Raw genomic sequence first — 56,237 nt, 5'->3', positions numbered from 1 at the left:
CGCTGCGGCGCGAGGTCTGGCCGCTCATCGAGGCAGGCGGTATCCGCCCTGTGATTCACAGCACCTTTGCTGCCGCTGATGCCGACAAGGCGCACGCGCTGATGGAGTCGAGTCAGCACACCGGCAAAATCGTTTTGACGTGGTAACCATGAAGAAGAAACTCATCGTCGGCAACTGGAAGATGAATGGCAGCCTGGCTGCCAATGCCGTGTTGCTCAAGGCCCTCAAGCAGGGGCTGCCCGAAGGTGGAAATGCGGGTGTGGCGGTGGCTGTGCCGGCCGCCTATCTGGCCCAGGCCCAGGCCGAGCTTGCAGGGTCGTCCATTGGCGTGGCTGCGCAGGATGTGTCGCAGCATGACTCGGGCGCCTACACGGGCGAGCTTTCGGCTGCCATGCTCCAGGATTTTGACGTGCGCTACACCTTGGTGGGGCACTCGGAGCGTCGCCAATACCATGGTGAAACCGATGCCGTGGTGGCCTTGAAGGCGCAGGCTGCGCTGGCCAAGGGCGTCACGCCCATCGTCTGTGTGGGCGAAACGCTGGCAGAGCGCGAGGCGGGGCAGACCGAGGAAGTCGTCAAGCGCCAGCTGGCAGCCGTGATCCATCAGGTGGGGCAGTGCATCAGTGAGCTGGTCGTGGCCTACGAGCCTGTCTGGGCCATCGGCACCGGCAGGACCGCAACACCCGAGCAGGCGCAGCAGGTGCATGCCGTGCTGCGCGCCCAGCTGGCGGCTGCCAGCCGGCAGGCTGACCGCATCCCCTTGCTCTACGGCGGCAGCATGAATGCCTCCAATGCAGCCCAGCTTCTGGCCCAGGCCGACATTGACGGTGGTCTTGTGGGTGGGGCGTCGCTCAAGGCGCCGGATTTCCTGACCATCATCGCTGCGGCCCAGTGAGCCGGAGCAGTTTCTCCATTCGCTTTTTTAGCTCTCGCGTTACTAGCAGGTACAACCAATGAATGCATTCGCAAGCGTGATCCTCGCCGTCCAGATGCTGTCGGCACTCGGCATGATCGGCCTGATCCTGATCCAGCACGGAAAGGGCGCCGACATGGGCGCCTCGTTCGGCAGCGGCAGCTCCGGCAGCCTGTTCGGTGCCTCGGGCAGCGCGAACTTTCTGTCGCGCTCCACGGCAGGCCTGGCCACGGTGTTCTTCGTGACCACGCTGGCGCTGGCCTATCTGAGCAATGCGCGCCCCGTCAGCTCGGGCAGCGTGCTGGAAGGCGCGGCCCCCATCACGGCACCGGCTCCCGCAGTCCCTGGCGCTGCTGGCGAAGTGCCTGCTCCTGCGGCAGGTCAGGCGCCTGCTGCCGGTGCTGAAGGTGCGGCCCAGATCCCCACGAAATAATTTCGAACAAAGCCCTCGGTCCTCCTGGTCCGAGGGTTTTTCAGAGTAGAATCTAGAGATTGTTCGGTAGGCGGAATCTTTGCAACGAAGATAAAGAGCCAGCCGAAATCGAGACGTAGCCGTCGTGGTGAAATTGGTAGACACGCTATCTTGAGGGGGTAGTGGCGAAAGCTGTGCGAGTTCGAGTCTCGCCGACGGCACCAAGATATAACTAAGAGCCTGCCCTGCTGATCAGGCTGATCGGTGCGGGCATGCCTTTCAAGGTAGCCGCACACGATGAACATCGACCAGTATCTTCCCGTTCTCTTGTTCATTCTCGTCGGCATGGGTGTCGGCGTAGTCCCCCTGGTACTGGGGTATGTGCTGGGTCCGAACCGGCCCGATGCCGCCAAGAACTCTCCCTACGAATGTGGCTTCGAGGCCTTCGAAGACGCGCGCATGAAATTCGATGTGCGCTACTACCTCGTCGCCATCCTGTTCATCCTATTTGATTTGGAAATCGCCTTTCTGCTGCCCTGGGCCGTTGCGCTTCGGGACGTGGGTGGGGCTGGTTTCGCCGCTGTCCTGATTTTCCTGACCGTTCTCGTCGTGGGCTTTGTCTACGAATGGAAGAAGGGTGCGTTGGACTGGGACTGATGCGGGTTCACTAAGGAAACACGATGATCGAAGGCGTGATGAAGGAAGGCTTCATCACCACGAGTTACGACTCGGTGGTGAATTGGGCCAAGACGGGCTCGCTGTGGCCCATGACATTTGGTCTGGCCTGCTGCGCGGTCGAGATGATGCACGCTGCGGCGGCGCGTTACGACATTGGCCGCTTCGGCTCGGAGGTCTTCCGTGCCAGCCCCCGCCAGTCGGACCTGATGATTGTGGCCGGCACCCTGTGCAACAAGATGGCGCCCGCCATGCGCAAGGTCTATGACCAGATGTCCGAGCCGCGCTGGGTCATCTCCATGGGCTCGTGCGCCAATGGCGGCGGCTACTACCACTACAGCTATTCCGTGGTGCGTGGCTGCGACCGCATCGTGCCGGTCGATGTCTATGTGCCTGGCTGCCCCCCCACGGCGGAAGCCCTGATCTACGGCATCATCCAGCTGCAGCAGAAGATCCGCCGCACCCATACCATCGCTCGCGTCTAAGGGCTAGATGATGACTGCTATTGCGATTCACCCCGAAGTGCTTCGGGATGTGGTGGCTGCTGCCTTGGGCGACAAGGCGCGCAGCGTGACCGTGGCCCTGGGCGAGGTGACGGTCGAAGTGTCCGCTGCCAACTATCTGGAGGCCATGCAGGTTCTGCACAGCGCCCCGGATTGCCGGTTCGAGGTTCTGGTGGACCTGTGTGGCGTGGACTATTCCACCTATGCGGAAGTCGGCCGCGAAGGGCCGCGCTTTGCCGTGGTGTCCCACCTGCTGTCGATCAGCCTGAACCAGCGCCTGCGCGTTCGCGTCTTCTGTACAGACGACGATTTTCCGGTGGTGGCTTCGGTCACTCCCATCTGGGCCGGCGCCAACTGGTTCGAGCGCGAGGCGTTCGACCTGTTCGGCATTGTCTTCGATGGCCATGACGACCTGCGCCGCATCCTGACCGACTACGGCTTCATCGGCCATCCCTTCCGCAAGGACTTCCCGCTGTCGGGCCATGTGGAGATGCGCTATGACCCCGAACAGCAGCGCGTGGTGTACCAGCCGGTCACCATCGAGCCCCGCGAGATCACGCCGCGGATCATCCGCGAAGACAACTACGGGGGCCTGCACTGAAGGCGCTGCAGGCGCCTTTTTGATGGACGACCATGGCTGAAATCAAGAACTATTCCCTGAACTTTGGTCCGCAGCACCCGGCAGCGCACGGCGTGCTGCGCCTGGTGCTGGAGCTCGACGGTGAAGTGGTGCAGCGTGCAGACCCGCACATCGGTCTGCTGCACCGCGCGACGGAAAAACTGGCAGAGAGCAAGACCTACATCCAGTCGCTGCCCTATATGGACCGGCTGGACTACGTGTCCATGATGTGCAACGAGCACGCCTACTGCCTGGCCATCGAGAAGCTGCTGGGCATCGAGGTGCCCATTCGCGCCCAGTACATCCGCGTGATGTATTCGGAGATCACCCGCATCATGAATCACCTGATGTGGCTGGGCTCCAGCGGCAACGATGCAGGCAGCTCCACGACGCTGATCTATACCTTCCGTGAGCGCGAAGACCTCATGGACATGTACGAGGCGGTCTCCGGCGCGCGCATGCACGCGGCCTATTTCCGTCCGGGCGGCGTCTACCGCGACCTGCCCGACACCATGCCGCAGTACAAGGCCAGCAAGGTGCGCAATGCGCGCTCGGTCGAGGTCATGAACCGCAACCGCCAGGGCTCGCTGCTGGACTTCATCGACGACTTCACGCAGCGCTTCCCCAAGTGCGCCGACGAGTACGAGACCCTGCTGACCGACAACCGCATCTGGAAGCAGCGCAACGTGGACATCGGCGTGGTGACGGCCGAGCGTGCCATGAACCTGGGCCTGACCGGCCCCATGCTGCGTGCCTCCGGCGTGGCCTGGGACATGCGCAAGTCGCAGCCCTACGAGGTCTATGACCGCATGGACTTCGACGTGCCCGTGGGCAAGACCGGCGACTGCTACGACCGCTACCTGGTGCGCGTGGCCGAAATGCGCCAGTCCAACCGCATCATCAAGCAGTGCGTGGACTGGCTGCGTGCCAACCCGGGCCCGGTGATCGTGGACAACCACAAGATCGCCCCGCCGCCGCGCGAAGGCATGAAGTCCAACATGGAAGAGCTGATCCACCACTTCAAGCTCTTCACCGAAGGTTTCCGCGTGCCCGAAGGCGAGGCTTACGCGGCCATCGAACACCCCAAGGGGGAGTTCGGCATCTACATCGTGAGCGACGGGGCCAACAAGCCCTACCGCCTGAAGATCCGTCCGCCGGGATTCGCCAATCTGTCCGCCATGGACGAACTGTGCCGAGGCCACATGCTGGCCGACGCCGTGATGGTGCTGAGTACCCTGGACATCGTGTTTGGAGACGTTGACCGATGATTACCGAAGCGACCAAGGAGCGCTTTGCGCGCGAGGTGGCCAAGTACCCGGCCGACCAGAAGCAGTCGGCCGTGATGGCCTGCCTGTCCATCGTGCAGCAGGAGCAGGGCTGGGTCAGTCCCGAGAGCGAGGCCGTGATCGCCGAGTTCCTGGGCATGGCCGAGATCGCGGTGCACGAAGTCACCACGTTCTACAACATGTACAACCAGCGGCCGGTGGGCAAGTTCAAGCTGAACGTCTGCACCAACCTGCCCTGCCAGCTGCGCGACGGCTACAAGGCGCTGCACCATCTGGAATCCCGCCTGGGCATCAAGATGGGCGAGACCACGCCCGATGGCATGTTCACGCTGCAGCAGTCCGAGTGCCTGGGTGCCTGCGCGGATTCGCCGGTGATGCTGGTGAACGACCGCTGCATGTGCAGCTTCATGAGCAACGAAAAGCTCGACGAACTGATCGACGGCCTGCGCGCCGCGGAGGGCAAGGCATGAACGCCGCCGCACAATCGGTCCTGGCCAGGTTTGCCGCTTCGGGCAGCGAGACCTGCTTCCACGACCGCCACATCAATCCCCAGATCTATGCCGATCTGACCGGCGCCAACTGGTCCATCAAGGACTACGAGGCACGCGGCGGCTACCAGGCGCTGCGCAAGATCCTGGGCAAGGACGGCAGCGAAGGCCTGACGCAGGATCAGGTGATCGCCACCGTCAAGGAGTCGGGGCTGCGCGGCCGCGGAGGCGCAGGTTTCCCCACGGGCCTGAAGTGGAGCTTCATGCCCCGCCAGTTCCCGGGCCAGAAGCATCTGGTGTGCAACTCGGACGAAGGCGAGCCGGGCACCTGCAAGGACCGGGACATCCTGGTGCACAACCCCCACATCGTGATCGAGGGCATGATCATCGCGGCCTACGCGATGGGCATCTCCCTGGGCTACAACTACATCCACGGCGAAATCTTCGAGGCCTATGAGCGCTTCGAGGCCGCGCTGGAGGAAGCCCGCGCTGCCGGCTACCTGGGCGACAACATCATGGGCAGCAGCTTCAGCTTCCAGCTGCACGCGCACCATGGCTTCGGCGCCTACATCTGCGGCGAAGAGACTGCGCTGCTGGAGTCGCTGGAAGGCAAGAAGGGCCAGCCGCGCTTCAAGCCGCCGTTCCCGGCCAGCTTCGGCCTGTACGGCAAGCCCACCACCATCAATAACACCGAAACCTTTGCGGCCGTTCCCTGGATCATCCGCAACGGCGGTGCTGCGTACCTGGAGTGCGGCAAGCCCAACAATGGCGGCACCAAGATCTTCTCGGTCAGCGGCGACGTCAACCTGCCCGGCAACTACGAAGTGCCGCTGGGCACGCCCTTCAGCAAGCTGCTGGAGCTGGCGGGCGGCGTGCGCACGGGCCGCAAGCTCAAGGCCGTGATCCCCGGCGGATCGTCCTCGCCCGTGCTGCCGGCCGACATCATCATGGAATGCACGATGGACTACGACTCCATCGCCAAGGCCGGCTCCATGCTGGGCTCGGGCGCCGTGATCGTGATGGACGACTCGCGCGACATGGTCGAGAGCCTGCTGCGCCTGTCCTACTTCTACCAGCACGAGTCCTGCGGCCAGTGCACTCCCTGCCGCGAAGGCACGGGCTGGCTGTGGCGCGTGGTCAACCGAATCGAGCACGGCGAAGGCCGTCCTGAAGACATCGAGCTGTTGGACTCGGTGTCCGTGAACATCATGGGGCGCACGATCTGTGCGCTGGGCGATGCGGCAGCGATGCCGGTGCGCGCCATGATCAAGCACTTCCGCCACGAGTTTGAAGCGAAGATCCAGAACGCTTCCAAGCAGACGGTCCACGCCGCCTGATCGCGAGAAAAGCATATGGTTGAAATTGAACTGGACGGAAAGAAGGTGGAGGTCGCCGAGGGCTGCATGGTCATGCATGCAGCCGAGAAGGCAGGCACCTACATCCCGCATTTCTGCTACCACAAGAAACTTTCCATCGCCGCCAACTGCCGCATGTGCCTGGTGGACGTGGAAAAGGCCCCCAAGCCCATGCCCGCCTGCGCCACGCCCGTGACGCAGGGCATGATCGTGCGCACCAAGAGCGAGAAGGCGATCAAGGCACAGCAATCGGTGATGGAGTTCCTGCTCATCAATCACCCGCTGGACTGCCCGATCTGCGACCAGGGCGGCGAATGCCAGCTGCAGGATCTGGCCGTGGGCTACGGCAGCTCCGCCTCGCGCTACGAGGAAGAAAAGCGCGTGGTCTTCCACAAGGACGTGGGCCCGCTGATCTCCATGCAGGAGATGAGCCGCTGCATCCACTGCACCCGCTGCGTGCGCTTCGGACAGGAAGTGTCCGGCGTGATGGAGCTGGGCATGATCAACCGCGGCGAGCACTCCGAGATCACCACGGTGGTGGGCGATACGGTGGACTCCGAGCTGTCGGGCAACATGATCGACATCTGCCCCGTGGGCGCGCTGACCAGCAAGCCCTTCCGCTACAGCGCCCGCACCTGGGAGCTGTCGCGCCGCAAGTCGGTCTCGCCCCATGACTCCACGGGTGCCAACCTCATCGTCCAGGTCAAGAACCACAAGGTCCTGCGCGTCGTGCCCTTCGAGAACGAAGAGGTCAACGAGTGCTGGATCGCCGACCGCGACCGCTTCTCCTACGAAGCCCTGAACAGTGACGAACGCCTGACCCGCCCCATGCTCAAGCAGGGCGGTGAGTGGAAGGAGGTCGACTGGCAGACGGCCCTCGAATACGTGGCCAACGGCCTGCGCCAGATCAAGAACGACCATGGCGCCTCCGCCATCGGCGCGCTGGTCAGCCCGCACAGCACGCTGGAAGAGCTGTTCCTGGCAGGCAAGCTGGTGCGCGGCCTGGGCAGCGAGAACATCGACCATCGCCTGCGCAATGCCGAGTTCACCGCCGCCCAGGGCGTGCAGTGGCTGGGCACGCCCATCGCCTCGCTGTCCAAGCTGCAAGGCGTCCTGGTGCTCGGCTCCAACCTGCGCAAGGACCATCCGCTGTTCGCGCAGCGCATCCGCCAGGCGGCAAAGCAGGGCTGCACCGTGCTCGCCATCAATGAGCGTGTCTACGACTGGGCCATGCCGGTGACGGCGTCCATCGTGGCAGCCCCGGACTGGGCCCAGGCGCTGGCCGATGTGGCCGCCGCCGTGGCGCAGGAAAAAGGTGTTGCCGCTCCCGTGGCCGCCGCCGACGTGCATGCCGAGGCCCAGGCCATTGCCACCGCGCTGCTGCGCGGCGAGCGCAAGGCCATCTTGCTGGGCAATGCCGCTGCGCACCACGCACAGGCATCGACCCTGCTGTCGCTGGCCAACTGGATTGCCGAGCAGACCGGCGCCTCGGTCGGCTACCTGACCGAAGCCGCCAACACGGTGGGCGCGCAGTGGGTGGGCGCACAGCCTGCCGCTTCGGGCCTGAACGCAGGCCAGATGCTGGCCGGCGGCCTCAAGGCCGTGCTGCTGCTGAACAACGAACCCGTGTTCGACTCCGCTGCCGGCGCCCGCGCCGCAGAGGCACTGGGCAAGGCCGAGATGGTCGTGACCCTGAGCCCGTTCAAGGCCAACATGGAATTCAGCGACGTGCTGCTGCCCATCGCCCCGTTCACGGAAACCTCGGGCAGCTTCGTCAACGCCGAAGGCCGCCTGCAAAGCTTCCATGCCGTGGTCAAGCCGCTGGCCGAAGCCCGTCCGGGCTGGAAGGTGCTGCGCGTTCTGGCCAACCTGCTGGGCGTGCAGGGCGTGGACTACGAGACGTCGCAGGATGTGCTCGCAGCCGCCACCGCCGGCGCCACCAGCGTGCCGGCCAACCTGCTGGGCAATGGTGCGCCTGCCGTGAATTCCATCGCCAACGGCGCAGGCCATGCCGCGCCCGTGGTGGCCAGCATTTATCAGCTCGACAGCATCGTGCGCCGCGCGACGTCGCTGCAACTGACGGCAGATGCACGTCAGGCTCGTGAGGGAGGCGCCGCATGATTGACGCACTCAAGACGGCCGGTGCCGGCCTGATCGCCGCCCCCTGGTGGACCGACGTGGCCTGGCCCGTGCTCTGGATCCTGCTGGGCATCGTCGCCATCGTCGCCCCGCTGATGGGCGCCGTGGCCTACCTGACGCTGTGGGAGCGCAAGCTGCTGGGCTTCATGCAGGTTCGCATGGGTCCCAACCGCGTGGGTCCCTTCGGCCTGCTGCAGCCCCTGGCCGATGGCCTGAAGCTGCTGACCAAGGAACTGATCCAGCCCACGGCTGCCGCCAAGGGCCTGTTCTACGTGGGGCCCGTGATGGCCATCATGCCCGCCCTGGCGGCATGGGTGGCGATCCCCTTCGGTCCCGAAGTGGCGCTGGCCAACGTCAACGCCGGCCTGCTGCTGATCATGGCCATCACGTCCATCGAAGTCTATGGCGTGATCATTGCCGGCTGGGCCTCCAACTCCAAGTACGCCTTCCTGGGCGCGCTGCGCGCCTCGGCGCAGATGGTCAGCTACGAGATCGCGCTGGGCTTCTGCTTCCTGGTGGTGATCATGGTCACGGGCAGCATGAATCTGACGCAGATCGTGCTGAGCCAGGGCCAGGGCCAGTTCGCCAGCATGGGTGCCAGCGTCCTGTCGTGGAACTGGCTGCCGCTGCTGCCGATCTTCGTGGTGTACCTGATCTCGGCCGTGGCCGAGACCAACCGCCACCCCTTCGACGTGGTCGAAGGCGAAGCCGAAATCGTGGCCGGCCACATGGTCGAGTACTCGGGCATGGGCTTTGCCATCTTCTTCCTGGCCGAGTACGCCAGCATGTGGCTGGTGTCCATCCTGGCCGTGATCATGTTCCTGGGCGGCTGGCTGCCTCCGTTCGACTTCCTGTCGTTCATCCCCGGATGGATCTGGCTGGCGGCGAAGACTTTCCTGGTCGTGTCCATGTTCATCTGGATCCGTGCCACCTTCCCGCGCTTTCGCTATGACCAGATCATGCGTCTGGGCTGGAAGATCTTCATTCCCGTCACCCTGGTGTGGCTGGTCATCGTGGGTGGCTGGATGCACTCGCCTTGGAACATCTGGAACTGAGCGGAGCAAGAATGTCTGCGGTTGCTGCTACCCCATTTTCGATCAAAGATTTCTTCAAGAGCTTCATGCTCTGGGAACTGGCCAAGGGCATGGCCCTGACTGGCCGCTACACCTTCCGCCGCAAGGTCACGGTGCAGTTCCCCGAAGAAAAGACACCTCTGTCGCCGCGTTTTCGCGGACTGCACGCCCTGCGCCGTTATGACAACGGCGAAGAGCGCTGCATCGCCTGCAAGCTGTGCGAAGCGGTCTGCCCGGCCATGGCCATCACCATCGAATCCGATGTGCGTGACGACGGCTCGCGCCGCACCACGCGCTACGACATCGACCTGACCAAGTGCATCTTCTGCGGCTTCTGCGAGGAAAGCTGCCCGGTGGATTCCATCGTCGAGACGCATATCTTCGAATACCACGGAGAAAAGCGCGGCGACCTGTACTTCACCAAGGACATGCTGCTGGCCGTTGGCGATCGCTACGAACCCGAGATTGCCGCCGCCAAGGCTGCGGACGCCAAGTACCGCTGAAGCGGCTCCTTGATCACTTGAAAAGATTCGATCCATGGACGCCAAAACTGGTTTCTTCTATCTGTTCTCGGTCGTGCTGCTGTTTGCAGCCTTCCGGGTCGTCACGGCGCGCAACCCCGTGCACGCCGTGCTCAACCTGATCCTGGCCTTCTCGCAGGCTGCCGGCATCTGGCTTTTGCTCAAGGCCGAGTTCCTGGGCGTGACCCTGGTGCTCGTCTACCTGGGCGCCGTGATGGTGCTGTTCCTGTTCGTGGTGATGATGCTGGACATCCGCATCGACGCCGTGCGGCAGGGCTTCTGGAAGCATTTCCCCTTCGCTGCCCTGATCGGCGCACTGATCGCCTTTGAAATGGGCATGGTGCTGATGGGCGGCTTCAGCGGCGTCGAGGAGCCCAAGGCCATTGCGGCCACGGTCAACGCTGCCGGCCAGACCGTGCAGTACTCCAACACCCAGGCCCTGGGCAAGCTGCTGTACACCGAATACCTGTACCCCGTCGAGATCGCTGCCGTGATCCTGCTGGTGGCGATGATCGCCGCCATCGCCCTGACCCTGCGCAAGCGCAAGGACAGCAAGGCAGTGAACCCGGCCCAGCAGATCCGCGTGCGCGCAAAGGATCGCCTCGAGCTGGTCAAGGTGCCGGTCACCCAGGCGCCGCAGGCACCGGCCGCCGAGGCAACCCCCGCCGTGGAGACAAAAGCATGACGCTGACTTTGGGCCATTACTTGACGCTGGGCGCCATGCTGTTCGCGCTCTCCGTCGTTGGCATTTTTCTGAACCGCAAGAACCTGATCGTGCTGCTGATGGCCATCGAGCTGATGCTCCTGGCCGTCAACATGAACTTCGTGGCCTTCTCCAGCTATCTGGGTGACATGCACGGACAGGTGTTCGTGTTCTTCATCCTGACAGTGGCAGCGGCCGAGTCGGCCATCGGTCTGGCGATCCTGGTGCTTCTGTTCCGCAACAAGACCAGCATCAATGCGGAAGATCTCAACTCCCTCAAGGGTTGAGTCCGCCGTAACTTGCAAGGTTCTTAAGAATGAGTCAAACACTCTCTGCATCCATGCTCCTGGCGGTGCCGCTGGCACCGCTGGCGGGTTCCGCGCTCGCGGGTATCTGGGGCACGGCCTTCGGCGGCAACAAGATCGGTCGCGGCGGCAGCCATTCCCTCACGATTTTGGGCGTGCTGATCGCCTTCATCCTGTCGGCCATCACCTTCAACAGCGTGATCTTCGACGGGGCGCGCTTCGACCAGTCCATCTACACCTGGATGGAAATCGGTGGGCTGAAGATGGAAGTCGGTTTCCTGATCGACAGCATCACGGCCATGATGATGTGCGTGGTGACCTTCGTGTCGCTGATGGTGCACATCTACACCATCGGCTACATGCAGGAAGATGACGGCTACAACCGTTTCTTCTCCTACATCTCGCTGTTCACCTTCTCCATGTTGATGCTCGTCATGAGCAACAACCTGCTGCAGCTGTTCTTCGGCTGGGAAGCCGTGGGCCTGGTGTCGTATCTGCTGATCGGCTTCTACTACAACAAGCCCTCGGCCATCTTCGCCAACATGAAGGCCTTCCTGGTCAACCGCGTGGGCGACTTCGGCTTCATCCTGGGCATCGGCCTGATCGCTGCCTACACGGGCACCATGAACTATGGCGAGATCTTCGCCAAGCTGCCCGAGATCCAGAACACCCTGCTGCCGGGCACCGGCTGGCTGCTGGTGACGGTGACGGCCATCTGCCTGTTCATCGGCGCCATGGGCAAGTCGGCCCAGTTCCCGCTGCATGCCTGGCTGCCCGATTCGATGGAAGGCCCGACCCCCATCTCGGCACTGATCCACGCCGCCACCATGGTGACGGCCGGCATCTTCATGGTCTCGCGCATGTCGCCGCTGTACGAGCTGTCGGACACGGCACTGAGCTTCATCCTGGTGATCGGCTCCATCACGGCGCTGTTCATGGGCGTGCTGGGCATCATCCAGAACGACATCAAGCGCGTGATCGCGTACTCCACGCTGTCGCAGCTGGGCTACATGACCGTGGCCCTGGGCGCCTCGGCCTACTCGGTGGCCGTGTTCCACCTGATGACCCACGCCTTCTTCAAGGCCCTGCTGTTCCTTGGCGCCGGCTCGGTGATCATGGGCATGCACCACAACCAGGACATCCGCTGGATGGGCGGCGTGCGCAAGTACATGCCCATCACCTGGATCACGTTCCTGCTGGGCAACCTGGCGCTGATCGGCACGCCGTTCTTCTCGGGCTTCTACTCGAAGGACGCCATCATCGAGGCCGTGCACGCCACCAACCTGCCGGGTGCTGGCTTCGCCAACTTTGCGGTGCTGGCCGGCGTGTTCATCACGGCCTTCTACTCCTTCCGCCTGTACTTCATCGTCTTCCACGGCAAGGAGCGCTACGACCAGAATCCCGATGCGCACCACCATGGCCACGATGACCACCACGCCCATGACGACCACCACGGCCATGGCCACGATGCCAAGCCGCATGAGTCGCCGCTGGTCGTGACCGGCCCGCTGATGCTGCTGGCCATCCCCTCGGTGGTGATCGGTGCCCTGGCACTGATGCCCATGCTGTTCGGTGATTTCTTCAAGGGCGTGATCCACGTCGATGGCAGCAAGCACGGCGCCATGGCCGAGCTGGCCGAGAAGATCCACGGCTGGGTGCCCATGGCGCTGCACGGCTTCACGGCCGCGCCGTTCTGGCTGGCACTGGCAGGCGTCGTCGTCTCCTACCTGTTCTACATGGTCAAGCCCGAAGTGCCTGCCGCCATCAAGTCGTCCATGCAGAAGATCGGTGTCTACCAGGCACTGGAAGGCAAGTACGGCGTGGACTGGGTCTACGAGAACATCTTCGCCCGCGGCGCACGCGCCTTCGGCAGCTTCTTCTGGAAGGTCGGCGACCAGGCCATCATCGATGGCGGCATCGTCAACGGCTCGTGGAAGCTCATCGGCCGCATCGGCCAGTGGGTGCGCAAGCTGCAGTCGGGCTATCTCTATCACTACGCGTTGGTCATGCTGCTGGGCGTGTTCGCTCTCATGACGTATTTCGTGTGGCTCAACAAGTAGTAGGGGAAGAACAAAAATGCATTGGTTGAGTCTTTCAATCTGGGTGCCGATCGCCTTCGGCGCCCTCCTGCTGGCCCTGGGCCGCGAGGATCAGGTCAAGGCAGTGCGCTGGCTGGCCCTGGTCGGCGCGCTGGCAGGCCTGGCCGTCACGCTGCCGCTGATACAGCAGTTCGACAACAGCACGGCTGCCATGCAGTTCGTGGAGAAGGCGCTGTGGATCGAGCGTTTCAACATCCACTACCACCTGGGCGTGGATGGCATCTCGTTCTGGTTCGTGCCGCTGACCGCCTTCATCACCGTGATCGTCGTGATCGCGTCGTGGGAGAACATCACCGAGCGCGTGAACCAGTACATGGGCGCCTTCCTGATCCTGTCCGGCCTGATGGTCGGCGTGTTCAGCGCGCTGGACGGCCTGCTGTTCTACGTGTTCTTCGAGGCCACGCTGATCCCGATGTACCTGATCATCGGCATCTGGGGCGGTCCCAACCGCATCTATGCGGCCTTCAAGTTCTTCCTGTACACGCTGATGGGTTCGCTGCTGACCCTGGTCGCCGTGATCTACCTGTACACCCAGTCGGGTGGCAGCTTCGAGATCCTCGACTGGCACAAGCTGCCGCTGTCCATGACGGCCCAGACGCTGATCTTCTTCGCCTTCTTCGCGGCCTTTGCCGTGAAGGTGCCGATGTGGCCGGTCCACACCTGGCTGCCCGACGTGCACGTGGAAGCGCCCACCGGCGGCTCCGCCGTGCTGGCCGCCATCATGCTGAAGCTGGGCGCCTACGGTTTCCTGCGCTTTTCCATGCCCATCGCACCCGATGCCTCGCACAAGTGGGCCTGGCTGGTCATCGCCCTGTCGCTGATCGCCGTGATCTACGTGGGCGTGGTCGCCCTGGTGCAAAAGGACATGAAGAAGCTGGTGGCCTACTCGTCCGTGGCCCACATGGGCTTCGTGACCCTGGGCTTCTTCATCTTCAATCCGCTGGGCATTGCCGGCGGCATCGTGCAGATGATTGCCCACGGCTTCGTGTCGGGCGCCATGTTCCTGTGCATCGGCGTGCTCTACGACCGCGTGCACTCGCGTGAAATCGCTTCCTACGGCGGCGTGGTCAACACCATGCCCAAGTTCGCGGCCTTCGCGCTGCTGTTCGCCATGGCCAACTGCGGCCTGCCCGCGACGGCCGGCTTCGTCGGCGAGTGGATGGTGATCCTGGGCGCCGTGCAATACAACTTCTGGATCGGCCTGGGCGCTGCCACGGCACTGATCTTCGGCGCGGCCTATACGCTGTGGATGTACAAGCGCGTCTACCTGGGTCCTGTCACCAATGACAATGTGCGCGGCCTGACCGACATCGGCAACCGCGAGTTCCTGGTGCTGGGTCTGCTGGCCATCGCCGTGCTGTACATGGGCCTGTATCCCAAGCCCTTCACTGACGTGATGGATGTGTCCGTGGCCGAGCTGCTCAAGCATGTGGCCATGAGCAAGCTGCAGTGACCAGACTGAAACGAGAGAATCGAGATGATTGACAACATCAGCTGGCTGGCCATCTATCCGGAGATCCTTCTCCTGGTCATGGCCTGCGTGATCGCCCTGGTGGACCTGGGCGTCAAAAGCCCGCGCCGCACGGGCACCTATGTTCTGACACTGCTGACCCTGGGCGTGGTGGCCGTGCTGCAAGGCATGTATGCCTCCAGTGGCAACACGTTCTATGGCTGGGGCAACATGGTCGTCTCCGACGCCATGGGCAACTGGCTCAAGTGTTTCGCCACCGTGGCCATGATGGTCACCCTGGTCTACGGCCGACCCTATGCCGCTGACCGCGACATGCTGCGCGGCGGCGAGCTCTTCACGTTGGCCATGCTCGCGCTGCTGGGCATGTTCATCATGATCTCGGGCAACAACTTCCTGGTCATCTACCTGGGCCTGGAGCTGCTGACGCTGTCCAGCTACGCCCTGGTGGCGCTGCGCCGCGACCACACGGCTTCGGTCGAGGCCGCGATGAAGTACTTCGTGCTTGGCGCCATGGCCAGCGGCTTCCTGCTGTACGGCATGTCCATGCTCTACGGCGCGACCGGCTCGCTGGACATCGGCCAGGTGTTCAAGGCCATCAACTCGGGCGAAATCAAGCACCAGGTGCTGGTGTTCGGCCTGGTCTTCGTGGTCTCCGGCCTGGCCTTCAAGCTGGGCGTGGTTCCCTTCCACATGTGGGTCCCCGACGTGTACCAGGGCGCTCCCACGGCCATCACCACCATGATCGGTGGCGCGCCCAAGCTGGCGGCCTTCGCCATCGTCATCCGCCTGCTGGTGGACGGCCTGCTGCCGCTGGCCATCGACTGGCAGCAGATGCTGGCCGTGCTTGCCATTGCCTCTCTGCTGGTCGGCAACCTGGCCGGCCTGCAGCAGACCAACCTCAAGCGCATGCTGGCCTACTCGACCATCTCGCAGATGGGCTTCGTGCTGCTGGGCCTGATGTCGGGTGTGGTCGACGGCAAGGTCGATCCGGCCACCGTCGAGAACGCCTACAGCTCGGCCATGTTCTACGTGGTGACCTATGTGCTGACCACGCTGGCCGCCTTCGGCGTGATCCAGCTGCTGGCCCGCGAAGGCTTCGAGAGCGAAGAGGTCGCCGACTTTGCCGGCCTGAACCAGCGCAGCCCGCTGTATGCCGGCGTGATGGCGATCTGCCTGTTCTCCATGGCCGGCATTCCGCCCCTGGTCGGCTTCTACGCCAAGCTGTCGGTGCTGCAGGCGCTGGTGGCTTCGGGCCACAGCCTGTACATCGCCCTGGCCGTGTTCGCCGTGGTCATGTCGCTGATCGGCGCCTTCTACTACCTGCGCGTCGTCAAGGTCATGTACTTCGATGAGCCCATCACCGCCACCAGCGTTTCCGCTTCGCTGGACGTGCGCGTGGTGCTGACCCTCAATGGCGCCCTGGTGCTGGGTCTGGGCATCCTGCCCGGCGGCCTGATGGCCCTGTGCGCCGACGCCGTCGTGCGCGCCCTGGCTTCCTGATCCACTTTCCCTGTGCAGGGCCTTGCGCGCAAGGCCCTGCGGTGAGGACATCGGCTTGTCGCAAACCGCTTCGATCTGGCTCGTGATATTGGCTGCCCTTGTGGCAGCCAATTTGCCTTTCTTCAACCCCCGCTGGCTGCAGCTGGGGCCGCTGCGCACCCAGCGCAAGCCGCTGGCCCTGTGCCTGCTGGAGATGGTGCTGCTGTACTTCATCGTCGGCGGCGTGGCGCTGCTGCTGGAGCGCCGCGTGGGGCAGATTGCACCCCAGGGCTGGGAGTTCTATGCCATCACGGGGGCGTTGTTCCTGACACTGGCATTCCCGGGTTTCGTCTATCGTTTCCTGATTCACCGCCGCGGCTGAGGCCGCGGTGCCGGTTGCTTCATGGATGAGGGTGCGCGATGAAAGTGCTCGACCTCCATTGCCCGCAGGGCCATCTCTTCGAGGGCTGGTTCGCCTCGGAAGAGGATTTCCAGAGCCAGCTGCAGCGCCAGCTGGTGCTGTGCCCCGTCTGCGGCCACAGCGACATCACCAAGCGCCTGAGCGCCCCCCGCATCAATCTTGGCGCCAAGCCTGCAAGCTTGCCCCCGGCTGCGGCGGCAGAGCCTGCTGCAGCCGCCTCGGCCGCCAGCGCGGCAGCCGCTGCTTCAACGGCCATGCCGCCCCAGGCGCGTGAGCAATTGCAGGCCATGCAGGCCGCCTGGCTGCAGTGGTCGCGCAAGGTCGCGCAGCAGACCGAGGACGTGGGCGAACGCTTTGCCGATGAAGCCCGCCGCATGCACTACGGCGAGACCGAAGAGCGCGCCATCCGCGGCAAGGCGAGTCCCGAGCAGGCCATGCAATTGCTGGACGAAGGCATTGCCGTGGTTCCATTGGCCTTGCCTCAAGGCAGCAAGGAAACGCTGCAGTAACTTGCTCCGGGCACATGCTGTCTTGGCGGCGACAATTGCGCTCATGGCGATCGATCGCCAATTCCCATGCCAGGCAATCACCTGGTGCTATTAATTGAATAGCGCTTTGAGTCGCTTTGTCGCCATTCAATTGATGGGGCGACAAACCCAAGCATATCCGCGGCTTTTCGCATAGTGACTGAGCAGGCCACAGGGAGATTGCCCACCTGGGTGTTTCCCGTAAGGCAGCAGACATTGGTCGCTGTCTGCCAAGCCGCAAAAAGGGTAGTTTGCTATCTCTTTGGAAGCGCTCTGGCCTTCCGCGTGGGCGTCGCCGGGCCGAGGTGATGGAGAACCCTAGGGCCCGCCTGCAGCCGCGGCGCCTTGCAGCCCCGTGACTGCTTGATTATTTCAAGTGTGAGTGGTTGCTTCTTGTTTTTGCGGCGACTCGTCTTGATGCGCCATGCTGCAGTGCGGGGCAGGGCCTGTGCTTAGGAGCACCTACGTAGGCGTTTTCCCGCTGCGGTGCACAACGTCGGCAAGCCTACGATGCGTCCGACCCTGCACAACGCCCACCAGAGCCTCTGGCGACGCGTTGGCGGCTGGCAGCATCAACGGAGCAGGCGAAGCGCACATGAGCGACGTTATTCTCGAAACCCGGAACCTGACCAAAGAGTTCAAGGGATTTACGGCGGTGAGCAAGGTGGACCTTTCGGTGCGCCGCGGCTCCATCCATGCCTTGATCGGCCCCAATGGCGCAGGCAAGACCACCTGCTTCAATCTGCTGACCAAGTTTCTGGAGCCCACCTCCGGCACCATCCGTTTCAACGGCGAGGACATCACGCAGGAGGCGCCGGCGCAGATCGCGCGCCGTGGCGTGATCCGGTCCTTCCAGATCTCGGCCGTCTTCCCGCATTGCACGCTGCTGGAGAACGTGCGCATCGGCCTGCAGCGCAAGCTGGGCACCGAGTTCCATTTCTGGCGCAGCGAAAAAAGCCTGTCCATGCTCAATGACCGCGCCATGCAGCTGCTGTCCGAAGTCGGCCTGCAGGACCTGGCCGACGAGGTCACCGTCAACCTGCCCTATGGCCGCAAGCGCGCGCTGGAGATCGCCACCACTCTGGCCATGGAGCCCGAGCTGATGCTGCTGGACGAGCCCACCCAGGGCATGGGCCACGAAGACGTGGACCGCGTGACCCAGCTGATCAAGAAGGTCTCGGCAGGCCGCACGATTCTCATGGTGGAGCACAACATGAAGGTGATCTCCACCATCGCCGACCGCATCACGGTGCTGCAGCGCGGCGCCGTGCTGGCCGAGGGGCCATACGAGGAAGTTTCGCGCAACCCGCAAGTGATGGAAGCGTATATGGGCACCACCGACGGCCAGTTGCAGGGAGCGCATTGAGATGACTGCACCGGCATTGGAAATCAAGGGCCTGCAGGCCTGGTATGGCGAATCCCATGTGCTGCACGGCATGGACCTGGTGGTCCAGCCCGGCGAGGTAGTCACGCTGCTGGGGCGCAACGGCGCGGGCCGCACGTCCACGCTGCGCGCCATCATGGGGCTGACGGGCGCACGCAAGGGCTCGATCAGGATCAATGGCGTGGAGGCCATCCACCTGCCCACGCACCGCATTGCCCACCTGGGCGTGGGCTACTGCCCGGAAGAGCGCGGCATCTTCTCCAGCCTCTCGTGCGAGGAGAACCTGATGCTGCCGCCGCCGCTCAAGACCGGCCAGCAGGGCATGAGCGTGGACGAGATCTACGCCATGTTCCCCAACCTGGCCGAGCGCCGCCACAGCCAGGGCACGCGCCTGTCGGGCGGCGAGCAGCAGATGCTGGCGGTGGCGCGCATTTTGCGTACCGGCGCGCGGCTGCTGCTGCTCGACGAGATCTCCGAAGGCCTGGCCCCCGTCATCGTGCAGGCGCTGGCCCGCATGATCACCATGCTGCGCACCAAGGGCTACACCGTGGTGATGGTGGAGCAGAACTTCCACTTCGCGGCGCCGCTGGCCGACCGCTTCTACGTGGTCGAGCACGGCCATGTGGTCGAGCGTTTCGGCGCGGCCGAGCTGCAGGCCAAGATGCCCGTGCTCAACGAACTGCTCGGAGTCTGACCCGGATATCCATCGTGGCTGGCGCCTGGGGCTCGCCGGCTGCATTCCTGCCATGGCCCTGTGACAAAAAACCCAAGACATCAACGCGAAGGAGACACCAATGAAAGCAAAACTGACCGCACTGTCGTGCATGCTGGCCGCCGCCGGCCTGGCCAGCCCGCTTGCCATGGCACAGGAGAAGGTGAAGATCGGCTTCGTGACCGACATGTCCAGCCTCTATGCGGACGTGGAAGGCAAGAACGCCGTCACCGCGATGCAGATGGCCATCGATGACTTCGGCGGCAAGGTGCTGGGCCAGCCCATCGAGCTGCTGAGCGCCGACCACCAGAACAAGGCCGACATCGCCGCCTCCAAGGTGCGCGAGTGGGTGGACACGCAAGGTATCTCGCTGGTGTTCAGCGGCACCAACTCCGGCACGGCCCTGGCGGTCTCGCAGGTGGCCAATGAGAAAAAGCGCGTGCACTTCAACAGCGGCGCAGGCTCGTCGGCGCTGACCAACGAGCAGTGCAATCCCTACACCGTGCACTACGCCTATGACACCGTGGCCCTGGCCAAGGGCACGGGCACGGCCGTGGTGGAGCGCGGCGGCAAGGACTGGTTCTTCCTGACGGCAGACTACGCCTTCGGCCACGCGCTGGAGAACGACACCACGGCGGTGATCAAGGCCAAGGGCGGCAAGGTGGTGGGCGGCGTCAAGCATCCGCTCAACGCCTCGGACTTCTCGTCCTTCCTGCTGCAGGCGCAGGCCTCCAAGGCCCAGATCCTGGGCCTGGCCAATGCCGGTGGCGACACCATCAACGCCATCAAGGCTGCCAAGGAATTCGGCATCAACAAGAGCATGAAGACCGTGGGCCTGCTGGTGTTCCTGACCGACATCCACAGCCTGGGCCTGAAGAACACCGAAGGCATGCAGTTCACCACCAGCTGGTACTGGGACCAGAACGACGCGGCGCGCAAGTTCGCCGAGCGCTTCTTTGCCAAGACCAAGCGCATGCCCACCTCCATCCAGGCCGCCGACTACTCGGCCGTGACCAGCTACCTCAAGGCCGTGCAGGCCGTGAAGTCCACGGATGCCGACAAGGTCATGGCCCATCTCAAGAGCACGCCCATCGACGACTTCTACGGCAAGGGCTCGATCCGTCCCGACGGCACCTTTGCCCACGACATGTACCTGGTCGAGGTCAAGAAGCCCGCCGAGTCAAAGAAGCCCTGGGACTACCTGAAGGTCGTGGCCACGCTGCCCGCCGACCAGGTCTGGACCACCAAGGCCGAGACCAAGTGCGCGCTGTGGAAGTAACGCCGCCCCGCCACTGACCCCCAACCGCCACCCGGCCAACCACGACAGCTGCATCCCATGGAAATCTTTGGTGTTTCCCTGCCAGGCCTGATGAGCCAGCTCCTTCTGGGGCTGGTCAACGGCTCGTTCTACGCCATCCTCAGCCTGGGGCTGGCGGTGATCTTCGGCCTGCTCAACGTGATCAACTTCGCCCACGGCGCGTTGTTCATGCTGGGCGCCATGGTCACCTGGATGGCCATGAGCTACTTCAACATCAACTACTGGGTGATGCTGGTGCTGTCGCCGCTGCTGGTGGGCCTGCTGGGGGTGCTGATCGAGCGCTTCCTGTTGCGCTGGATCTACAAGCTCGACCATCTCTACGGCCTGTTGCTGACGCTGGGCCTGTCGCTGCTGATCGAGGGCCTGTTCCGCTCGGTCTACGGCGTCTCGGGGCTGGGCTATGACACGCCCGAGCTGCTGGAGGGCGCGACCAACCTGGGCTTCATGATCCTGCCCAACTACCGCGCCTGGGTGGTGCTCGCCTCCATCGTGGTCTGCGTGGCCACCTGGTTCATGATCGAGAAGACGCGCATTGGCGCCTACCTGCGGGCCGGCACCGAGAACCCGCGCCTGGTCGAGGCCTTCGGCGTCAATGTCCCCGTGATGATCACGCTGACCTATGCCTTCGGCGCGGCGCTGGCGGCGTTTGCCGGCGTGCTGGCGGCGCCCGTCTACCAGGTCACGCCGCTGATGGGGCAGAACCTCATCATCGTGGTCTTCGCCGTGGTGGTGATCGGAGGCATGGGCTCCATCATGGGCTCCATCCTCACCGGCCTGGGCCTGGGGGTGATCGAGGGCCTGACCAAGGTCTTCTGGCCCGAGGCATCGTCCACCGTGGTGTTCTTCATCATGGTCATCGTTTTGCTCATCCGCCCCGCCGGCCTGTTCGGCAAAGAGAAATAACAAGAACGAGGACAAGGGGCCGACCACATGAAATCCAAGACTCTCGTTCAACGCATTGCCCCCTGGGGCTATGGCCTGCTGCTGCTGGGCCTGCTGGCGGCGCCCCTGCTGGGCGCGTATCCGGTGTTCGTGATGAAGCTCATGTGCTTCGCACTGTTCGCCTCGGCCTTCAACCTGTTGCTGGGCTACACGGGCCTGCTGTCCTTCGGCCACGCGGCCTTCCTGGGCGGCGCGGCCTATGTGACCGGCTACGCCATCAAGGGCTGGGGCTTCACGCCCGAGCTGGCCATGCTGGCCGGCACGGCCGGCGGCGCGCTGCTGGGGCTGATCTTCGGCTGGCTGGCCATCCGCCGCCAGGGCATCTACTTTTCCATGATCACGCTGGCGCTGGCCCAGATGCTGTTCTTCGTGTGCCTGCAGGCGCCCTTCACGGGCGGCGAGGACGGGCTGCAGGGCGTGCCGCGCGGCAAGCTGTTCGGCCTCATCGACCTGGCCAGCGACATGGCCATGTACTACGTCACGCTGGTCATCGTGGTCCTGGCCTTCCTGCTGATCGTGCGCACCATCCACTCGCCCTTCGGCCAGGTGCTCAAGGCCATCAAGGAGAACGAGCCGCGCGCGACGTCGCTGGGCTATGACGTGGCGCGCTTCAAGCTGCTGGCCTTCGTGATCTCGGCCGCGCTCACGGGCCTGGCCGGTTCGCTCAAGACCGTGGTGCTGGGCTTTGCCACGCTGTCGGATGTGCACTGGACCACCTCCGGCCACGTGATCCTGATGACGCTGATGGGCGGCCTGGGCACGCTGTCCGGCCCCATCCTGGGATCGGCCGTGGTGGTCATGCTGGAGAACAAGATCGGCGAGTTCGGCCTCTTCCTGCAGCGCCTCACGGGCGTGGAGTGGTTCTCCACGCTGGGCGAGTCGGTGACCATCGTCACGGGCCTGATCTTCGTGGTCTGCGTGCTGCTGTTCCGCAAGGGCATCATGGGCGAGCTGATCGTCCGGCTGCAGAAAAAGCGCACCCCTTGAGAGCCGGGTTCGGACGGTTTCAAGGGGGTGGGCTACGTGCCCATGCTGTTGACGGCCATAGCTACAACTGCAGCGGCCGGGCGTAGCCCGTCATCTCCAGGTATCCCTGACCGGCTCGCGCCTCCTGGCCCGGGCCGGTGGGCTTTTGCAGGCTGCACAGGCCCTCCCAGTAGATGGCGCCGGTGGAGGCGCTGCTGTCCAGCTCCTGGTCATCGACCAGGGCGTTCACGATGAAGCGGCCTGCGGGCGTGTCCACCTGCCATTGCACGGGGTAGCGCGCTCCGCTGGCAGGGCTGCTCCAGTGGCGCAGCGGCGTGAACTGCACTGCATCGTGGGCGAAGACCTGCAGCGTGCCATCCACACCGCGCAGCGAGCCGCCGGCCCACAACGCGCTGCCATCCGCCCGTCGCACGCGAAAGGCCGTGAGCGCGCCGCCGTCGAACAGGTTCATGCCTATCCAGTCCCAGCCCACGGCCTCGGGGTGCAGCAGGGCCTGGCTCCATTCATGGTCCAGCCAGGCGCGGTTGTCGCCGGGCTCGCGTGCGGCTTCTATCGCCATGCGCTGGCCTGCCAGCTCCAGCGTGCCGCTCACCTGCAGCTGCGGGCGGCTGTAGTAGTAGCTGGCCTGCTCGGGTTCGGGACCCTTGCGCGACAGGCCGGCGCGGCCCTGCAGCAAGGGGGGCAGGCGGGTGTCAAAGTGCAGGTCCAGGGCGAATGTGCTGCTGCGCAGGCGCGTGGTATAGCGCTCGGCAGCGCCTTCATCGGTGCGCTGCAGCGACCAGTCCTGCAGCCGCACGTCGGCATCGGTCTCGCTGGCCTGGGCAATGCCCAAGCCTGCGCGCGCAATGCGCTGGTCGTGGTGCAGGCGGGCGCCCTGCACATCGCACAGCGCCGCATGGGCAAACAGCAGCTGGCGCGCCGCAAAGGCGGAGCGCAGCTCCTGCGTGGCCTGTACGCGCGACCGGAAGAAGGTGATCTGGAAACCCCAGGCCCGGCCCGCCGCGCGTGCCTGGCCGGTGATGTACCACCACTCGGTGCGCAGCCCGGGGTGGCTGCCGTGGTCGCGCGGGAAGACCAGCGTGCGTGGCGGCAGTGCCTGGGCGGGCAGTCCTGCCGCCCCCAGGCCCAGGCCGGCAGCCAGGCCCAGCAGATGGCGGCGGGGCAGGGGCATCATGGATCAGCCTTGCAGCTGCGCGATGCGCGCCTGGGCCGGCCCGCAGTCGCCGATGCGCTGCATCACCCAGTCCGCATCATGGTAGGTGGGCAGGTAGCGCTCGCCCGCATCGCACAGCAGCGAAAGAATGGAGCCCTGCTCGCCGCGCTGGCGCATCTCGCTGGCCAGCCTGAGCATGGCCACGTAGTTGGTGCCGGTGGACGGCCCCACGCGCCGGCCCAGCAGTGCGGACAGGCTGCGCATGGCGGCCAGGGAATCGCAGTCCGCCACTTCCTCCATGCGGTCCACCAGCGTGCGCACGAAGCTGGGCTCCACGCGCGGGCGGCCTATGCCCTCGATGCGCGAGCCCGGCGCGGTGAGGGTGGCATCGCCCGTGCGGTGGTAGGCGGCGAACACCGAGCCCTCGGGGTCGGCCACGCAGATGCCCGTGGCATGGCGCTGGAAACGCACGTAGCGGCCGATGGTGGCACTGGTGCCGCCCGTGCCCGCGCCCACCACGATCCAGCGCGGCACGGCATGGCGCTCGCGCCGCATCTGGGTGAACATGCTCTCCGCAATATTGTTGTTGCCACGCCAGTCGGTGGCGCGCTCGGCATAGGTGAACTGGTCCATGTAGTGGCCGCCGGCCTGCGCGGCCACGGCGCGTGCCTCGTCATAGACCTGGGCGGCGCTGTCCACCAGATGGCAGCGGCCGCCGTAGAACTCGATCAGTGCAATCTTCTCCACCGAGGTGCTGCGCGGCATCACGGCCACGAAGGGCAGGCCCAGCAGGCGCGCGAAGTAGGCCTCGCTCACGGCCGTGGAGCCGCTCGATGCCTCGACGATGGTCGATCCCTCGTGCACCCAGCCATTGCACAGCGCATAGAGAAACAGCGAGCGCGCCAGCCGGTGCTTGAGGCTGCCCGTGGGATGGGTGGATTCGTCCTTGAGGTAGAGATCGATCCCCAGGCCGGCAAAGCCGGGCAGGGGCAGCGGTATCAGGTGCGTGTCGGCACTGCGCTGGTAGTCGGCCTCGATGCGGTTGATGGCTTCATGCAGCCAGGGGGAGGTGGTGTGCGGCATGGCGGCCATTGTCGCAGGCTGCCCGGCCCAGGCGGCTACAGGCCATAGAAGGGGCGATTGGCCTCGATGCGTGCCTGCTCGCTGGCAGGGTAGCGGCGTTCGGCCAGCAACTGCTGCAGCGCGGCGCGGCCCAGGTCGCGCAGCGGGGTGTAGAAGGCGCTGACGGCCAGCTCGTCCAGTGCGCGCCAGGCATAGACCTGGGCGTCGATGAACAGGATGTCCTCGGCCGGGCGCGGCAGCGCGGCGGCCTGGCGCGCATAGAGGCATGCCAGGGCAAACTCGGACCGCTCGCGATGGTAGCGCGCCAGCTCGCACAGGGGCTCGGCCCGCTGCGGTCGCGCGGCATAGGCGGTGAGATAGGCCTCGCGCACGGCGGCCGGCTCGGCGCCCGAGCGCTCCAGCAGCACGCCGATCTGGAACAGCGCAAACCACTGCTCCTCGGCCCAGCCGCCCATGGCGGCGCGCTGCCGGTACCAATGCAGGCTGGACTCGATCTGGCCCGCGTCGCGGTGGCTTTGCGCCAGATAGAACACGTTGCGCGTGTTGCCGGGCTGCTCGCGCACGGCCTTTTCGAGCACGGCGATGTCGCGCAGGTAGGTCTGCGGGTCCCGCGCCCGCGCGCCGTCGTGCGAGACATCGATGTACGGCCCCGCCAGCATCTGCCAGGCCTGGTGCGCCGGGGCGGTCAGGTACTCGTGCAGCACGCCTTCCCAGCGCCAGTCCACGCGCGTGGCGATCAGCGCATTGCGCTGGTATTCGGTGCCCGCCATGTGGCAGGACAGCATGCAGCCGTCCGCCTCCAGCGCCGGCCATGCAAAGCCTTCGGGCACGCGCAGCTGCTCGTCGGCATCAATGAACAGCAGGTAGTCGCCGTGCGGCCGCGCCAGCTCCAGCGCCTCGTTGCGGTTGTGGGCGAAGTCCACCCAGGGCCGCTCGTGCAGGCTGCCGGGTATGCCCTCCATGCACTGGCGCACCAGGTCCTGCGTGCCATCGCTGGAGCCCGTGTCCACGATCACCCAATGGTCTACCCACGGCTTGACCGAGGCCAGGCAACGCGCGATCACCGGGGCCTCGTTCTTGACGATCATGTTCAGGCAGATATGGACGCGGCGCGCAGGTCGCATAGCGAGCTCACTGGCAGGAGGCCACCACGATCAAACCGGTAACCGCCGTATTGAAGGCCTGGGTGCCAACCAACTGCACAGTCATGGTGTCGCCTGGTGCGTAAGTGGCGGGGCCGGACACATCACATGTGGGGTTGGCATTGGAAAGCGTACAGATTGGCACGCCCGACACATTGGAGAAGTTCTCGTTCACGCCTCGACGCAGCTGCAGCGTCAGGCTCAACGCCCTGTTCTCTGTCAGCATGGCGCGCAATGAAGCATTGGTGCATGAGGTGTGTACCATGCGCTGCGCATCGGTCTCGAATGTGTTACCGCCGCCGTTGGCAAACAAATAAATTGTGCCGTTGCCAGCGCTGTTGCCGCGGGCAGGAGTTGTATACGTCTGGAAAAACCCACCCGAGCCTGCAGGCCCCTGGACTCCTGCAGGGCCTGTGGGGCCTTGAAGTCCAGCTCCTGTGGCACCCGTCACGCCCTGGATGCCCTGGATTCCCTGAATGCCTTGCGCGCCCTGGGGCCCTGTGGGACCTGTGTCACCCTGGGCCCCTGTCACGCCCGTAGCCCCTGTCATGCCGGTCGGGCCCGTCGGGCCGGTTGCACCCGTGGCCCCTGTAGGTCCGGTGGGTCCAGTCGCGCCAGTGGCCCCCGTCGAACCCGTGGTGCCTGGGGTGCCCGCACCGGTGGCCCCAGTCGGACCAGTGACTCCCGTTGCGCCTGTCGGTCCAGCCACCCCCGTGGCGCCGGTCACGCCTGCTGGGCCTGTTGCCCCTGTGGCGCCGGTCGCACCTGTGGCTCCCGTAGCGCCAGTTGCCCCGCCGCCCACACCCGGCGCGCAATGCACCAATTGCCCCGTGGCGCCGTCAACGCACAGCAGCTGGTTGCCAGTGGCTGCATCGGCAGGCAGGGCTGGTACCAGCACCTCCCCTGTGTTCTGTACCCGCAAGCGTTCGGCCCCCGCAGAATTCTTGATCACGAAATTGCCACCGGCCGGCATAGTGATGCTCACGTCGGCGGCATGGGCTGCCGGGCTGAAGATTCCCGCGCTGATGCACAGCGACCAGAGAAGGCGGGGAGGGATGGGGAAGTTGCGACGGTCCATGGTTCAGATGCTGCTTGGATGAATACGCGCGGAAAGCCGGCACCCGCGTGGCGGGCGCCAGGATGGAAGAAGAATGGGCCGGCCCAGGGGCCGGATGCCGGGGCGCCCGGCCTGCTCAGAGGCGTGTTGCGCGGCGCTGGCGGTGCAGGGCCATGCCGCCGAGCAGCAGGCTCATCAGCATCAGCCCGTAGGTGCTGAGCGTGGGGATGCTGGCTGGAGCCACCACCACCGGTGCGCCAATCTGCACGTTGCCAGGGATCCCGCTTCCGCTGGGGTTGGACACTGTGGCCAAGGGGCCCAGCGTGACCACGGCAGTGCCGGGACCGGACGAGGTCAGCACCACCGGCTTGCCGGGAGAGCCCAGCGTGAGCGTGCCCAGCACGGTGAGGTTGGTACCTGCGGGAAGAACGATGGTCGGGGGTGTCGGGCCGGTGCTGATCAGTGTCAGATCCTTCACGACGATATTGCCGCTGAGTGTCAGGGTCGTTCCGGGTGCACAGGTGTCTGAAAGCACAACGCTGCTGGTGCCGAGATTCAGTGCCGCCGCGCTCGTCAGGTCGCCGCCGATGTTGAGCTGGCCGCCCGTGCCGGTCACCGTGGAGCCCGCGTCAAAGGCAAAGGACCCCGAATCGAAGGTGCCCGTGCCCAGGGCCAGTTCCCCGCCCATCGAAACGGGGACGCAAAGCGAATTGAACGAACCGCCAGCCAGATCGATGCTGGAGCCTGGAGGAAAGACAATCTGCCCCCAGGCCGAGCCGCACATTGCCGCGCACAGGGCCAGCGACGCCGCCCAACGTTTTCCGAAACCTGCCATGAGTCCGATCTCCCGCGTACAGACGGCAATGCGCCTGTCTGATTTTTGTAGAGGCAGGCACCCACGTGGATAGGGCGCAGCACTGCCAAAGTCGGGCAAATGATCAGATAGAAAATGATTCTCTTGTAAGAAAAATTAACAATTGATTATGCGTTTTCATTTTTAGCAAGCTATTGGTTTGCGCGGAGGGATGGGGTTTACCAATCCTCCTTGACCGCCAGCACTGCCTCGCGCCCTGCCGCAGCGCGCCCGGCCAGCCAGGCCGTCAGCGTGCCTGCCGCGATCACGCTGGCAGCCAGCGCCAAAAGGCGGGGCCAGGGCAGGGACAGCTCCATGGTCCAGTGAAAGCTTTGCGGATTCACCACATGCACCAGGATCACGGCAACGCCCAGGCCCAGCAGGCTGCCGGCGATGGCGCCGGCCGTGGTCCAGGCCATGCCTTCGCCGGCCACCACCGCCAGGATGTCGCGCCGCGTCAGGCCCAGGTGGGCGAGCAGGCCGAATTCCTTGCGCCGCGCCAGCACCTGGGCGCTGAAGCTGGCCGCGATGCCGAACAGGCCGATGCCGATGGCCACGGCCTGCAGCCAGTAGGTCACGGCAAAGCTGCGGTCGAAGATGCGCATGGAGCGCTCGCGCAGCGCGCCGCTGCTGGCGAACTCCAGTGCCTGCGCGGCGCCCGGCCCGGCCATCAGCGACTGGATGCGCGCCTGCAGCTGCTGCGCCGTGGCCGTGTCGTCGCCGTCCGGCCAGATGGCGATTTCGGTGGGGCCTGCCGTGGTGGCGCTGCCGTCGGCAAGCCGTTGGTAGTCATCCCAGTCCATGGCGATGGCGCCGAACTGGCGCACATAGTCGCGCCAGATGCCGGCCACAAACACGCGGGAATCTTCCGACGGCAGGGCCTGGGCCAGCAGCGGCCACTCCTGGCCCGGCCGCACGCCATAGAGTTGGGCCACGGCTTCACTGACATAGACGGGCGTGCTGCCAGCGGGCACTTGCACGGGGCCTTGTATCCACGGCAATTGCTGGCCCTGGGGGCCATGCAGCGGACGCAGCAGCAGGCTGACGGCGGGGCGATCCGGGCTGAGCCACAGGCTGGTGCTGCGCATGGGCTGGGCGCGCTGCACGCCAGGCAGGGCGGCAATGCGCGCGGCCAGATCGGCGGGCAGGGGCGCGACATCGGCACGGCCTGCGCTGCCGGCCGTGCGCAGGTACAGCGGGGCGGGCAGCACGGCGTCCAGCCAGGCGATCATGCTGTCCCTGAAGCTGGCCACCATCACGGTCAGCGCCACGGCCAGGCTCAGGCTGGCCACTACGCCGCCCACGGCCACGGTGGTGCTGCGGCGCATGCGCCGTGCGCGCTCCACGGGCAGCAGGGCCAGCGGCTGGCGCAGCAGCGATTGCGGCACCAGGCGCAACAGCTGGCCCAGCAACCAGGGCAGGGCGGCCATGCCGCCCAGCAGCAGCAGGGCCACGGCGGCATAGGCGGCCAGGGGAATGCCGGCCACGGGCGGCACAAAGGCCAGGGCCACGCTGGCTGCCATCAGCAGCAGGGCCGGCAGGCCGCGCGCCGCGCGTTCGGAGCCCGCGCCCTGGCCCTTGAGCGTGGCCGCAGGCGGCAACTCCATCGCCTGGCGCGCCGGCCACCAGCCGCCAGCCACGGTGGCGGCCACGCCCAGCAGGCCAAAGGTCAGCGCGGCGCTGGCGCTCCACTGCAGCGCGGGCTGCACGCCGGCAAAGTAGCCGCCGCCCAGGTCACCGCCCAGCAGGTGCAGGGCCAGCCAGGCCAGTCCCGCGCCCAGCGCAATGCCGGCCGCGCTGCCCACCATGCCCAGCAGCAGCGATTCCAGCAGCACCAGGCCCAGGCGCTGGCGCGGTGTCAGTCCCAGCACGGCCAGCAGGGCGAACTGCGGCGCGCGCTGGGCCACGCTGAGCGCCAGCACCGAGAACACCAGGAACGCCCCCGTGAACAGCGCCACCAGGGCCAGCACCGTGAGGTTGACGCGGTAGGCGCGCGACATCTCGGCAATGCGCTGCTGGTCGTCGCCGGGGCGGCTGGCCAGGGTCTGGGCGGGCCAGTCGGGCAGGCGGCGCAGCGCGGCCAGCAGGGACTCGCGCGTGGCGCCTTCGGCCAGCAGCACATCGATGCGGTCCACCTGGCCCCAGCGCTTCAGGCTGTCCTGCAGCGCACCGATGTCCATCACGGCCAGCGGCGGGCCGGATGCGGCCACCGTGCCCGCGATGCGCAGGGTCTGCGCGCGCCCGCCCAGTTGCCATGGCAGGGGCGTGTGCCGCGCCTGCTCCGGCGTCAGGCCCAGGGCTTCGAGTGCCGTTGCATTGAGGAAGACCGCATCGGGCGCGAACAGGTCCAGCCGCCCGCCGCCATCGAACAGCCGTGGCATGAGCGCAGGCGCCACGGGCGCCAGCCGCAGCGCATCGCCGCCCAGTACGCGCAACTGCACCGGCGTGGCGGTGCCGGCCAGGGCCGTGGCTTCGATCCAGGGTGCGGCCAGGCTGACCTGGAGCTGCTGCGCAACACGGCCATACAGCGATTCGGGCAGGCCGCCCTGCATGGCACGCAACTCCAGGTCCGGCTGGCCGCTGACCGTGCGCACGGCACGCGAGAACTCATCGAGCGCGGACTGGTTGATCACGTGCACGGCAAAGCCCAGGGCCACGCCCAGCATGATGGCCACCAGGGCGGTGGCCGTGCGCCAGGGATGCTGGCGCAGCTCCTGCCAGGAAAAGGTGCGAAGCAGGGCGAGCATGGGCGGATGGTCTCTGGCGCTAGGCGGGCTGCATGCCCTTTGCGGTCAGGCGCAGCACGCGGTCGGCACGGCGCGCGGCCTCGATGGAGTGCGTGACCAGCACCAGGGCGGCCTGGTGTTCCCGGGTCTGCTGCAGCAGCAGTTCCATGACCTGTGCGGCCGTGCCGGGGTCCAGGTTGCCGGTGGGCTCGTCGGCCAGCAGCAGGGCCGGGCCGTGGACCAGGGCGCGTGCAATGGCCACGCGCTGCAGCTGGCCGCCGCTGAGCTGCCAGGGCAGGCGCTGCTCCAGCCCCTGCAGCCCGACGGCCTGCAGCAGTTGCTGCACGCGCTGGCGGCCCGCCGCATCCAGCCGCTGCAGCAGCATCAGCGGCAGGGCCACGTTGTGCCAGACATCCAGGTGCGGCAGCACATGGAAGGCCTGGAACACGAAGCCCACATGGCTGCGCCGCCACAGCGCACGGCCGGTTTCATCCAGGGCCGACAGGTCCTGGCCTTCGTGCAGCACGCGGCCCTGCTGCCACTCATCAAGCCCGGCCAGGCAGTTGAGAAAGGTGGACTTGCCCACGCCCGAGTCACCCACGATGGCCACGAACTCGCCGCGCGCCACGCTGCAGTCCACGTTCTCGAAGACGGCGGTTTCCGTGCCGCCGTCGTTGCGGTAGCGCCGCGCCAGGCCCTGGACCTGAAGCAGCGGCGGCTGAGTCAGCGGCGTGTTGTCCTGGGGCACGGCAGTCATGAAGGCGGTTTCCTGTTCAGCCGTTGCGGGCCTGGGTTGCTGCGGCCACCACGGCCATCGCTGCCTGCAGCAGTTGCTGCTGGGCATCGGGCATATCGCAGGCAATGGCATGGCGGGCGGGCATGCTGCGCAGCCAGGTGATCTGGCGCTTGGCCAGCTGGCGCGTGGCGGCAATGCCGCGTTCGCGCAGCGAGTCCATGGGGTACAGGCCGTCCAGCGATTCCCAGGCCTGGCGGTAGCCCACGCAGCGGATGGAGGGCAGGTCCAGGTGCAGGTCGCCGCGCGCGCGCAACTGTTGCACTTCGTCGATGAAGCCGGCGTCCAGCATGGCGTCGAAGCGCTGGGCGATGCGTGCATGCAGCCAGGCGCGGTCCTGCGGCTCCAGCGAGAAGAAGCCGCCGGGGCTGATCAGGCCCTGTGCCGCATCCTTGCCCGCCCGCGTATGAAAGCTGGACAGCGGCTTGCCCGACACCTGCCAGACCTCCAGCGCGCGCTGTATGCGCTGGCTGTCGGCCGGCGCCAGGCGTGCGGCCGTGGCGGGATCGACCTGGGCCAGCAGCGCATGCATGGCGGGCCAGCCGATCTGCGCGGCCTGGGCGTCCAGCCGCTCGCGCACGGCGGGGTCGGCGGCCGGCATGTCGTCAATGCCATCCTGCAGGGCCTTGAAATACAGCATGGTGCCGCCCACCAGCAGCGGCAGGGCGCCGCGCGCGCGGATCTCGGCCACCAGGCGCTGCGTGTCCTGCACGAATTCGGCCGCGCTGTAGGCCTGTAGCGGGTCGCGGATATCGATCAGGTGATGGGGGCAGGCAGCCAGTTCTTCGGGCGTGGGCTTGGCCGTGCCGATGTCCATGCCGCGATAGACCAGGGCCGAGTCCACGCTGATGATTTCTGCGGCCTGGCCGCGTTCGGCCAGCAGCCTGGCCAGGGCCAGGGCGGCAGCGGTCTTGCCGGAAGCGGTGGGGCCGGCGATGGCCAGGCAGGGGAGCGTGGAAGCGGTGGACATTCAAAAAACGCAAACGCAGGAAATGAAAATCAGCGGTGGCCATCGACCCCGCCGTGGCGGCGCACCAGCCCCCAGGCGACCAGGGCCGTGCACACGCCCCAGAACCAGATGCCGAAGGCCATGGGCCGGGTGGACTGGCCGTCCAGGTGCAGGCCCAGCCAGTGTCCCATGGCAAAGGCGATGAGCATCATGGTGAAGCCGTTGAGCGCCGAGGCCGTGCCCGCCGACTGCGGAAAGGGCGCGATGGCATTGCTCTGGCCGCAGGGCATGTGCACGCCATGGGCGATCTGGAAGATATAGAAGGGCAGGGCATAGGCCCAGAGGCTGCGCGCATCGGCCAGCGCCGCAATGCCGATGGCCGTGGCCGACAGCAGGCTGGCCAGCCCGGCAATCTGCACGGCGCGCCGCACATCCATGCGCTGCAGCAGCCAGCGGCACAGGAAGGTGCCCGCGATGTAGCACAGCGCATTGCTGCCCATCAGCAGGCCGTAGCCCGTGCGGCTCACGCCCAGCACATGGATATAGGTGAAGGAAGATGCGGCCAGGTTGGTGAACAGGGCCGCATAGGTGCAGCAGGTCAGCAACTGGTAGGACTGGAATCCCGGGTGGCGCACGATGGTGATCCAGTTGCGCGCCAGGGCCAGCGGCTGCAGCGCCGTGGGATTGGTGCGGGCCAGTGTCTCCGTGAAGCGCAGGGCCACCAGCAGCAGGGCCAGCGCACCCATCACGGCCTGGGCCAGCATGGTCGAGCGCCAGCCCAGCGAATCCACCAGCAGGCTGCCGCTGACGGGGCTCAGGAAGGCGATCACGCCCAGCCCGGTCAGCGCCTTGGACATGACCTGGGCACCCAGGTGCGGCGCGAACAGGTCGCGCACCATGGCGCGTGCGCACATCACGCCGGCGCCCAGCGATGCCCCCTGCAGCGCGCGCCAGGCAATCAGCGATTCCATGGTCTCGGCGCTGGCGCTGCCCAGCGCGGCCAGCACATAGATGGACATGCCTGCCAGCAGGATGGGCCGGCGCCCGAAGCGGTCGGACAGCGGCCCCCAGGCCAGCTGCGAGCAGCCGAAGGCCAGCAGGAAGGCCGTCAGCGTGAGCTGCACCTGGGACACCTGGGTGGAGAAGGCCGTCTGTATCGAGGGCAGGGCGGGCAGGTACAGATCTGTGGCCAGCGGCTGAAGCCCCAGCAGCAGGCCGAGCAGGATGACGACCAGGACGGGGGACATGGCCGGCTGCGCTTGCGCGGCGGCGGGAGACAGGGGCGCTGACATAGGCGCCCGAGGGTAGCAGAGAACCCGGGGTGCCGCTGTCCATGCCTTGGCGGCGCATATCCATCTGCGGATTGCGCAGTTGGGAACCGGCCCGCCCCTGCCTACATTGCATTGCAGAGCAACCCGACCCCAACCGAGCAATCAACGCAACTGCGAACAAAGGACCGTGATGGCAACGCCGACCGCTTTCTCCACCATCCCCGCCACCCTGCGCCAGGGTGCCTGCACCGTGCTGTACGTCGCGGCCCTGATCGGCGGCACGGCCCATGCCAATGCGCCCGTTCCCGAAGGTCCGCTGGTCAGCACCGAATGGCTGGCGGCCAACCTCAACCGCGCCGACGTGCGCATCGTCGAAGTCAGCGTCAACCCCGGCCTGTACGAGCGCTCCCATGTGCCGGGCGCGGTCAATTTCTCGTGGCACAACGATCTCAACGACAAGGTGCGCCGCGACATCGTGGGCAAGGAGCAGTTCGAGAAACTGCTGTCGCAGGCCGGCGTGAAGGACGGCACCACGGTTGTGCTGTACGGCGATACCAACAACTGGTTCGCGGCCTGGGGGGCCTGGGTCTTCGACATCTATGGCGTGCAGAACGTCAAGCTGCTGGACGGCGGCCGCAAGAAGTGGGAGGCCGAGAACCGCCCCCTCAACAACCGTGCCCCGGAATATGCGGCCACCACCTACCGCGTGGGCAAGGTCAACACCGCGCTGCGCGCGCGCCTGACCGATGCGCTGGCCTCGGCCGAAGGTCGCAGCGACGCCAGGCTCGTCGACATCCGCTCGTCCGACGAATACCAGGGCAAGGTCTTCGCCCCGGCCGGCGTGCCGGAGCTGGCCATCCGCGCCGGCCACATCCCCGGTGCCGTCAACGTGCCCTGGGGCCAGGCAGTGCGCGAGGACGGCAGCTTCAAGTCCGCCGAAGAACTCAAGAAGCTCTATGCGGGCGTGGGCATCGACGGCAGCAAGCCCGTCATCACTTACTGCCGCATCGGCGAGCGCTCCAGCCACACCTGGTTTGCGCTGTCCAAGATCTTGGGCTACCAGGTGCGCAACTACGACGGCTCGTGGACCGAATACGGCAACTCCGTGGGCGTGCCCATCAACAACCCGGCCGGTACGGTCTGGGCCGCGAAATGATTCCGCCGTCGATCAACCTGTCTTGAAGGCGGGGGCCGGGCGAGGGGTGTCGGTGCTCTTGGTTCGACGGATCAGGGGTGGTGACGAGTGGCTTTGGCAAAGGCTCGGCTCCTTTGGGGCCCGCAGGCTGCGGGCCCCTTTTTTATGGGTGGATGGCAACAAAAGGGGGCAGCAATGACAAGCGTGACCGGTGAGCACACGCAGAACGTGAATGGCAGGCACAGGGCAAGGGACTGGACCAGATGGCTGCCCCTGGCCGCCGTGCTGGCCGCAGCCTGGCCTGTGGCGGCGCAGCTGCAGCTGCAAGGCGGCGGGCGCACCCTGGTCTTTGCGCTGGCGCTGGGCCTGCTGCTGGGGCTGGTGCTGCAGCGCTCGCGCTTTTGCTTTTACTGCCATGCGCGCGACTGGTTCGAGTTCGGCGACCCGCGCGGCGTGCTCTCCATCCTGCTGGCGCTGGCCGTGGGCTCGGCGGGCATGACCGTGGTGCTGGGCAGCTGGGTGGCCGTGCCCCAGCCGGGCCAGTTGCCGCCCGATATGCACATAGGCCCCGTGAGCTGGGTGCTGGTCCTTGCGGGCCTGGCCTTTGGCGCGGGCATGTCGGTCTCGGGCTCGTGCATCAGTGCCCACTGGTACCGGCTGGGCGAGGGCTCGCCCGTGGCGCCCTTTGCCCTGGTCGGCACGGGCCTGGGCTTCGTGCTGGGGTTTCGCAGTTGGAACCCGCTGTACAGCCTGGCCATTGCCGATGCACCCGTCATCTGGCTGCCGGCCCATCTGGGCTATGGCGGCGCGCTGGCGCTGCAACTGGCCGTGCTGGGCCTGCTGGCGGCCTGGGTCTGGCGCATTCATGGGCGCTCGGGCCGCGCACGGCCCCGGCCTGCGGCAGAACCGGCGCAGCCACCGGGCCTGCGCCAGCTGTGGATGTCACTGTGGCAAGGCCGCTGGAACGCCGCGCTGGGCGGCCTGGCCGTGGGCCTGATCGCGGCCGCCGCCATCGTGCGCATGCGGCCGCTGGGCGTGACCACCACGCTGGGCAGCACCGTGCGTGGCTGGGCCCAGGCAGGCGGCTGGGTGCCCGAGCGCCTGCACGGCCTGGACACCCTGGGCGGATGCGCCACGGCCGTGCTCAACAGCCTGCTCACGCCCCATGCCGTGCTGCTGCTGGGCTTGGTGGCCGGCGCCTGGGGCGCCGCCGTGGCCAGCCGCCAGTGGACGCCACGCCGCCCCACCTGGCGCGATGCGGCTCGCGGCCTGGCCGGTGGCGCCTTGCTGGGCTGGGGCGCCATGACGGGGCTGGGCTGCACCATTGGCACGCTGCTGTCGGGCAGCATGGCGGGCGCGCTGTCGGGCTGGGTCTTTGGCGCGGCCGTGTTCACGGCGCTGTGGCTGGGATTTGTGCTGCGGCGCTGGCTGCACGAGCGTGCGGGAGCGCAGGGGCTTTGACCTGCAGCAGGAGGTGATTGCCGAGTGACAGGCGAGAGCGGCGCCTGAAACAGGCTTTCTGGCCATTGCTTGTCCTAGGCTTTTTTCTGCCAGTTTTCAGAGGAGACCGCTGCCAATTGCGGGCAGCTCAGTCCTGGAAAACTCTGGAAAATAGGATTTACGAGCCCAATTCATTGCTCCTATTATTTTCCTTTCAGAAGGAAGGGAGCGCCTTTCACAGGCGAAGGAGCCAATGACATTCAGGATAGACATCCATGCGCCATTGAGCCGCGCAGGGCGTTTCCACGAGTTGAATGGGGCAGTGGAGCGGCCACCGGCCATCCGCTCGGATACATGAGCTGCGGGCAACTGGTTCCCGCCTTCATTGCCCTCAATCGCCTGAAGCGGTCCAGGGACCTGTGCAAGGCTGTCGTGCTTGTTGGCTTCAACAAGGTATGCGGCACCCGGGACTTCGACAACGAACTGGACCGCAGGGCGCTGTGCGAGCTGTTTTGCTGCTGCATGACCGGCGGCCTGGGCCAGCGCTGCGTGGCCGGCGTGGTCATGCAGGCCGATGGGTTTGAAGGCTACCGGGGCTACTACAAGCAGGAAGTGCCGTACCTGAACAGAGCACCTGTCATGTCGCGCAACGAGCCCGTGCGCCCCACGCGCAGCCGGCCTGCGGGCTCGCGCATTCCGGATGTGGTCGTGGTGAAGAACCCGCGCCTTCCGCCTGTGCTGGACAACGTGCAGCGGGTCTATGAGATGAAGTTTCCGGGGGATGGCTTTTCCAATGCGGAAGGGACAGACGGCAGGACACAGCATCAGGCCTATTCACATATTTTTGAAGACAAGTTTCTCAAGGATGCCTTGGACGCCGGAAGCTGCGCTTGCGACAGCGATGGAGAAAGTGCGAACGAAGGCGTGTTGAACCAGGCAGCGCGATGGCAGGCCAACAGGGAAAAGGCCATCTCTTTGGCAGAGCGGGTGAACAAGGATACGGCGGCGGCCGTCGGGGCTGCGGCCAGTGCATCCGCACTGGGGAGGGCACTGCGAGGTGTTGGTGCGGTAGGGAGCGCACTGGCGAGATTCCTCGGGTTGTCATTCTGAAGTTGATGGATTGGATTGAGTGAAATATGGAGGATGGATATGGCAAAAGACTTCAACAAACCTTTGAGCACCAGAGAACTTCAAAAAGCCACCGTGGCGACGATGGATATTCTCAAGGCGCTGGTATTGCAGAATCAATTTGGACGTATTTGTGCAAGAGCAGGCTGGACGATCGAGATGGTGTTCCATGACGGGGATTCATTGGCCGTGCGTGAGCGTGCATGGGAAGTGGTGGAACTTTTTTGTGAGGCTGTAGGGAAGGAGAAACTGGTTTATTGGTACGACGGAATGCCTGCCATGCTGACCAGCGCGATAGCACAAAGAAAGTTGGCTGCAAAGAAGCAGAAAAGCTTTGATAACCCAAAAGGTTATGCCCTGATATTTCATATGGCTTCGGGTAAGCCAAATCCTCCTGAGGTGTGGGAGAATAATGCGCAAGACTTTCGCCTTTATTGCCGTATTGAGAATGATGAAGGTATTTGGTATCGTGAGAGATATGGGTCGATAAAAAAGGGCCCGGCCATGTCTTTCATTCGCATGGCATTTCCCGCGTGGTGGATTATGGATCAACCGCCAGAGCGCAATGTGGGCCGCCTCACCACCCAGATTGTGGAGTTGATGCAGCCCTATTGGGCGATTGCAGGTTGGGGCGTCATGCCCGCAGTGGAAGAACGCAATATCGGACCCGACGGCAAAGGGCAGCAAATACTGTATCCCTACCTGCAGCGTTTCCCGGGTTTGAATGCCCTGGGCAGTCTTGCGCTGATGAGCCATGACTTCAACAACGCCATGTACAGCATCAACTGGCTGAGTTTTGTGAGTGATGCCTTGCTGGAAAAGCTGGGTGGTCGGGATGCGGTGCGCAAGCAGGTTCAGGCCAGCCAGTATCTTTCGGCTGGGGATGTAGGCAACTGTCTGGGGATACGGGCAGGAGATTTCCCAGGACTGGGGGATATGGACCAGGGGCTGACGCTGCCCGCCTTTGGCGAGGCGGCACGCCTGCTCAAGCCTTTGCGCGCCAGATCCCGGCTCAACAACTTCATCGGCCCGCCGCCTTCGGGGTCCAATGATGAACATGCGTGGCTGCTGGCATGCGATGCCTACATGAGCCGGTTTGATCTGTTCTGACCCATGCAGGCACTGCAGCTGAATCCTGCCGGGCCAGCCGGCAGGACGGGTTTTCGGGTCGGGCGGACCTAGTCCGCGTCAACCCCTAGCAGCAAATCCGTGATCTCGTCCGGATACCGCTGCCGGTTGCCGTCGATGAGCACGCAGCCGGGTACTTCGGGGTCGGGCCGGGCCATGGGCATACCGTGGTCCAGCAGGGCCTGGGCGCAGCCCAGCCAGTCGCCGCCGCCGGGTTCCGTGGATTCGGGCCGGTTCAGCGATGCCCAGCACAGGGTGCCTGCGCAGTTGTCGCCATAGGCGTGGCGTTCGGTCCACTGTGCGCCGTGCTCCAGCAGGAAGCGCGCCATGTCGGCATCGCCACGGAAAACGGCCTGGTTCAGTGCGGATGCATCCCAGTCGCCGCCGCGCGCAGCGATGGGCCAGCCCAGTTCCACCATGCAGCGCACGGCCTCCATGCGGCCCAGGGCTGCCAGTTCGGGCAGCATGCGCAGCTGCTCGTGAGACAGTCCTTGCAGCAGACCCGGGTGGGACGCGAGAAGCCCTCCGGCCTGGGCCCGGTCGCCCATGGCGCAGGCGGCAACGAACTGTTCTTCGGGCGTGGCGGGTTCAGCGCCCGTGGCCTGTTCCAGCAGGACGGCCACGTCGGCCAGGCCAAAGCGCCGTGCCAGGCAGGCGGCGCCCAGGCCTTGCGGTGTGCGGGTGGCCGGGTCGGCTCCTGCATCCAGCAAGGCCTGCACGTGGGCGGGCGAGCGCAGCCGGCGTATGGCCCACAGCAGCGGGCGGCCCCATTCGCCCTGGCCGTTGTCCTCGTTCGGATCGGCTCCGTGGTCCAGCAGCAGGCGCAGGGCCTGCTCATCGTCCAGGTCCAGCACGCGGAACAGGGCATTGCTGCCCTCCACACGCGCGCCCGCCTGCAGCAGCAGCCGCGTGCATTCGCGGCTGGCCGGCGTGCCTTCCAGAGAGTGGTAGAGCGATTCGCCGTCGTTGGGGTCGGCCCCGGCCTGCAGCAGCATCTGCGTCAGTTGCGCATCATGGTTCTGGCCTGCTGCGCCATAGAGTGCTGACAGCCGCTCGGTCTCGGAGGGCGCCTGCAGCGAGGCCGGCGGCCAGCGATTGCCCACGGTCTGCAGCGGGTCGGCGCCCGCGTCCAGCAGCCAGCGCGCGCAGGCGCGCAGCGGCTCGGCGAACTCGGGCAGGCGCAGCAGGCACGAGTGCGTGACGGCCACCAGCGGCGGCAGTCCCAGCGGCCCGCCTGCGCGCTGCAGCCAGCCGGGATCTCTGTGCGTGGCTTCGCGCAGCGCGGCCAGGTTGCCGATGGCGCAGGCCATCCAGGGATCATTGCCCGGCAGCTCCGGCCGCTCGTCCAGCAGGCGCCGGGCCAGCGCGGGCTGCGCGCGGTGCGTGCCGCCCGCCACATCGCCGGCATAGACCAGGGCCAGCCAGTGCAGCCGGGATGTCTCGGGGTCCGCCGCCAGGCGCTGGCATGCCTCGACGTAGCCTGACAGCTCGCTCCATGAGGCGAAACCGTGCTCGCGCGCCACGGCGGACTGGGCGTCGTGCAGCCGCAGGTCCATGGCGGCCAGCGCTTCATCCGTGCGGCCCCGGGCAGCGGGCAGGTGGGCGCGCAATTGCTCCATGGCCTGGGCCGAGCCTGCGCGATAGGCGGCCAGCAGTTGCTTGGCCTGCTTCTTGAGATGGCCCATGTCGGGCCGGGCGGGGATGCGTTTCACAGGGATACCTCCGTGCACGAAGGCCAATGACCTGCAGCTTGGCGCACAAAGGCATGTGGCAAGAGAAAAACGCCGAGAGGCGCATACAGGTGGGTTCAACCCTTCCCGCAGGTCCGGGTGCGGCCTGCACCGCAAGCGCGGATGTTAGCGCAAGGCGACAGTCATCTGGGTGACAGCCGGCAGCCCCTGCTTGCGGGTTCCTACCCGCATGGCGGGCCAGTTGTCTGGCATAGGCTGCGTCGGCACTCCCCCTTGAAACGGATTTTTTGCGCGCGTTCCCCTTCAAACCTTCATCCCAAGGAGACAGTCTTATGCGAGCCCTGCGTTGGAATCGTTGGAAGTATCTCGGTCTGCTGGCGGCCACGGGCCTTGCGGCCTGCGGCGGGGGGGACGGTGATGCGCCCGAGGAGACGCGGGCACAGGACAGCCGCAGCTTTGCGCCGGCCAATCCTTCGGCCACCAGCTTCGACGCGCTGGCCGCCGCTTCGGGTGATGTGGTCGACAACGCCAGCACCAGCCGCTGGGCCGGTGTGCTGGAAGGCGCGGCCTACCGCATCGAGGTGCCGGCCAACTGGAATGGCCGCCTGGTGATGTATGCCCACGGCTATGCGGGCGAGGGCAGTGCGCTCAACGTCACCAACCCGTCCATACGCCGGTACCTGATCCAGAACGGCTATGCCTGGGCGGCGTCCAGCTACAGCAAGAACTACTACGACGTGCGCGCCGGCGTGGAGGACACGAATGCGCTGGCGCTGGCCTTCAACCGCCTGGCCGCATCCCACGGCCGGCCGCTGGCGCAGCCGCAGCGCCTGTACATCACCGGCCATTCCATGGGCGGCCATGTCACGGCGGCGGCCATCGAGGCCGAAGCCCAATCAACGGCCCGCAACAAGGTGCGCTACCAGGGCGCCGTGCCCATGTGCGGTGTGATGGGCGATACCCAGCTGTTCGACTACTTCGCGGCGGCCCAGGTCACTGCCCAGGCCCTGGCGGGCGAGGCCCAGCATGCCGTCACCGACTGGGCGGCCATCCAGGGCAAGGTGACATCGGCCCTGTTCACGACCTTCCCGTCTGCACCTACCGCGACGGGCCGCGCCTATCTGTCGGTGATCCAGAATCTCACGGGCGGTCCGCGCCCGCTGTTCGACCTGGGTGTGGCCGTGGGCGGCTCGTTCGCTCCGGTCTGGGGCGTGTTCGGCAGCGACGGCTCGGTCAACGGCATCCTGAACCGCAACGTGACCGATACCAACCGCTTCACCTACCGCATCGATGGGGATGCAGCGGCCTCGGCCGCGCTCAATGCCGCCGCGCAAAAGCGCACGGCCGCGCCCGATGCCAACCGGCTGCGCCGCGACGGCCTGCGCTGGATTCCCGTGAGCCCAGGCGACATCGGCATTCCCGTGGTGACGCTGCACACGCTGGGCGACCTGTATGTGCCGTTCAGCATGCAGCAGATCTACCAGCGACGCGTGGCCGACAAGGGCAAGGACCGTTGGCTGGTGCAGCGCGCCATCCGCGGCGCATCGCACTGCGACTTCACCGTGGCCGAGCAGGTGGAGGCCTTCGATGCCATGGTGCAGTGGGAGCAGGGCGGCGCCAGGCCGGGCGGTGACGATGTGCAGACGGCCGCCACGGTGGCCGCGCCGACCTATGGCTGCCGCTACACGCGCAACACCCTGGGCCCGGATGACAGCACCACCACGCGGCAGTTGCGTGCCGTGATCTCGCAGAACGCGGCAAGCTGCCCGTAGCGCGGAAGGCGGCGCAGGCTGCGCCGCTCAGCGCGGGCTTGCAGGCGCGGTGGGCGCCTGTGCGAGCAGGCGCAGCCCGAACAGCTCGTCCAGCGCCTGCCGGTATTGCTCCATGGCGCGCGACTGGGTGTTGTGGTGGTTGCCGCCTTCGATGAGCACGAAGCGCTTGGGCTCGCTGGCCGCGTCGAACAGCTGGCGGCCCAGCGTGGCGGGGATCAGCGGATCGGCGCTGCCGTGCACGACCAGCAGCGGCGAGCCTATGCCGGCCACCTTGTCGATGGAGGCAAAGCGCTGCGTGATCAGCGGCCCCACGGGCAGCCAGCCCCAGCGGAAGCTGCGGACCACGTCGGGAATGCTGGTGAAGGTGGCCTCGACCATGACGCCGGCCTCATCCTGGACGCTGCGCGCCAGGTCGATGGCGATGGCGCCGCCCAGCGAATGGCCGAAGATGAAGCGCGGCCGGTCCGGAGCGTGCCGGCCCAGCCAGTCCCAGCCGGCGCGGGCATCCTCGGCGGCCGATTCCTCGGACGGCAGGCCGGCGCTGCTCTTGCCAAAGCCCCGGTAGTCGATAGCCAGCACCGAAAAGCCCAGCTCGTGCAGCCGCCGGATGCGCGGCGAGGAGCCGGCAACGTTCCAGCGCGCGCCATGCAGGTACAGCAGCACGGGGGCGTTGCCGGCCGTGGCCGGCTGGGGCAGCCACAGCGCATGCAGGCGGGCGCCGTCCTGCGTTGGCATGTCGATCCAGACATCTTCCATGCCGGCCGTGTTGGCGCCGGGCCAGCTGCGGTCGCTGGGCTGGAAGATCCATTCGCGCTGCTTGGTGTCCAGCACGGAGCAGCCGCTGGCCGCCAGCAGCGCGGCCACGCCCAGCGCTGCCGTGAGCCGGTGCAGGCGCCGTCGGGGCCACAGGTGGGAAAGCAGTGAGGGCATGACGCAACAATGGATGCACGGGCCGGCCAAAAGTTCAGCGCCGCTGCCGTGCCGGCCGGCGCTGTCATGGATTGGCGCTATTCTTGCCGCTGGTCCGCAGTCTGTCCTGGCTGCACGGGCCTCTCCCCACTGTTGATGAGTGAACCTGTATGCCGATACGCCTGGGCCTGGCCGCCAACCGAATCCACCACCAAACCGAGGATGCCGCACTGTTCGGCTGGCTGCGCGCCTGCGAGTCCGGCATCCGCGAACTGCAGCTGGGCCTGCATGCCGTGGGCCGCACCTTCGATGCCATCCAGGCGGCCGGCATGCTGGCGTCCTACCGGGGCCTGCGCCGCTATCCCTATGGCCGCGAAGGCGGGCTGATGAAACTGGTGGCCGAGGTGGTGGGCGTGGAAGGTGACGAGCGCACCATCGACGGGGCCATCTATTTCACCGACCCGGTGGATCCGTCCTCCATCTTTCCCGAGGCCGTGGCGCTCAAGCGCCAGTGCGTGATCCATGGCAAGCCCTTCCTGTCCACCGTGGCCTCGGCGCGGGACTGGGTCGAGATGGAGCGCATCCAGGCAGGTCTGCCCAAGGATGCCGGTGCGCAGCGCTTTCACGACTACGCACAGCAGACGCTGGCGCTGATCGCCCACGATGCGCTCAAGCCCACCATGCTGGATTTCGCGGCGCGCAACTTCGAGCTGCTGTCGCGCTTTGGCCGGCGCGTGGGCACGGGCACCACGGGCCAGCGCCTCAACGAAATGGCCTGGAGCCGTGGCTGGCCCGAGGACCGGCCCTGGGTGGACCGCTACAACAGCGGCCCGCTGGGCGGCGATGCGCAGATCGCCGACCTGGTGCTGGACCGCCGCTGCCAGCGCGTGATCTTCTTCGAGGACCCGCATGTGGCGCGCCAGCACGAGGCCGACATCCAGCTGCTGGAGCGCGCCGTGACCACGGTGACGCACGACACGGTCTGCACCACTTCTCCGGCCGTGGCGCAGCGCTGGTGCGATGCGGCCTTGATGCGCCGCTGAATGCCCCACTAAAACCTTCGTCGCGCAGACGACAGCCTTGCGGCCTGCGGGTGGGCGAACACCCGTGACCGGCCGAGGGCTTTCTGCAAGACTGGCCGTTTCCAAAAACCAAGGAGACAACGATGGTCAGTCCGCTCTTTCGGCGTTCCCGGCATGCCATGGCCCTGCTGGTGCTATTGCCCGGCTGGGTGGCGGCCCAGGCACAGGCCCCCGCAGCGCCCGCGCTGCCGCCGCCCGACAGCGTGCGCCTGGAGCAACTGGGGCTGATGCAGGGCTTTCCGCCGGCCGCCGACAAGCGCGTGGACGTGTCCAACGGCTACCGCTATCCACAGCTGCGCTGGGTGGTGCAGCACCTGCGCGAAATCCAGCCCACGCAGAACATCCGGCGCGGCGCGGCGGCGCCCTCGGCACTACCCGAAGCGCCCATGGCCCTGGGCGGCCTGCGCTTTGACGACGACAAGGGCCAGCCCATCACCGTGGACCAGTGGCTGGACCGCACCTATACCGATGCCATCGTGGTGCTGCACAAGGGGCGGGTGGTCTTCGAGCGCTACCAGAACCAGATGCAGGCCAGCTCGCCCCACCTGCTGTTCTCGGTCACCAAATCGTTCACCGGCCTGATGGCCGCGCAACTGGCCCACGACGGGCGCATCGACCCCCAGGCCCTGGTCACGAAATACGTGCCCGAGCTGGAAGGCTCTGCCTGGGGCGACATGACGGTGCGCCAGGTCATGGACATGACGGGCGCCGTGCGCTTTCGCGAGGACTACACCGACCCCAGGACCGAGATCTTCGGCTACTCCTGGGCCTCGGGCATGCTGCCGCGTCCGCCCGGCTACGCGGGGCCGACCAATGTGTACGACTTCCTCAAGACGCTGCCCAAGGAAGGCACGCATGGCGAGGGCTTTGTCTACCGCACCGTGCATTCCGAGGTGCTGGGCTGGATCGTCTCGCGCGTCACGGGCCGGCGCTGGAGCGATCTCATGAGCGAGAACATCTGGCAGAAGCTGGGCATGCAGGAAGACGCCTATGTGATGGTGGACAGCACCGGCACGCCGCTGCAGGGCGCGGGCCTGAACGCCACGGCGCGTGACCTGGCGCGCGTGGGCGAGATGCTGCGCCTGGGCGGCAGCTTCAACGGCCACAAGATCTTCGACAAGGCGGTACTGGACGACATTGCGCGCGGCGGCGACCGCGAGCAGTTCAAGTTCCGCGGCATCCAGGCCGCGCGGCCCGGCTACAGCTACCGCAACCAATGGTGGGTACTACACAACGCCGATGGCGCCTATGAGGCCGCCGGCATTCACGGCCAGTTCATCCACGTGAACCCGGCCGCGCAGATGGTGGTGGTCAAGCTGTCATCGCACCCGGTGGCGGGCGCGGCCTTCACGCATGCGCTGACGCTCAAGGCCTGGGCGGCGCTGGCCGATGCGGTGCGCGATAAATAAGGTCTTGCAATGAAAAGTGACCCTCACGCTACCCTTGCTGCGCAAGGTTCGCTGCCGCCTGAGGGGTCTTGTTTCATCTCACCGCCGCCAGACCGCCGACGATGCATTGCCTGCAATCGGCCAGTCGCAGGAGTTCAGAGAGCCAGGGTTGTCCGCTCAGACCGGCAGGTGCGACAACCCGGCACCAGCCGGGGATTCAGCTGAGATTGATGTCCTCAGGCCAGAGAAAGTAGGGGCCAAATCGGGACTTGGGAACAAACTCAAGGCCGGCCTGCGTTCCCGCTGCCGTCAGGACGTGGCGGTCGCCGTCAAGCGCAAGGTAGCCCATAGTTGTCGCGCGTTCGAGCAACTGGGCCGTCTTCCAGCCACGCTTGTGTGCGATCTTCGAGGAAGTGAGCTTTCCACCCGTTGCGGGCTCCCCATCCGCCGCATCCGTCGAACCCTCGACCGAAGTCTGGTTCGGGTTTGATACGCGCTCCATCGAAATACGAACCTCATCGCTGATGCGGATGATGCGCTGGGCCTCGTCGTAAGCGTCTCTGTAGAGCTGCGCATCCTCGGCACGTTCAATCAGGATGCCCATCTCGTTATTGTTCACCTGGCTGAACTCGTACAGGTTCAGGCTCGTGATGATGCACATGGTCTCGCTAAGGTAGCACTTGGCATGCAGGTTCTTGCAAAAGCTGGTTCGGACAAAGGTCAGGCCGCGAAGCCATTCGATTTCCTGTGGCTGCAATTCGCTCTTGCCATAGACGATCCTTACATCGATCTTTAAGCGGTTCTTGTCCGCCAGCAGTTCCTTCATGCGGTCGTTCAGTTTCAGGAACGGGCTGATCAGGATCAGGCGGTCGGTGGCTCCCTTGATCAGTTCTTCAAGAAAGTAGTTTGTCGCACTGGTGTTCAGGAATTTTGTCATCGGCGGTCAGAATCCTTCAGGTCATTGGGCTACATTCTGCAACACTGAATGCCGGCGGTTGAGCATGCGATCCAATGGCCGGCGCCGTGTCCTCTGCTTGGCATGGCATAGCTGCATGCCCTGCAGCGGCTTGCGGGCTGCACTACGTAGGGCTGTATTGAGAGTTTCTGTGACCGGCCGTGCAATTGGGGCGACTACGGCGCCGACTGGATAACACGTCATTCAAAGCCCCTCGTGTTCTCGCATTGAGGGCAACGGGTCTTTCGCTTTCTCTCCGGCAATGCCTCGCCATATGTGGCGTGCGGATACTCAAGGCTGAACCGATTTCGGTTGCCATGCACAATGCTGTAACAATTGTTTGCCGGGGAAGGAGTGAGCAAGCTATGGCCAGGCGAAAGAAATCAGGAGCGGGAGGGGGCATCGGTGCAGTCGTCGTGGGGCTGCTGGTGGTGTTGGCCGCCATTCCGCGCGAGGTCTGGATCGGGGTTGGGGTGTTCGCCGCCATCGGCGTCGGTATCTATCTCTATCTCAAATCCAAAGGCGGTGCGCATGAGGTACCTCAGGAAGCTGCGCGTCCTGCTCGCACTGACCCGCTTCCCGAGAGGCGCGCACAGGTTGCGCCTAGCCCGGCGGTCAGTTCGCGCGCGGCAAGCCGACTCCTTGAGGATGAACAACCTGTACCGGTTGCGGTCAGTCCAGTGCCTGCCACGCCGTCGTTTCGCCTCCCGGCAGCGCCCAACCGCTTCGGTCCTGGTGCCTGGATTGCTGCAGGAGAGGCGGTTGAGGTCGGGGGCGTCTCAATTACCGGTGGCCTCGTTTACATCGGCACGTCGCTGCCTATTCCCACGGGTGGCAATGATCCGAGCCTCATCGATCCGTCGAAATCCGTCGCGTCCACGGGCGACTACACAGAGCGGCAGATGGGCTACTGGCCGAGTTACTCGGAAATTTCGCCTTCCGCCCGGCGCGCCTATCTGAATTGGCTGGCAGGCGGAAGGCAGGATCCCGAGGCCGATGTGGGATATGTCTTCATCTTCTTCTACGGGTTGGAGCGCCGCGCCATTCTGGATGCCTCGAAGGACGAGGGGGCCAAGGCCGATTGGCCCGTGATTGCGTCGGAGCTGCGCCGGCTATTGGACATCTATGGCGACAAGTCGGGTTCATTCCGAAGCTACGCGGGTTCGCTGCTCGATTGGGTCTCTTTGGCAGAGCACCCCGAGAAGGCCTATCTCAAGCCCATCCCGAGTTTTCCCAAGACCTACGAACTGCCGCTCTACATCCGTGTCGCCCTCGGCCAGGCGGCGGTCGATGGCATGCCTGTGCCTGCGCAACTGGCACTGGCCTGGGCCAAGCTGGATCCGACCAACTACCTGCGAACACCGGCAACGCGTTGCGCGGAGGAGTTCGACAAGCTCTTCGTATCCAGATACCGCGAGACGTTTGGAGAGGGCTTGGTTCTTCCCAGGAACAAGACCAAGATCAAGCTGGTTCACCGACCGGCCTCCGCCGGATTTCGCGGGTACAAGGATTTGAGCCTGTCTTTTGGGGACACGCCCGACGTCACCGTGCTTACTGCACCCATCAACAAGCTGCGCCAGGTTGTCGAGGAGGCCACGAAAGCGCTGGAGCCGTTCAGCCGCTATGTGGGGCGGAATCCGGATGGCAGGCATGCGCTGGAGGGGCTGCTGCAATTGCCTGCCACGCTGTGGCCCGAAAGTACCCAGAAGGCATTGCATGGCCTGAAGGCGCGTATGGGTGAGGGAATGATTGCCATGTCGTTCCAGGAACTGCTTGGCAGTCTGGATGCCAAGACGACCCTGACGCGGGACCGGACGCTGGCGCTGGCGCGAGCGCTCGAATCCTTGAACATCGGCATCGAGCCCGATGTCCTGGCTGGAGCCAAGCTGCCCAAGCCCCACGAGAAGGTCGTGCTGTTCTCCGTGCCACCAGGAGAGGTCGCCAGCCGCTCCACACCGGCTTACCAAGTCGCCATACTGACTTTGGACTTGGCATCGGCCGTTGCTGCCGCCGATGGCGAGTTCAGTGCCCAGGAAATGGGGCATCTCCGGGCACAGGTGCAGTCCTGGGCTCACCTCACTCCGAACCATATCCGTAGGCTTCTGGCACACCTGCGCCTGCTGATGGCGACGCCAGCATCGCTGACCGCTCTGCGCAAGAAGTTGGAACCGCTGGATATTGGCGCCAAGGAGACTATTGCTGCCTTCATGGCCACGGTCGCACAGTCCGATGGAGAAGTCTCGCCGACGGAAGTGAAGATGCTGGAGAAGGTCTACAAGGCCCTTGGCGTCGAATCCAAGAAGGTGTTTTCCGACGTGCATGCCGCAGCTGCAGGTGCGAAACCAACGGCGACGGTTGCCGTGGAGTCGGAGGAAGCCGGATTCAAGCTTGATCCCGCGCGCATTGCTGCTCTGCAGAAGGATACCGAAGCCGTATCGGCTCTGCTGTCGGGAATCTTCAAGGAAGAAAATCCACCCGAGACGGTATTCGTCGAACCCGAACCTGAAGGCGATGCTGGGGCGACATCACCGGGACTGCTCGGCCTGGATGAAGCGCACAGCGCGCTCGCACGCCTGCTGCTGTCGCGGCCGGTGTGGACAAAGGATGAACTCGACGATGCCGCTGCAGATCTGGACCTGATGCTCGACGGTGCCATCGAAGCCCTCAACGAGGCGGCCTTCGATCTGCACGACATACCGTTTACAGAGGGCGAGGAGGTCGTGACCGTGAACCCTGAACTGTTGGAGAAGTTGGAAGCATGAATGCACCGATCCGCCCTAGAGACCGCGACGCGGTCCTCCAATCGTTGCGCGCAGGTGTCGTGCCCCGCAGCGGACAGCACCTGATCCAGGTCGGCCGTGTCCGGGAAATCGAGACGCTGGTGGCCGACATCGCCCGCATCGCCGATGGGGGCTCGGCATTCCGTGTCGTCATTGGCGAGTACGGCGCGGGCAAGACCTTCTTCCTGAACCTGGTGCGTGCCGTGGCGCTGGAGAAGAAGCTCGTGGTGGCCACGGCTGATCTGAACCCGGACCGGCGTCTTCACGCCAGCGGTGGCCAGGCCCGCTCGCTCTATGCCGAACTCATGCGCAACCTGTCGACCCGAACGAAGCCGGATGGGGGTGCGCTTGCGGGCATCGTCGAGAAATTCATCGCCACGGCCAAGACGCAGGCCAAGGCGTCCGGCCAATCGACCGAGGCGGTCTTGCGCCAGCAGCTCGAACAACTAACCGAACTGGTGAACGGCTACGACTTCGCGGACGTCATTGCGGCTTACTGTCGTGGCCATGAGGAGGGTAACGAGAAGCTCAAGTCCGATGCCATCCGATGGCTGCGGGGGGAGTTCGCCACCAAGACCGATGCGAGGCAGGCGCTCGGCGTACGAAGCATCGTCGACGATTCCGAGGTCTATGACCAACTGAAGCTTATGGCGCGCTTCGTGCGGCTGGCCGGTTTCGCGGGCCTGCTGGTTGGTTTGGATGAACTGGTCAATCTCTACAAACTGGCCAACACGCAGGCCCGCAATGCGAACTACGAACAGATCCTGCGCATCCTCAACGACTCGCTACAGGGCACGGCCGTGGGCCTTGGATTTGTTCTGGGCGGAACGCCGGAGTTTCTGCTGGATACCCGGCGCGGACTCTATAGCTATCCCGCCTTGCAGAGTCGGCTTGCGCAGAACACCTTTGCCTCAGATGGCCTGGTCGACTTCAGCGGACCGGTGGTGCGCCTGTCGAGTCTCACGCCTGAGGATTTCTACGTCCTGTTGCAGAAGATTCGCTCCGTCTACGCCCTCGGCGACGCTGACAAGTTTCTCGTCCCGGACCAAGGCATCTTCAGCTTCATGGAGCACTGCTCCAAACGCATCGGCGACACGTATTTCCGAACGCCGCGTACGACCATCACGGCCTTCATCAACATGCTGGCTGTGCTGGATCAGAACCCGGGGGCTGCATGGCAGAGCCTGCTGGGCGGCATAGAGGTCGCCCCGGACACTGGCGGTTTGACTGATGAGCAGGTCGAGGTGGACGATGGCGATGAATTCGCCTCGTTCAAGATGTGACGGTCTCGGCCTGAGCACATGTCTGGCGACAGCGCTTCCTTCTTCCTGCTCGATGAGCGCATCCAGCGCTTCCTATGGGCCGAAGGCTGGGAGTCGCTGAGAGATGCCCAGGAGGCGGCCATTCCGCTCATCGTCAAGGCGGACCGGGACGTCATCGTGGCAGCCGCCACGGCCGCCGGCAAGACGGAGGCGGCATTTCTGCCGGCGCTGACGAAGCTGCTTCAGACGGGGTCACAGGGGCTCATCGTCTATGTCAGTCCGCTCAAGGCGCTCATCAATGACCAGTTCGGTCGCCTCGACCGGCTGTGCGAGCAACTGGAAATTCCGGTGTGGCCCTGGCATGGCGACATCTCTTCCTCGGCCAAGGCACGCTTCCTGACGAAGCGGCAAGGGGTCTTGCTCATCACGCCGGAATCTCTTGAGGCAACGTTATGCCATCGAGGCACGTCGATCGGTGCGGTGTTCGATCGGCTGACGTTCTTCATCGTCGACGAGCTTCACGCCTTCATCGGATCAGAGCGCGGAAAACAGCTTCAATCCCTGATGCATCGCATTGAGCGGGTCATCGGTCGCCAAGTGCCGCGTGTCGGCCTTTCCGCGACCTTGGGTGACATGCGCCTGGCCGCCGATTTTCTGCGTCCTGGACAAGGGACGTCGGTTGCCCTGGTGGAGTCGAAGTCCTCGCACAGTGAGCTGAGAGTTCTGGTCAAAGGTTACGAGGAGCCCTTGGTCTTGCGCAATGAAGATGGTGGCGAAGAGCCGGAACCCGTCACACCGGCGAAGATTGCCCTGCATCTGTTCCGGGGCTTGCGCGGCACGAACAATCTGGTCTTCCCGAACTCGCGGCGTGAAGTCGAACGCTACACGTACCTTCTCAACCGACTTTGCGAGCAGGAGAAGGTGCCCAATGAGTTCTGGCCGCACCACGGCAGTCTGTCGAAGGAGATCCGCTCGGACACCGAGGCTGCCCTGAAACAGAAGGAATTTCCCGCGACCGCCCTCTGTACCAACACGCTGGAGTTGGGCATCGACATTGGCTCCGTCAAGAGCGTGGCCCAGATCGGCCCGCCACCGTCGGTGGCCAGCTTGCGACAGCGCCTGGGGCGGTCTGGTCGCCGAAAGGGCGAGCCGGCCATCTTGCGAGGCTACAGCGTGGAGAACGCCCTTGGAGGGAAACCCTCGCTCGCCGACGAACTCCGTCTGGAGACGGTGAAGGTGACGGCGATGATCTCACTGCTGCTGGAAGGTTGGTTCGAACCGCCCATGGCGCATGGAGTTCACCTATCGACACTGGTTCAGCAGATGCTGTCCTATGTGGCGCAGAGCGGAGGGGCATCCATCGGGCAACTCCATACGATGTTCTGTACTTCCGGCGCCCCTTTCACTGGGTTGAACAAAGGCGAGTTTGCCGAACTCGTTCGCCATCTCGGCCAAAAGGAATTGCTGATGCAGGAGTCCAGCGGTCTTTTGCTGCATGGTCGCATCGGTGAGAAGTTCGTCAACCACTACACCTTCTATGCTGCGTTTGCAGCAGACGAGGAGTTTCGTATCGTCTGCAGCGGTAAAACGCTCGGCACTTTGCCGGTATCGCTGATGCTCAGCGTGGGCCAGCGCATCCTGTTCGCCGGCAGGACCTGGCTGGTAGAAGACATCGACGAGGAGCAGAAGACCATATTTGTCGTCCGCTCCGGTGGCGGAGCGCCGCCGTTGTTCTCAGGTGGGGCAGGGCGTACCCACACACGTGTTCACCAACGAATGCACCAATTGTTCGAGTCCTCCGATATACCGCCGTTCCTGGATGGAGTGGCCAAGCGGTTTTTGGTGGAAGGCAGGGCGAACTACTCTGAACGAAATCTGGCGAATGACTTCATGGTGGACCAGGGCCGCGAAGTGGTGCTGCTGACCTGGCTCGGGGATGCCGCCAACGAAGCGCTGGCCTGCCTGCTTCGCCGCAGAGGCTACTCGGCCAATGCGGCCGGCCCAGGCATCGAAGTCATCAAAGGAGATTTGGGTATCGAGGGGATCATCGATGCCCTCATCGATGCGGCAGTGGATGAGCCTCCGCCGCTCGACATGCTTCTGGCCGATGTCCGCAACCTGCAGCGCGAGAAATGGGACTGGGCTTTGCCTGATGGACTTTTGCGCAAGGCGTATGCAAGTCTGTACCTGAACCTTGAAGAGGCGTTGTCCTGGGCGCAATCGCTTGCCAGAGATCACTCAGCCCATGGCAGAAAGGCGTAGAAAGCGGAAGGCACCAACAAAAAAGCCCATGCAGCAGGCTGCATGGGCTTTCGTCAGGGGTGGGGAGCGCTGACGCTCAGATCACGCCCTGGGCCAGCATGGCGTCGGCTACCTTGACGAAGCCGGCGATGTTGGCGCCGTCGATGTAGCTGACCGTGCCGTCCTCGCGCTTGCCGTACTTCAGGCAGGCGGCGTGGATGCCTTGCATGATCTGCAGCAGGCGGGCATCGACTTCCTCGGCGGGCCAGGACAGGCGGGCCGCGTTCTGGCTCATCTCCAGGCCCGAGGTGGCCACGCCACCGGCGTTGCTGGCCTTGCCCGGTGCGTACAGCACGCCGGCCTTCTCGAAGGCCTTGGCGGCTTCGATGGTCGAGGGCATGTTGGCGCCTTCGGCCACGCAGACCACGCCGTTGGCGATCAGCACCTTGGCGTCTTCCTCGGTCAGTTCGTTCTGCGTGGCGCAGGGCAGGGCCACGTCCACCTTCAGGTGCCACGGCGTCTTGCCGCGCAGGAACTCAGCGCCCACCAGCTTGGCGTACTCGTCCACGCGGCCGTAGCGGTGGTTCTTCACGTCCATCAGGATGGCCAGCTTCTCGGTGGTGAAGCCGTCCTGGTCATACACGGTGCCCGAGGAGTCGGAGACCGACACCACCTTGGCGCCCAGCTGCATGGCCTTTTCCACGGCGTACTGGGCCACATTGCCCGAGCCGGAGATGGAGACGGTCTTGCCTGCGAAGGACTGGCCGCGCGTGGCCAGCATTTCCTGGGCGAAGTAGACGGTGCCGTAGCCGGTGGCTTCGGGGCGGATCAGCGAGCCGCCGAAGGACAGGCCCTTGCCCGTGAACACGCTGGCGGCGCTGTTGGACAGCTTCTTGTACATGCCGGCCATGAAGCCCACTTCGCGGCCGCCCACGCCGATGTCGCCTGCCGGCACGTCGGTGTCCGGGCCCACGTGGCGGAACAGCTCGGTGACGAAGGCCTGGCAAAAGCGCATGACTTCAGCGGGGCTCTTGCCCTTGGGATCGAAGTCCGAGCCGCCCTTGCCGCCGCCCATGGGCAGCGTGGTCAGCGCGTTCTTGAAGGTCTGCTCGAACGCCAGGAACTTGAGCACGGACAGCGTGACCGAGGGGTGGAAACGCAGGCCGCCCTTGTAGGGACCGATGGCCATGCTGTGCTGGATGCGGAAGCCGCGGTTGACCTGCACCTGGCCCTTGTCGTCGGTCCAGCTCACGCGGAACATGACCACGCGCTCGGGCTCGACCAGGCGCTCCAGCAGTCCGTGCTCGGCGTACTTGGGGTTCTTCTCGATGAAGGGCCACAGGCTTTCCATCACTTCGGTGACGGCTTGCAGGAATTCGGGCTGGCCGGGATTGCGTTGCGCGACTTCATCAAGGAACTGGCCGACGGACTCGTACTTCATGGAAAAAACCTCTGACTAAAAACGGCTGCGGGAAGGGGTGAGTGCAAACCAAGATTATGCCTAAAAGTTATGCCGTCATGCATCGTTTTGGTGAATGGCGCCCGAGCTTGGTGCCTTCGTGCCGTGTTTCGGTGCATCTTCAGAGGGGATTGACGGTATTTGGTGCATGGCAGAAAGCTGCGTGCAGCAGTGGGCGGGCAGGCAGGCCCCTGGACCGGCCGTATCCGGTGGCGTGCATGGTCATGGCGAATGGGAATGGCTGGCGCCATGCCCGCTGACATGAAGAATGGCTGGGAAGGCCTTGCAGCCGGACGGGGCTTGGGCCCGCCCGGCCATCCCATCGCCGGCCTTTCAGCTGCGCTGCAGCTGGGGATGGCGCGCGAACAGGTCGGCCGCCCAGTCCACGAAGGCCCGCACCTTGGCGCTGAGGTGGCGGTTGGGCGGGTAGACCACGTGAATGGGCAGCGGCGGCTGGGTCCAATCGGGCAGGACCTCGACCAGTTCGCCGCTGTCGATCAGCGGCTGGGCAAAGGCCGTGACCAGCTGCGCGATGCCAAAGCCCGCCAGCACGGCGGCCGTGTAGGCATTGCTGTCGTTGGCCGCGATGCGGTAGTTGCCCGCCACCTCGATGGATTCATCGCCCCGCTGGAATTCCAGCGGGTACATGCGCCGCGTATGGCCCGAGAAGAAGGCGACGATCTGGTGCTTCGTATCCAGTTCGGACGGATGCTGGGGCACGCCATGGCGTGCCAGGTAGGCGGGCGAGGCCACGGTGACCCAGTTCATCGAGCCGATGCGGCGCGCCACCAGGGACTGGTCGCTGAGCTCGCCCCCGCGGATCACGCAGTCCACGTTGTCGCTGATCAGGTCCACCAGGCGGTCGCCCACGCCCAGGTCGATCTGTATGTCGGGATAGCGTTCGCAGAATTCGGTCAGCGCCGGAATGATGATCAGCCGGGCCATGGAGCTGCCCACGTCCAGCCGCAGCCGCCCGCTGGGCGCGGTCTGGGTGTTGACCATGCTGGCTTCGAGATCGTCGAAGTCGTTGAGCAGGCGTGCCGCGCGTTCGTAGTAGGCCGCGCCATCGGGCGTGACGGTGACGCGCCGCGTCGTGCGGTTGAGCAGCTTGACGCGCACGCGCGCCTCCAGCGCCTGGATCTGTTTGGTGACCGTGCCCTTGGGCAGGTCCAGCGAATCGGCGGCGCGGGTGAAGTTGCCGGCTTCCACCACGCGAACGAAGACACGCATGGCCTGGATCTGGTCCATGGAAAGTTGCTCCTGCAGCGCCCGGCAAGGGAATGCCGGCTCGGCGGAATTCTCACATGCGCGGTATCGGGCGATTGTTCGCGAAACGGAAACAGAGCGATGGCTGCGTTGCTATTTCAGACATGGCCGGCGCCGCCTATATTCCAACCATCGACCATTGCCGCAGGTTCGCGCCATGTCCACTTCCTCGTCGCCTCCGAACGGCCCCGCCGTCGGGGCGCAGATTGCCGAAACAGAATTCTCCATCGAGCTGCCCGAGCACGGCACCGTGGCTGCGCGCGCCTATGGCCAGCGCAGGCCCGGCACGATTTCGCCTCTGGTGCTGCATTTCCATGGCGGCACCTTTGTCTGCGGCACGCTGGACAACGGGCGCTACATCGGCCGGCTGCTGGCCGAGGCGGGCGCCGTCGTGGTGTCGCTGGCCTACCCGCTGGCGCCCGAGCATCCGTTTCCCCAGCCCATCGAGGTGGGCTACGCCGTGCTGCAGTGGCTGTACAAGCACCGCGTGAAGATGGCGGGCAAGGGCGCGCCGCTGTTCCTCGCGGGTGAAGAAGCCGGCGGCAACCTGGCCGCCGCCGTGGCCGTGATCTCGCGAGACCGGGGCCACCCTCCGCTGGCAGGCCAGATCCTGGTGTCACCCATGCTCGATCCCTGCACCGGCACCGCCTCGCAGCGCGAGGCCACGCCCGAGGCCGGCGAATGCCGCTGGGCCACGGGCTGGCGCGAGTACCTGAGCTGCCCCAAGGACGCCATGCATCCCTATGCCGTGCCCGGCAGCTCGCTGCGCCTGGCCCAGCTGCCGCCGGCCCTGGTGCTGGTGGGGGGCGACGACCCGCTGCGCGACGAGGCCCAGGCCTATGCGGCCCGCCTGCGCGCGGCCGGCGTGACGGCCAGCAGCCATGTGCTGCCCAGCGCGTCGAACTGGCCGCAGGCCCTGTCCGAGGCCGAGGCCTGTACGGCCTGCAGCGCCGCCGTGTCCCAGCATGTGCATGACTTCTTCGAGGCCACCATGAACAAGCCCGCAGCACCGGGCTAGGCCCCGCGCCGCCGCAGCCGGCGAACCTTGCTGCCCCCGTTTTCCCATTTCGATTCCGCCTTCCCGGCGCGTTCAGGCGCCGGGCGGGCATCGTGTTCCCTGAATTCCGCAAAAAAACACCATGTCCACCCAATCCACCTCATCCTCCTCACCCTCTTCTTCCGCCTCGGCCCAGCGCAAGGGCTGGAAGCTGCCGGCCGCCGCTGCGGCCATCCTCGCCGTCA

Annotated in this window: 50 protein-coding genes and 1 tRNA gene (2 of these 51 cut by a window edge); 37 read left to right on the top strand and 14 right to left on the bottom strand. The window is 65.4% G+C overall.

What is annotated here, in order from left to right; all coding sequences use genetic code 11:
* The 25 genes from ACF8NF_RS01915 to ACF8NF_RS01795 form a co-directional block, all read left to right on the top strand.
* On the top strand, positions 1-146 hold the final stretch of the coding sequence (locus tag ACF8NF_RS01915; RefSeq protein WP_016447714.1) for an NAD(P)H-quinone oxidoreductase. It extends 856 nt beyond the left edge of the window; the window shows 146 of its 1,002 coding nt (coding positions 857-1,002); its start codon lies off the left edge, out of view; its stop codon occupies positions 144-146.
* 2 nt (positions 147-148) lie between these two features.
* A complete protein-coding gene (gene tpiA, locus ACF8NF_RS01910) occupies positions 149-895 on the top strand; it encodes a triose-phosphate isomerase (RefSeq protein ID WP_017404094.1) in 747 nt (248 codons plus the stop codon).
* A gap of 58 nt (positions 896-953) precedes the next feature.
* Entirely contained in the window at positions 954-1,346 is a 393-nt protein-coding gene (gene secG, locus ACF8NF_RS01905; protein ID WP_016447712.1) for a preprotein translocase subunit SecG, read from the top strand.
* A gap of 118 nt (positions 1,347-1,464) precedes the next feature.
* Positions 1,465-1,549: transfer RNA gene (locus ACF8NF_RS01900), tRNA-Leu, on the top strand.
* A gap of 73 nt (positions 1,550-1,622) precedes the next feature.
* On the top strand, positions 1,623-1,982 hold the full coding sequence (locus ACF8NF_RS01895; RefSeq protein ID WP_012206979.1) for an NADH-quinone oxidoreductase subunit A: 360 nt from the start codon (positions 1,623-1,625) through the stop codon (positions 1,980-1,982).
* 23 nt (positions 1,983-2,005) lie between these two features.
* Positions 2,006-2,485, top strand: a complete 480-nt coding sequence (locus ACF8NF_RS01890; protein ID WP_012206978.1) for an NADH-quinone oxidoreductase subunit B family protein — start codon at positions 2,006-2,008, stop codon at positions 2,483-2,485.
* A gap of 10 nt (positions 2,486-2,495) precedes the next feature.
* Positions 2,496-3,104: an NADH-quinone oxidoreductase subunit C gene (locus ACF8NF_RS01885; protein ID WP_026062051.1), complete on the top strand. Its 609-nt coding sequence runs from the start codon at positions 2,496-2,498 to the stop codon at positions 3,102-3,104.
* A 32-nt stretch (positions 3,105-3,136) separates the two neighbouring features.
* Positions 3,137-4,390 (top strand): NADH-quinone oxidoreductase subunit D, encoded by a 1,254-nt coding sequence (locus tag ACF8NF_RS01880; protein WP_016447710.1) that lies wholly within the window; start codon positions 3,137-3,139, stop codon positions 4,388-4,390.
* Positions 4,387-4,878 carry an NADH-quinone oxidoreductase subunit NuoE gene (nuoE, locus tag ACF8NF_RS01875; protein ID WP_016447709.1) on the top strand — a complete coding sequence of 164 codons (492 nt, stop codon included), beginning with the start codon at positions 4,387-4,389 and terminating at the stop codon, positions 4,876-4,878. The genes ACF8NF_RS01880 and nuoE overlap by 4 nt, the downstream gene beginning before the upstream one ends.
* Positions 4,875-6,233, top strand: a complete 1,359-nt coding sequence (gene nuoF, locus ACF8NF_RS01870; RefSeq protein WP_016447708.1) for an NADH-quinone oxidoreductase subunit NuoF — start codon at positions 4,875-4,877, stop codon at positions 6,231-6,233. Before nuoE ends, nuoF begins: the two co-directional genes overlap by 4 nt.
* A gap of 15 nt (positions 6,234-6,248) precedes the next feature.
* Complete coding sequence (gene nuoG / locus ACF8NF_RS01865) at positions 6,249-8,372, top strand: NADH-quinone oxidoreductase subunit NuoG (RefSeq protein WP_016447707.1); 2,124 nt, start codon at positions 6,249-6,251, stop codon at positions 8,370-8,372.
* A complete protein-coding gene (nuoH, locus tag ACF8NF_RS01860) occupies positions 8,369-9,445 on the top strand; it encodes an NADH-quinone oxidoreductase subunit NuoH (protein ID WP_016447706.1) in 1,077 nt (358 codons plus the stop codon). The genes nuoG and nuoH overlap by 4 nt, the downstream gene beginning before the upstream one ends.
* An 11-nt stretch (positions 9,446-9,456) precedes the next feature.
* Positions 9,457-9,966 carry an NADH-quinone oxidoreductase subunit NuoI gene (gene nuoI, locus ACF8NF_RS01855; protein WP_016447705.1) on the top strand — a complete coding sequence of 170 codons (510 nt, stop codon included), beginning with the start codon at positions 9,457-9,459 and terminating at the stop codon, positions 9,964-9,966.
* Between the two features lie 34 nt (positions 9,967-10,000).
* A complete protein-coding gene (locus ACF8NF_RS01850; protein ID WP_012206970.1) occupies positions 10,001-10,669 on the top strand; it encodes an NADH-quinone oxidoreductase subunit J in 669 nt (222 codons plus the stop codon).
* A complete protein-coding gene (nuoK, locus tag ACF8NF_RS01845) occupies positions 10,666-10,974 on the top strand; it encodes an NADH-quinone oxidoreductase subunit NuoK (protein ID WP_016447704.1) in 309 nt (102 codons plus the stop codon). The genes ACF8NF_RS01850 and nuoK overlap by 4 nt, the downstream gene beginning before the upstream one ends.
* A gap of 29 nt (positions 10,975-11,003) precedes the next feature.
* Positions 11,004-13,052, top strand: a complete 2,049-nt coding sequence (gene nuoL, locus ACF8NF_RS01840; RefSeq protein ID WP_026062052.1) for an NADH-quinone oxidoreductase subunit L — start codon at positions 11,004-11,006, stop codon at positions 13,050-13,052.
* Positions 13,053-13,068: 16 nt separating this feature from the next.
* The gene (locus tag ACF8NF_RS01835; RefSeq protein WP_046239124.1) at positions 13,069-14,544 is read left to right on the top strand and encodes an NADH-quinone oxidoreductase subunit M; all 1,476 of its coding nucleotides are present in this window, start codon (positions 13,069-13,071) and stop codon (positions 14,542-14,544) included.
* A 24-nt stretch (positions 14,545-14,568) separates the two neighbouring features.
* Positions 14,569-16,062 (top strand): NADH-quinone oxidoreductase subunit NuoN, encoded by a 1,494-nt coding sequence (nuoN, locus tag ACF8NF_RS01830; protein ID WP_016447701.1) that lies wholly within the window; start codon positions 14,569-14,571, stop codon positions 16,060-16,062.
* Between the two features lie 55 nt (positions 16,063-16,117).
* Positions 16,118-16,423, top strand: a complete 306-nt coding sequence (locus tag ACF8NF_RS01825; RefSeq protein ID WP_016447700.1) for a DUF2818 family protein — start codon at positions 16,118-16,120, stop codon at positions 16,421-16,423.
* A gap of 38 nt (positions 16,424-16,461) precedes the next feature.
* Positions 16,462-16,971 carry a DUF1178 family protein gene (locus ACF8NF_RS01820; protein WP_034363788.1) on the top strand — a complete coding sequence of 170 codons (510 nt, stop codon included), beginning with the start codon at positions 16,462-16,464 and terminating at the stop codon, positions 16,969-16,971.
* A gap of 613 nt (positions 16,972-17,584) precedes the next feature.
* Positions 17,585-18,355: an ABC transporter ATP-binding protein gene (locus ACF8NF_RS01815; protein WP_016447698.1), complete on the top strand. Its 771-nt coding sequence runs from the start codon at positions 17,585-17,587 to the stop codon at positions 18,353-18,355.
* 1 nt (position 18,356) lies between these two features.
* Positions 18,357-19,067, top strand: coding sequence for an ABC transporter ATP-binding protein (locus tag ACF8NF_RS01810; protein ID WP_016447697.1), 711 nt, complete (start codon positions 18,357-18,359; stop codon positions 19,065-19,067).
* Positions 19,068-19,167: 100 nt separating this feature from the next.
* The gene (locus ACF8NF_RS01805) at positions 19,168-20,364 is read left to right on the top strand and encodes an ABC transporter substrate-binding protein (protein ID WP_016447696.1); all 1,197 of its coding nucleotides are present in this window, start codon (positions 19,168-19,170) and stop codon (positions 20,362-20,364) included.
* Positions 20,365-20,421: 57 nt separating this feature from the next.
* Positions 20,422-21,306, top strand: coding sequence for a branched-chain amino acid ABC transporter permease (locus ACF8NF_RS01800; RefSeq protein ID WP_012206960.1), 885 nt, complete (start codon positions 20,422-20,424; stop codon positions 21,304-21,306).
* 27 nt (positions 21,307-21,333) lie between these two features.
* Entirely contained in the window at positions 21,334-22,332 is a 999-nt protein-coding gene (locus tag ACF8NF_RS01795; protein ID WP_392449977.1) for a branched-chain amino acid ABC transporter permease, read from the top strand.
* Between the two features lie 61 nt (positions 22,333-22,393).
* Here the strand turns inward: ACF8NF_RS01795 and ACF8NF_RS01790 are convergent, their stop codons facing one another.
* The 9 genes from ACF8NF_RS01790 to ACF8NF_RS01750 all read right to left on the bottom strand — a co-directional run bounded on the left by ACF8NF_RS01790 (position 22,394) and on the right by ACF8NF_RS01750 (position 33,335).
* Positions 22,394-23,506 (bottom strand): carotenoid 1,2-hydratase, encoded by a 1,113-nt coding sequence (locus tag ACF8NF_RS01790; protein ID WP_313280629.1) that lies wholly within the window; start codon positions 23,504-23,506, stop codon positions 22,394-22,396.
* A 3-nt stretch (positions 23,507-23,509) separates the two neighbouring features.
* Positions 23,510-24,577, bottom strand: a complete 1,068-nt coding sequence (locus ACF8NF_RS01785; RefSeq protein WP_016447693.1) for a PLP-dependent cysteine synthase family protein — start codon at positions 24,575-24,577, stop codon at positions 23,510-23,512.
* Positions 24,578-24,603: 26 nt separating this feature from the next.
* Positions 24,604-25,692 (bottom strand): glycosyltransferase, encoded by a 1,089-nt coding sequence (locus tag ACF8NF_RS01780; protein WP_074921023.1) that lies wholly within the window; start codon positions 25,690-25,692, stop codon positions 24,604-24,606.
* A gap of 7 nt (positions 25,693-25,699) precedes the next feature.
* The gene (locus tag ACF8NF_RS01775; protein WP_082254695.1) at positions 25,700-26,023 is read right to left on the bottom strand and encodes a hypothetical protein; all 324 of its coding nucleotides are present in this window, start codon (positions 26,021-26,023) and stop codon (positions 25,700-25,702) included.
* A gap of 880 nt (positions 26,024-26,903) precedes the next feature.
* On the bottom strand, positions 26,904-27,602 hold the full coding sequence (locus tag ACF8NF_RS01770; protein WP_252652820.1) for an IPTL-CTERM sorting domain-containing protein: 699 nt from the start codon (positions 27,600-27,602) through the stop codon (positions 26,904-26,906).
* A gap of 197 nt (positions 27,603-27,799) precedes the next feature.
* Positions 27,800-30,367 (bottom strand): FtsX-like permease family protein, encoded by a 2,568-nt coding sequence (locus ACF8NF_RS01765; protein WP_392449975.1) that lies wholly within the window; start codon positions 30,365-30,367, stop codon positions 27,800-27,802.
* Positions 30,368-30,386: 19 nt separating this feature from the next.
* The gene (locus ACF8NF_RS01760; protein ID WP_288896360.1) at positions 30,387-31,103 is read right to left on the bottom strand and encodes an ABC transporter ATP-binding protein; all 717 of its coding nucleotides are present in this window, start codon (positions 31,101-31,103) and stop codon (positions 30,387-30,389) included.
* A 16-nt stretch (positions 31,104-31,119) separates the two neighbouring features.
* Complete coding sequence (gene miaA, locus ACF8NF_RS01755; protein ID WP_392449974.1) at positions 31,120-32,109, bottom strand: tRNA (adenosine(37)-N6)-dimethylallyltransferase MiaA; 990 nt, start codon at positions 32,107-32,109, stop codon at positions 31,120-31,122.
* A gap of 29 nt (positions 32,110-32,138) precedes the next feature.
* On the bottom strand, positions 32,139-33,335 hold the full coding sequence (locus ACF8NF_RS01750; protein ID WP_043789886.1) for a multidrug effflux MFS transporter: 1,197 nt from the start codon (positions 33,333-33,335) through the stop codon (positions 32,139-32,141).
* A gap of 214 nt (positions 33,336-33,549) precedes the next feature.
* Here ACF8NF_RS01750 and ACF8NF_RS01745 point away from each other — a divergent pair, with 214 nt between their 5' ends.
* From ACF8NF_RS01745 to ACF8NF_RS01730, 4 genes are all read left to right on the top strand, one after another.
* Complete coding sequence (locus ACF8NF_RS01745) at positions 33,550-34,515, top strand: sulfurtransferase (RefSeq protein WP_288896355.1); 966 nt, start codon at positions 33,550-33,552, stop codon at positions 34,513-34,515.
* Positions 34,516-34,689: 174 nt separating this feature from the next.
* Positions 34,690-35,955: a YeeE/YedE family protein gene (locus ACF8NF_RS01740; protein WP_310041017.1), complete on the top strand. Its 1,266-nt coding sequence runs from the start codon at positions 34,690-34,692 to the stop codon at positions 35,953-35,955.
* Positions 35,956-36,288: 333 nt separating this feature from the next.
* The gene (locus ACF8NF_RS01735) at positions 36,289-37,044 is read left to right on the top strand and encodes a hypothetical protein (protein ID WP_016451222.1); all 756 of its coding nucleotides are present in this window, start codon (positions 36,289-36,291) and stop codon (positions 37,042-37,044) included.
* 39 nt (positions 37,045-37,083) lie between these two features.
* Complete coding sequence (locus tag ACF8NF_RS01730; RefSeq protein WP_034363844.1) at positions 37,084-38,172, top strand: type VI immunity family protein; 1,089 nt, start codon at positions 37,084-37,086, stop codon at positions 38,170-38,172.
* A gap of 68 nt (positions 38,173-38,240) precedes the next feature.
* On the opposite strand, the gene ACF8NF_RS01725 is transcribed toward ACF8NF_RS01730, so the two are convergent.
* Positions 38,241-39,902 carry an ankyrin repeat domain-containing protein gene (locus tag ACF8NF_RS01725; protein ID WP_277848846.1) on the bottom strand — a complete coding sequence of 554 codons (1,662 nt, stop codon included), beginning with the start codon at positions 39,900-39,902 and terminating at the stop codon, positions 38,241-38,243.
* 311 nt (positions 39,903-40,213) lie between these two features.
* Between ACF8NF_RS01725 and ACF8NF_RS01720 the strand changes: the two genes are divergently transcribed.
* The gene (locus tag ACF8NF_RS01720) at positions 40,214-41,653 is read left to right on the top strand and encodes a S9 family peptidase (RefSeq protein WP_016451225.1); all 1,440 of its coding nucleotides are present in this window, start codon (positions 40,214-40,216) and stop codon (positions 41,651-41,653) included.
* Positions 41,654-41,680: 27 nt separating this feature from the next.
* Here ACF8NF_RS01720 and ACF8NF_RS01715 read toward each other — a convergent pair whose 3' ends face one another.
* A complete protein-coding gene (locus ACF8NF_RS01715; protein WP_017406694.1) occupies positions 41,681-42,583 on the bottom strand; it encodes an alpha/beta hydrolase in 903 nt (300 codons plus the stop codon).
* A gap of 149 nt (positions 42,584-42,732) precedes the next feature.
* Between ACF8NF_RS01715 and ACF8NF_RS01710 the strand changes: the two genes are divergently transcribed.
* Both ACF8NF_RS01710 and ACF8NF_RS01705 read left to right on the top strand, forming a co-directional pair.
* Positions 42,733-43,605, top strand: a complete 873-nt coding sequence (locus ACF8NF_RS01710; RefSeq protein ID WP_016447679.1) for a methylglyoxal synthase — start codon at positions 42,733-42,735, stop codon at positions 43,603-43,605.
* Positions 43,606-43,727: 122 nt separating this feature from the next.
* Positions 43,728-45,053: a serine hydrolase domain-containing protein gene (locus tag ACF8NF_RS01705; protein ID WP_392449973.1), complete on the top strand. Its 1,326-nt coding sequence runs from the start codon at positions 43,728-43,730 to the stop codon at positions 45,051-45,053.
* A gap of 196 nt (positions 45,054-45,249) precedes the next feature.
* Here the strand turns inward: ACF8NF_RS01705 and ACF8NF_RS01700 are convergent, their stop codons facing one another.
* Complete coding sequence (locus tag ACF8NF_RS01700; protein ID WP_012206943.1) at positions 45,250-45,969, bottom strand: phospholipase D family protein; 720 nt, start codon at positions 45,967-45,969, stop codon at positions 45,250-45,252.
* 335 nt (positions 45,970-46,304) lie between these two features.
* Here ACF8NF_RS01700 and ACF8NF_RS01695 point away from each other — a divergent pair, with 335 nt between their 5' ends.
* The 3 genes from ACF8NF_RS01695 to ACF8NF_RS01685 are packed head-to-tail and all read left to right on the top strand — an operon-like array spanning position 46,305 to position 52,291.
* The gene (locus tag ACF8NF_RS01695; RefSeq protein ID WP_392449972.1) at positions 46,305-48,749 is read left to right on the top strand and encodes a TerB N-terminal domain-containing protein; all 2,445 of its coding nucleotides are present in this window, start codon (positions 46,305-46,307) and stop codon (positions 48,747-48,749) included.
* Positions 48,746-50,050 carry an ATP-binding protein gene (locus ACF8NF_RS01690; protein WP_392449970.1) on the top strand — a complete coding sequence of 435 codons (1,305 nt, stop codon included), beginning with the start codon at positions 48,746-48,748 and terminating at the stop codon, positions 50,048-50,050. Before ACF8NF_RS01695 ends, ACF8NF_RS01690 begins: the two co-directional genes overlap by 4 nt.
* A gap of 18 nt (positions 50,051-50,068) precedes the next feature.
* On the top strand, positions 50,069-52,291 hold the full coding sequence (locus ACF8NF_RS01685) for a DEAD/DEAH box helicase (protein ID WP_392449969.1): 2,223 nt from the start codon (positions 50,069-50,071) through the stop codon (positions 52,289-52,291).
* A gap of 76 nt (positions 52,292-52,367) precedes the next feature.
* Here ACF8NF_RS01685 and gdhA read toward each other — a convergent pair whose 3' ends face one another.
* On the bottom strand, positions 52,368-53,711 hold the full coding sequence (gene gdhA / locus ACF8NF_RS01680) for an NADP-specific glutamate dehydrogenase (RefSeq protein WP_016447677.1): 1,344 nt from the start codon (positions 53,709-53,711) through the stop codon (positions 52,368-52,370).
* Positions 53,712-54,062: 351 nt separating this feature from the next.
* Positions 54,063-54,977 carry a LysR family transcriptional regulator gene (locus tag ACF8NF_RS01675; protein WP_016447676.1) on the bottom strand — a complete coding sequence of 305 codons (915 nt, stop codon included), beginning with the start codon at positions 54,975-54,977 and terminating at the stop codon, positions 54,063-54,065.
* A gap of 175 nt (positions 54,978-55,152) precedes the next feature.
* On the opposite strand from ACF8NF_RS01675, the gene ACF8NF_RS01670 reads away from it, so the two are divergent.
* Complete coding sequence (locus ACF8NF_RS01670) at positions 55,153-56,013, top strand: alpha/beta hydrolase (RefSeq protein ID WP_047326652.1); 861 nt, start codon at positions 55,153-55,155, stop codon at positions 56,011-56,013.
* A gap of 121 nt (positions 56,014-56,134) precedes the next feature.
* A protein-coding gene (locus ACF8NF_RS01665) for an efflux RND transporter periplasmic adaptor subunit (RefSeq protein ID WP_016447674.1) crosses the window boundary here: on the top strand, positions 56,135-56,237 show its start. 1,181 nt of this gene lie beyond the right edge of the window; the window shows 103 of its 1,284 coding nt (coding positions 1-103); the start codon lies at positions 56,135-56,137; the stop codon falls past the right edge of the window.

The organism is Delftia sp. WSY_22 (assembly GCF_043104185.1).
Classification (GTDB): Bacteria; Pseudomonadota; Gammaproteobacteria; order Burkholderiales; family Burkholderiaceae_C; genus Comamonas; species Comamonas tsuruhatensis.
Note: the sequence above shows the minus strand (reverse complement) of the source record. Positions and strands in the feature narration are given on the sequence as shown.

Excerpts from the sequence above, each read along its gene's own strand:
- tpiA (WP_017404094.1), top strand. The coding sequence starts at position 149 with ATGAAGAAGAAACTCATCGTCGGCAACTGGAAGATGAATGGCAGCCTG.
- secG (WP_016447712.1), top strand. The coding sequence starts at position 954 with ATGAATGCATTCGCAAGCGTGATCCTCGCCGTCCAGATGCTGTCGGCA.
- ACF8NF_RS01895 (WP_012206979.1), top strand. The coding sequence starts at position 1,623 with ATGAACATCGACCAGTATCTTCCCGTTCTCTTGTTCATTCTCGTCGGC.
- ACF8NF_RS01890 (WP_012206978.1), top strand. The coding sequence starts at position 2,006 with ATGATCGAAGGCGTGATGAAGGAAGGCTTCATCACCACGAGTTACGAC.
- ACF8NF_RS01885 (WP_026062051.1), top strand. The coding sequence starts at position 2,496 with ATGACTGCTATTGCGATTCACCCCGAAGTGCTTCGGGATGTGGTGGCT.
- ACF8NF_RS01880 (WP_016447710.1), top strand. The coding sequence starts at position 3,137 with ATGGCTGAAATCAAGAACTATTCCCTGAACTTTGGTCCGCAGCACCCG.
- nuoE (WP_016447709.1), top strand. The coding sequence starts at position 4,387 with ATGATTACCGAAGCGACCAAGGAGCGCTTTGCGCGCGAGGTGGCCAAG.
- nuoF (WP_016447708.1), top strand. The coding sequence starts at position 4,875 with ATGAACGCCGCCGCACAATCGGTCCTGGCCAGGTTTGCCGCTTCGGGC.
- nuoG (WP_016447707.1), top strand. The coding sequence starts at position 6,249 with ATGGTTGAAATTGAACTGGACGGAAAGAAGGTGGAGGTCGCCGAGGGC.
- nuoH (WP_016447706.1), top strand. The coding sequence starts at position 8,369 with ATGATTGACGCACTCAAGACGGCCGGTGCCGGCCTGATCGCCGCCCCC.
- nuoI (WP_016447705.1), top strand. The coding sequence starts at position 9,457 with ATGTCTGCGGTTGCTGCTACCCCATTTTCGATCAAAGATTTCTTCAAG.
- ACF8NF_RS01850 (WP_012206970.1), top strand. The coding sequence starts at position 10,001 with ATGGACGCCAAAACTGGTTTCTTCTATCTGTTCTCGGTCGTGCTGCTG.
- nuoK (WP_016447704.1), top strand. The coding sequence starts at position 10,666 with ATGACGCTGACTTTGGGCCATTACTTGACGCTGGGCGCCATGCTGTTC.
- nuoL (WP_026062052.1), top strand. The coding sequence starts at position 11,004 with ATGAGTCAAACACTCTCTGCATCCATGCTCCTGGCGGTGCCGCTGGCA.
- ACF8NF_RS01835 (WP_046239124.1), top strand. The coding sequence starts at position 13,069 with ATGCATTGGTTGAGTCTTTCAATCTGGGTGCCGATCGCCTTCGGCGCC.
- nuoN (WP_016447701.1), top strand. The coding sequence starts at position 14,569 with ATGATTGACAACATCAGCTGGCTGGCCATCTATCCGGAGATCCTTCTC.
- ACF8NF_RS01820 (WP_034363788.1), top strand. The coding sequence starts at position 16,462 with ATGAAAGTGCTCGACCTCCATTGCCCGCAGGGCCATCTCTTCGAGGGC.
- ACF8NF_RS01815 (WP_016447698.1), top strand. The coding sequence starts at position 17,585 with ATGAGCGACGTTATTCTCGAAACCCGGAACCTGACCAAAGAGTTCAAG.
- ACF8NF_RS01810 (WP_016447697.1), top strand. The coding sequence starts at position 18,357 with ATGACTGCACCGGCATTGGAAATCAAGGGCCTGCAGGCCTGGTATGGC.
- ACF8NF_RS01805 (WP_016447696.1), top strand. The coding sequence starts at position 19,168 with ATGAAAGCAAAACTGACCGCACTGTCGTGCATGCTGGCCGCCGCCGGC.
- ACF8NF_RS01800 (WP_012206960.1), top strand. The coding sequence starts at position 20,422 with ATGGAAATCTTTGGTGTTTCCCTGCCAGGCCTGATGAGCCAGCTCCTT.
- ACF8NF_RS01795 (WP_392449977.1), top strand. The coding sequence starts at position 21,334 with ATGAAATCCAAGACTCTCGTTCAACGCATTGCCCCCTGGGGCTATGGC.
- ACF8NF_RS01790 (WP_313280629.1), bottom strand. The coding sequence starts at position 23,506 with ATGATGCCCCTGCCCCGCCGCCATCTGCTGGGCCTGGCTGCCGGCCTG.
- ACF8NF_RS01785 (WP_016447693.1), bottom strand. The coding sequence starts at position 24,577 with ATGGCCGCCATGCCGCACACCACCTCCCCCTGGCTGCATGAAGCCATC.
- ACF8NF_RS01780 (WP_074921023.1), bottom strand. The coding sequence starts at position 25,692 with ATGCGACCTGCGCGCCGCGTCCATATCTGCCTGAACATGATCGTCAAG.
- ACF8NF_RS01770 (WP_252652820.1), bottom strand. The coding sequence starts at position 27,602 with ATGGCAGGTTTCGGAAAACGTTGGGCGGCGTCGCTGGCCCTGTGCGCG.
- ACF8NF_RS01765 (WP_392449975.1), bottom strand. The coding sequence starts at position 30,367 with ATGCTCGCCCTGCTTCGCACCTTTTCCTGGCAGGAGCTGCGCCAGCAT.
- ACF8NF_RS01760 (WP_288896360.1), bottom strand. The coding sequence starts at position 31,103 with ATGACTGCCGTGCCCCAGGACAACACGCCGCTGACTCAGCCGCCGCTG.
- miaA (WP_392449974.1), bottom strand. The coding sequence starts at position 32,109 with ATGTCCACCGCTTCCACGCTCCCCTGCCTGGCCATCGCCGGCCCCACC.
- ACF8NF_RS01750 (WP_043789886.1), bottom strand. The coding sequence starts at position 33,335 with ATGTCCCCCGTCCTGGTCGTCATCCTGCTCGGCCTGCTGCTGGGGCTT.
- ACF8NF_RS01745 (WP_288896355.1), top strand. The coding sequence starts at position 33,550 with ATGGCAACGCCGACCGCTTTCTCCACCATCCCCGCCACCCTGCGCCAG.
- ACF8NF_RS01740 (WP_310041017.1), top strand. The coding sequence starts at position 34,690 with ATGACAAGCGTGACCGGTGAGCACACGCAGAACGTGAATGGCAGGCAC.
- ACF8NF_RS01735 (WP_016451222.1), top strand. The coding sequence starts at position 36,289 with ATGAGCTGCGGGCAACTGGTTCCCGCCTTCATTGCCCTCAATCGCCTG.
- ACF8NF_RS01730 (WP_034363844.1), top strand. The coding sequence starts at position 37,084 with ATGGCAAAAGACTTCAACAAACCTTTGAGCACCAGAGAACTTCAAAAA.
- ACF8NF_RS01720 (WP_016451225.1), top strand. The coding sequence starts at position 40,214 with ATGCGAGCCCTGCGTTGGAATCGTTGGAAGTATCTCGGTCTGCTGGCG.
- ACF8NF_RS01715 (WP_017406694.1), bottom strand. The coding sequence starts at position 42,583 with ATGCCCTCACTGCTTTCCCACCTGTGGCCCCGACGGCGCCTGCACCGG.
- ACF8NF_RS01710 (WP_016447679.1), top strand. The coding sequence starts at position 42,733 with ATGCCGATACGCCTGGGCCTGGCCGCCAACCGAATCCACCACCAAACC.
- ACF8NF_RS01705 (WP_392449973.1), top strand. The coding sequence starts at position 43,728 with ATGGTCAGTCCGCTCTTTCGGCGTTCCCGGCATGCCATGGCCCTGCTG.
- ACF8NF_RS01700 (WP_012206943.1), bottom strand. The coding sequence starts at position 45,969 with ATGACAAAATTCCTGAACACCAGTGCGACAAACTACTTTCTTGAAGAA.
- ACF8NF_RS01695 (WP_392449972.1), top strand. The coding sequence starts at position 46,305 with ATGCACAATGCTGTAACAATTGTTTGCCGGGGAAGGAGTGAGCAAGCT.
- ACF8NF_RS01690 (WP_392449970.1), top strand. The coding sequence starts at position 48,746 with ATGAATGCACCGATCCGCCCTAGAGACCGCGACGCGGTCCTCCAATCG.
- ACF8NF_RS01685 (WP_392449969.1), top strand. The coding sequence starts at position 50,069 with ATGTCTGGCGACAGCGCTTCCTTCTTCCTGCTCGATGAGCGCATCCAG.
- gdhA (WP_016447677.1), bottom strand. The coding sequence starts at position 53,711 with ATGAAGTACGAGTCCGTCGGCCAGTTCCTTGATGAAGTCGCGCAACGC.
- ACF8NF_RS01675 (WP_016447676.1), bottom strand. The coding sequence starts at position 54,977 with ATGGACCAGATCCAGGCCATGCGTGTCTTCGTTCGCGTGGTGGAAGCC.
- ACF8NF_RS01670 (WP_047326652.1), top strand. The coding sequence starts at position 55,153 with ATGTCCACTTCCTCGTCGCCTCCGAACGGCCCCGCCGTCGGGGCGCAG.